The 57671-nt window shown below is 71.9% G+C and carries 44 protein-coding genes and 1 pseudogene (2 of these 45 cut by a window edge); 16 read left to right on the top strand and 29 right to left on the bottom strand.

Annotation, left to right across the window (positions count from 1 at the left end; translation table 11 throughout):
* From ACGFW6_RS23470 to ACGFW6_RS23450, 5 genes are all read right to left on the bottom strand, one after another.
* A protein-coding gene (locus ACGFW6_RS23470) for a family 43 glycosylhydrolase (RefSeq protein WP_393513059.1) crosses the window boundary here: on the bottom strand, window positions 1–2788 show its 5' portion. The gene continues 2456 nt to the left of window position 1, outside the view; 2788 of the gene's 5244 nt are visible here — the first part of the coding sequence; its start codon is at window positions 2786–2788; its stop codon lies off the left edge, out of view.
* A gap of 210 nt (window positions 2789–2998) precedes the next feature.
* Complete coding sequence (locus ACGFW6_RS23465) at window positions 2999–3631, bottom strand: DedA family protein (protein WP_393513616.1); 633 nt, start codon at window positions 3629–3631, stop codon at window positions 2999–3001.
* 112 nt (window positions 3632–3743) lie between these two features.
* Window positions 3744–5042, bottom strand: a complete 1299-nt coding sequence (locus ACGFW6_RS23460) for a sugar ABC transporter permease (RefSeq protein WP_393513613.1) — start codon at window positions 5040–5042, stop codon at window positions 3744–3746.
* A complete protein-coding gene (locus tag ACGFW6_RS23455; RefSeq protein ID WP_393513056.1) occupies window positions 5039–5809 on the bottom strand; it encodes an ATP-binding cassette domain-containing protein in 771 nt (256 codons plus the stop codon). The genes ACGFW6_RS23460 and ACGFW6_RS23455 overlap by 4 nt, the downstream gene beginning before the upstream one ends.
* Window positions 5810–5855: 46 nt before the next feature.
* Window positions 5856–6944 carry a substrate-binding domain-containing protein gene (locus ACGFW6_RS23450; RefSeq protein ID WP_393513610.1) on the bottom strand — a complete coding sequence of 363 codons (1089 nt, stop codon included), beginning with the start codon at window positions 6942–6944 and terminating at the stop codon, window positions 5856–5858.
* A gap of 294 nt (window positions 6945–7238) precedes the next feature.
* On the opposite strand from ACGFW6_RS23450, the gene ACGFW6_RS23445 reads away from it, so the two are divergent.
* The 3 genes from ACGFW6_RS23445 (at window position 7239) to ACGFW6_RS23435 (ending at window position 11113) form a co-directional block, all read left to right on the top strand.
* A complete protein-coding gene (locus ACGFW6_RS23445; RefSeq protein ID WP_393513053.1) occupies window positions 7239–9752 on the top strand; it encodes a SpoIIE family protein phosphatase in 2514 nt (837 codons plus the stop codon).
* 16 nt (window positions 9753–9768) lie between these two features.
* Entirely contained in the window at window positions 9769–10851 is a 1083-nt protein-coding gene (locus ACGFW6_RS23440) for a sugar ABC transporter substrate-binding protein (RefSeq protein ID WP_393513050.1), read from the top strand.
* Window positions 10852–10936: 85 nt separating this feature from the next.
* Window positions 10937–11113 (top strand): hypothetical protein, encoded by a 177-nt coding sequence (locus ACGFW6_RS23435; protein ID WP_393513047.1) that lies wholly within the window; start codon window positions 10937–10939, stop codon window positions 11111–11113.
* A gap of 25 nt (window positions 11114–11138) precedes the next feature.
* Here the strand turns inward: ACGFW6_RS23435 and ACGFW6_RS23430 are convergent, their stop codons facing one another.
* A complete protein-coding gene (locus ACGFW6_RS23430; protein WP_393513044.1) occupies window positions 11139–12110 on the bottom strand; it encodes a LysR family transcriptional regulator in 972 nt (323 codons plus the stop codon).
* Between the two features lie 427 nt (window positions 12111–12537).
* Here ACGFW6_RS23430 and ACGFW6_RS23425 point away from each other — a divergent pair, with 427 nt between their 5' ends.
* The 3 genes from ACGFW6_RS23425 (at window position 12538) to ACGFW6_RS23415 (ending at window position 18204) form a co-directional block, all read left to right on the top strand.
* Window positions 12538–14874, top strand: coding sequence for a Tat pathway signal sequence domain protein (locus ACGFW6_RS23425; RefSeq protein ID WP_393513041.1), 2337 nt, complete (start codon window positions 12538–12540; stop codon window positions 14872–14874).
* Between the two features lie 37 nt (window positions 14875–14911).
* Window positions 14912–16804, top strand: coding sequence for a glycoside hydrolase family 97 catalytic domain-containing protein (locus tag ACGFW6_RS23420; protein ID WP_393513039.1), 1893 nt, complete (start codon window positions 14912–14914; stop codon window positions 16802–16804).
* Window positions 16805–16977: 173 nt separating this feature from the next.
* On the top strand, window positions 16978–18204 hold the full coding sequence (locus ACGFW6_RS23415; RefSeq protein WP_393513036.1) for a glycoside hydrolase family 88 protein: 1227 nt from the start codon (window positions 16978–16980) through the stop codon (window positions 18202–18204).
* 32 nt (window positions 18205–18236) lie between these two features.
* On the opposite strand, the gene ACGFW6_RS23410 is transcribed toward ACGFW6_RS23415, so the two are convergent.
* Complete coding sequence (locus tag ACGFW6_RS23410) at window positions 18237–19514, bottom strand: alginate lyase family protein (RefSeq protein ID WP_393513034.1); 1278 nt, start codon at window positions 19512–19514, stop codon at window positions 18237–18239.
* A gap of 169 nt (window positions 19515–19683) precedes the next feature.
* Window positions 19684–20295 carry a TetR/AcrR family transcriptional regulator C-terminal domain-containing protein gene (locus tag ACGFW6_RS23405; protein WP_393513031.1) on the bottom strand — a complete coding sequence of 204 codons (612 nt, stop codon included), beginning with the start codon at window positions 20293–20295 and terminating at the stop codon, window positions 19684–19686.
* Window positions 20296–20422: 127 nt separating this feature from the next.
* Here ACGFW6_RS23405 and ACGFW6_RS23400 point away from each other — a divergent pair, with 127 nt between their 5' ends.
* Both ACGFW6_RS23400 and ACGFW6_RS23395 read left to right on the top strand, forming a co-directional pair.
* Window positions 20423–21943, top strand: a complete 1521-nt coding sequence (locus ACGFW6_RS23400) for an FAD-dependent monooxygenase (protein WP_393513607.1) — start codon at window positions 20423–20425, stop codon at window positions 21941–21943.
* 122 nt (window positions 21944–22065) lie between these two features.
* Complete coding sequence (locus ACGFW6_RS23395; protein WP_393513028.1) at window positions 22066–22461, top strand: luciferase family protein; 396 nt, start codon at window positions 22066–22068, stop codon at window positions 22459–22461.
* Window positions 22462–22551: 90 nt separating this feature from the next.
* Here the strand turns inward: ACGFW6_RS23395 and ACGFW6_RS23390 are convergent, their stop codons facing one another.
* Complete coding sequence (locus ACGFW6_RS23390; protein WP_393513025.1) at window positions 22552–22767, bottom strand: hypothetical protein; 216 nt, start codon at window positions 22765–22767, stop codon at window positions 22552–22554.
* Between the two features lie 467 nt (window positions 22768–23234).
* On the opposite strand from ACGFW6_RS23390, the gene ACGFW6_RS23385 reads away from it, so the two are divergent.
* Window positions 23235–24383 carry a hypothetical protein gene (locus ACGFW6_RS23385; RefSeq protein WP_393513022.1) on the top strand — a complete coding sequence of 383 codons (1149 nt, stop codon included), beginning with the start codon at window positions 23235–23237 and terminating at the stop codon, window positions 24381–24383.
* A 37-nt stretch (window positions 24384–24420) separates the two neighbouring features.
* On the opposite strand, the gene ACGFW6_RS23380 is transcribed toward ACGFW6_RS23385, so the two are convergent.
* From ACGFW6_RS23380 to ACGFW6_RS23370, 3 genes are all read right to left on the bottom strand, one after another.
* Entirely contained in the window at window positions 24421–25968 is a 1548-nt protein-coding gene (locus ACGFW6_RS23380) for a protein kinase (protein WP_393513020.1), read from the bottom strand.
* Window positions 25965–26762, bottom strand: coding sequence for a serine/threonine protein kinase (locus ACGFW6_RS23375; RefSeq protein WP_393513017.1), 798 nt, complete (start codon window positions 26760–26762; stop codon window positions 25965–25967). Before ACGFW6_RS23375 ends, ACGFW6_RS23380 begins: the two co-directional genes overlap by 4 nt.
* A gap of 472 nt (window positions 26763–27234) precedes the next feature.
* Window positions 27235–27843, bottom strand: coding sequence for a TetR/AcrR family transcriptional regulator (locus tag ACGFW6_RS23370; protein WP_393513014.1), 609 nt, complete (start codon window positions 27841–27843; stop codon window positions 27235–27237).
* 99 nt (window positions 27844–27942) lie between these two features.
* Here ACGFW6_RS23370 and ACGFW6_RS23365 point away from each other — a divergent pair, with 99 nt between their 5' ends.
* From ACGFW6_RS23365 to ACGFW6_RS23355, 3 genes and pseudogenes are all read left to right on the top strand, one after another.
* The gene (locus ACGFW6_RS23365) at window positions 27943–28380 is read left to right on the top strand and encodes a nuclear transport factor 2 family protein (RefSeq protein WP_393513011.1); all 438 of its coding nucleotides are present in this window, start codon (window positions 27943–27945) and stop codon (window positions 28378–28380) included.
* Window positions 28381–28394: 14 nt separating this feature from the next.
* The gene (locus ACGFW6_RS23360; protein ID WP_393513009.1) at window positions 28395–29387 is read left to right on the top strand and encodes an NAD(P)H-binding protein; all 993 of its coding nucleotides are present in this window, start codon (window positions 28395–28397) and stop codon (window positions 29385–29387) included.
* A gap of 149 nt (window positions 29388–29536) precedes the next feature.
* A pseudogene (locus ACGFW6_RS23355) lies at window positions 29537–29842 on the top strand (zinc-binding dehydrogenase); the annotation flags it as partial.
* A 64-nt stretch (window positions 29843–29906) separates the two neighbouring features.
* On the opposite strand, the gene ACGFW6_RS23350 reads toward ACGFW6_RS23355, so the two are convergent.
* From ACGFW6_RS23350 to xylB, 10 genes are all read right to left on the bottom strand, one after another.
* Window positions 29907–31544, bottom strand: a complete 1638-nt coding sequence (locus tag ACGFW6_RS23350) for an ABC-F family ATP-binding cassette domain-containing protein (protein ID WP_393513005.1) — start codon at window positions 31542–31544, stop codon at window positions 29907–29909.
* Window positions 31545–31626: 82 nt separating this feature from the next.
* Window positions 31627–33261, bottom strand: a complete 1635-nt coding sequence (locus ACGFW6_RS23345) for an ABC-F family ATP-binding cassette domain-containing protein (protein ID WP_393513002.1) — start codon at window positions 33259–33261, stop codon at window positions 31627–31629.
* A gap of 369 nt (window positions 33262–33630) precedes the next feature.
* Window positions 33631–34857 carry a cytochrome P450 gene (locus ACGFW6_RS23340; protein WP_393512999.1) on the bottom strand — a complete coding sequence of 409 codons (1227 nt, stop codon included), beginning with the start codon at window positions 34855–34857 and terminating at the stop codon, window positions 33631–33633.
* Window positions 34858–35127: 270 nt separating this feature from the next.
* Window positions 35128–36651, bottom strand: coding sequence for an aldehyde dehydrogenase family protein (locus tag ACGFW6_RS23335; protein ID WP_393512996.1), 1524 nt, complete (start codon window positions 36649–36651; stop codon window positions 35128–35130).
* Between the two features lie 122 nt (window positions 36652–36773).
* Window positions 36774–38051 (bottom strand): GAF domain-containing protein, encoded by a 1278-nt coding sequence (locus ACGFW6_RS23330; protein WP_393512993.1) that lies wholly within the window; start codon window positions 38049–38051, stop codon window positions 36774–36776.
* A 301-nt stretch (window positions 38052–38352) separates the two neighbouring features.
* The gene (locus ACGFW6_RS23325) at window positions 38353–38952 is read right to left on the bottom strand and encodes an N-acetylmuramoyl-L-alanine amidase (RefSeq protein WP_393512990.1); all 600 of its coding nucleotides are present in this window, start codon (window positions 38950–38952) and stop codon (window positions 38353–38355) included.
* Window positions 38953–38991: 39 nt separating this feature from the next.
* Window positions 38992–40002 carry an acetamidase/formamidase family protein gene (locus ACGFW6_RS23320; protein WP_393512987.1) on the bottom strand — a complete coding sequence of 337 codons (1011 nt, stop codon included), beginning with the start codon at window positions 40000–40002 and terminating at the stop codon, window positions 38992–38994.
* On the bottom strand, window positions 39999–41495 hold the full coding sequence (locus tag ACGFW6_RS23315; protein ID WP_393512984.1) for an APC family permease: 1497 nt from the start codon (window positions 41493–41495) through the stop codon (window positions 39999–40001). The genes ACGFW6_RS23320 and ACGFW6_RS23315 overlap by 4 nt, the downstream gene beginning before the upstream one ends.
* A 310-nt stretch (window positions 41496–41805) precedes the next feature.
* On the bottom strand, window positions 41806–43014 hold the full coding sequence (locus tag ACGFW6_RS23310; RefSeq protein WP_393512981.1) for an ROK family protein: 1209 nt from the start codon (window positions 43012–43014) through the stop codon (window positions 41806–41808).
* 14 nt (window positions 43015–43028) lie between these two features.
* Window positions 43029–44474 (bottom strand): xylulokinase, encoded by a 1446-nt coding sequence (gene xylB, locus ACGFW6_RS23305; protein ID WP_393512978.1) that lies wholly within the window; start codon window positions 44472–44474, stop codon window positions 43029–43031.
* Window positions 44475–44644: 170 nt separating this feature from the next.
* Between xylB and xylA the strand changes: the two genes are divergently transcribed.
* Together xylA and ACGFW6_RS23295 are read left to right on the top strand one after the other, a co-directional pair.
* Window positions 44645–45811, top strand: a complete 1167-nt coding sequence (gene xylA / locus ACGFW6_RS23300; protein WP_393512975.1) for a xylose isomerase — start codon at window positions 44645–44647, stop codon at window positions 45809–45811.
* A gap of 209 nt (window positions 45812–46020) precedes the next feature.
* The gene (locus ACGFW6_RS23295; protein WP_393512972.1) at window positions 46021–46506 is read left to right on the top strand and encodes a hypothetical protein; all 486 of its coding nucleotides are present in this window, start codon (window positions 46021–46023) and stop codon (window positions 46504–46506) included.
* Between the two features lie 170 nt (window positions 46507–46676).
* Here the strand turns inward: ACGFW6_RS23295 and ACGFW6_RS23290 are convergent, their stop codons facing one another.
* The 3 genes from ACGFW6_RS23290 to ACGFW6_RS23280 form a co-directional block, all read right to left on the bottom strand.
* Window positions 46677–48023 (bottom strand): esterase-like activity of phytase family protein, encoded by a 1347-nt coding sequence (locus ACGFW6_RS23290; RefSeq protein WP_393512969.1) that lies wholly within the window; start codon window positions 48021–48023, stop codon window positions 46677–46679.
* A 243-nt stretch (window positions 48024–48266) separates the two neighbouring features.
* Window positions 48267–49559 carry an SWF or SNF family helicase gene (locus ACGFW6_RS23285; RefSeq protein WP_393512966.1) on the bottom strand — a complete coding sequence of 431 codons (1293 nt, stop codon included), beginning with the start codon at window positions 49557–49559 and terminating at the stop codon, window positions 48267–48269.
* Window positions 49556–52453, bottom strand: coding sequence for a DEAD/DEAH box helicase (locus ACGFW6_RS23280; RefSeq protein WP_393512963.1), 2898 nt, complete (start codon window positions 52451–52453; stop codon window positions 49556–49558). Before ACGFW6_RS23280 ends, ACGFW6_RS23285 begins: the two co-directional genes overlap by 4 nt.
* A 333-nt stretch (window positions 52454–52786) precedes the next feature.
* Between ACGFW6_RS23280 and ACGFW6_RS23275 the strand changes: the two genes are divergently transcribed.
* Window positions 52787–52969 (top strand): hypothetical protein, encoded by a 183-nt coding sequence (locus tag ACGFW6_RS23275; protein ID WP_030047209.1) that lies wholly within the window; start codon window positions 52787–52789, stop codon window positions 52967–52969.
* 3 nt (window positions 52970–52972) lie between these two features.
* On the opposite strand, the gene ACGFW6_RS23270 is transcribed toward ACGFW6_RS23275, so the two are convergent.
* The 4 genes from ACGFW6_RS23270 to ACGFW6_RS23255 form a co-directional block, all read right to left on the bottom strand.
* Window positions 52973–54364 (bottom strand): tannase/feruloyl esterase family alpha/beta hydrolase, encoded by a 1392-nt coding sequence (locus tag ACGFW6_RS23270; protein ID WP_393512959.1) that lies wholly within the window; start codon window positions 54362–54364, stop codon window positions 52973–52975.
* A gap of 209 nt (window positions 54365–54573) precedes the next feature.
* Window positions 54574–55560, bottom strand: coding sequence for a hypothetical protein (locus ACGFW6_RS23265; protein WP_393512956.1), 987 nt, complete (start codon window positions 55558–55560; stop codon window positions 54574–54576).
* 135 nt (window positions 55561–55695) lie between these two features.
* Window positions 55696–55998: a hypothetical protein gene (locus ACGFW6_RS23260; protein WP_393512953.1), complete on the bottom strand. Its 303-nt coding sequence runs from the start codon at window positions 55996–55998 to the stop codon at window positions 55696–55698.
* Between the two features lie 280 nt (window positions 55999–56278).
* The gene (locus tag ACGFW6_RS23255) at window positions 56279–56803 is read right to left on the bottom strand and encodes a PadR family transcriptional regulator (RefSeq protein WP_393512951.1); all 525 of its coding nucleotides are present in this window, start codon (window positions 56801–56803) and stop codon (window positions 56279–56281) included.
* A 130-nt stretch (window positions 56804–56933) separates the two neighbouring features.
* Here ACGFW6_RS23255 and ACGFW6_RS23250 point away from each other — a divergent pair, with 130 nt between their 5' ends.
* A protein-coding gene (locus ACGFW6_RS23250; RefSeq protein ID WP_393512948.1) for an alpha/beta fold hydrolase crosses the window boundary here: on the top strand, window positions 56934–57671 show its 5' portion. It continues 72 nt past the right edge of the window; the window shows 738 of its 810 coding nt (coding positions 1–738); its start codon is at window positions 56934–56936; its stop codon lies off the right edge, out of view.

The raw sequence follows: 57671 nt of genomic DNA, 5'->3' as shown, positions 1-57671 counted from the left end.
ACTTCGCGTAGGTCGAGACGGTGACGCTGTCGGCGTTCCTCAGTACCCCGCCGGGGATCTTCACGTACGGCGAGTCGGTCGCGCCGGTCATGGAGAACGAGCCGCCGTGCACACCGGTGCCGAACGCGGGTGTACGGGCGTAGGTGCCGTGGTGGCCGTGACCGCTGGTGTCACGGGCGACGGTGCCGCCGGTCTCGTCGAAGTCGTACGCCACCAGCAGGTCGGCCGGGACGTCCGGGCCCTCCTCGGAGACGGTGACCTCGGCCTGGACCGGGATCGCGGCGCCGTCGGGCAGGGTGCCGGTGACCGTGAAGACACCGGCCCGCGCGTACGCCGACTCCGGCACGTCCTCCCAGTCGACGGAGACGGGGCGCTCGACGCCGTCGGCGTACTCGGCGATCACGGTGGCCGGCAGGACGGGGGCCTCACCGATCCTGGTCGTCACCGAGACGTCCTCGACGCTCCGCACGAGCTGGTCGGGCTGGTAGGCGCGCAGCAGCCGGTCGTACTCGGCCTGCGTGACCGGCAGCACCGTGCCGTGGCGCGGCTCGGACGGCAGGTCGTAGTCGGTGGACGGTGTCCAGACCCCGGAGTCGAGGTCCGTCGTCTCGAAGGGGAGGTAGCCGCGCCCGCCGAACTCGTCGAGGAACGCGTACCACTTGTCCTCGGTGTTGGACTTGAAGACCAGTGGGCCCTCGGCGGCGTTCATCGCGCCCTTGCCGATGCCCTCCGCGACGGCCGTCCAGGACGGGCCGAGGATCGAGTCGCTCTTCTCCTCGAAGATGAACTTGCTGTTGGGTGTGGAGGAGGTGTTGTTCCGCTCGTCCTTCGACAGGCGGTAGTAGGTGCCGTCGTGGTGGATCATCGTGGAGTCGATGACCGAGTAGCCGCGGTCGATCCACACCTGGGGCTCGCTGAAGGTGTGGAAGTCGCGGGTGGTCGCGTACATCATGCGGTTGTACGTGTCGCCCGAGTGCGCCTCGTCGTCGTACAGCTTCGACGCCCAGAAGACCACGTACGCGCCGAGCTCGGCGTCGTAGAACGCCTCCGGCGCCCAGGTGTTGCCGGCGCTGTCGGGGGAGACCTTCACCAAGCGCTGGTTCGTCCAGTGCACCAGGTCGGTGGACTCCCAGACCATGATGGACCTGCTGCCGCTGCGCTGGGCGGCGTCCCAGTCGCCGTTGCCGTAGATCCTCAGGTCGGTGGCGATCTGGTAGAACTTGTCGCCCTCGGGGGAGCGGATGATGAACGGGTCGCGCAGGCCCTTCTCGCCGAGCGTGGAGGTCAGGACGGGCTTGCCGTCGTTCAACTCCCGCCATTTCAGCGGGTCGTTGCCCTTGCTGAGCGCGGCGTGGAGCTGCTCGCCGTCGGCCGTTCCCTCGCCGGTGAAGTAGCTGAACATGTAGCCCTTGAGGGCTTCCCGCTGCGGGAGTTCGGGGACCCTCGCGGTGAAGGTGCGGGTCGTCGTCGCGGCGCCCTTGGCGACGGTGGCCGTCAGTTCGACGGTGGTGGCGCCGGCGCCGTGCGCGGGGCGGTGGACCCGGCCGTCGGCGGAGACGACGTCCGGCTCGGCGGAGGACCAGGTGACGTCGGTGCCGTGGGCGCCGGTCGCCGGGAGGGTGAGGTTCCCGCGGACGTCGTCGAGATGGTGGACCTCCAGGGTCTCCGCGGCCCGTTCGGTGGAGGTCTCGTCGTCGAACGCGGGGACCACGGTGACCTCGAAGGTCTTGGTGTCGGTCACGCTGCCCTTTCTCAAGGTGGCCGTGAGTGTGGCGCGCGCCTCGGGCCGGCCGGCGGCGGGGCGGGTCACCTCGCCGGTGTCGGACACGACGGCGGGGTCGTCGCTGGCCCAGCCGATGAGGGAGCCGCCGGCCGGGCCGGTCCGCGGCAGGTCCAGGTCGGCGACGACCGCGCCGGTGTCACCGAGGCTCAGCGCGGCCTTGTCGTCGGCGACGCCCTGCGTGGCCACGGGCAGGGCGAGCTGCCCGACCTCGGCTGCGGCGAGCGCGCGGTCGTAGACCCGGAAGTCGCGGATGCGGCCCTTGAAGAGCTTGTCACCGGAGTAGAGCGACCTGCCGATGTAGTTGGCGGTGGTGCTGCCGGAACCGATGGCGCCGGGTGTGATCGTGACGGCCGTGTTGCGGCCGACCTCGACGCCGTCCTCGTACAGGACGGCCGTGCCGCCGGTCTGGGTGTAGGTGAGGTGCTTCCAGACCGCGCGCGTCAGGTGGTGGGAGTCGGCGGGCTTCGTGGTCTGCTCGGTCGACCAGTTGCCGGTCGCGATCGACGTCCGCAGCGAGTTGCCGGTGGTGAAGAGGTAGCCGTTGCCGTTGCCGCCGCTGGAGTTGCCGAAGCCGTAGATGAAGTACGGCGTGCTCTGCGCGGAGTCGACCATCACGTCCAGCGCGACGGAGACCGAGTCCATGCCCTTCAGCACGTCGTCCGGCATCCTGAGGTAGGTGTCGGTCCCGTTGAAGGCGAGCCCCTGCCCGGCGTCCGACCAGTCGGCCGCACCGCTGACGGTCGCGTCCCGGCCGTGGCCGGAGACGTCGGCGACGGTGTCGCCGGAGGCGCCGTCGAGCCGGTAGCGGAGGGCGAGTCCGTCGGTGATGTCGGTGGCGCCGGCCGACTCGGCCGACCTGACCTCCCCGGCGGTGTCGGCCGCCTCGGCGGCCTGCGCCGGGAGGGCGGGCGCGGCGAGCCCCAGCAGCAACGACGCGACGGTCGGCCCGGCGAGTCGGCCCGCCAGACGTCTCGCGCGGACACGGACGCGTGCGATGTACGGCATGTCGAGTTCCCTGCTGACGCATGGCGGGGCCTCGGCCATGGGCACCCTGCCGTTTCGGCTGTGTGACGTCGTGTTGCGAGAGTGTCAAACGGGGTGTGGCACAGCGTCAAGGGTTTTCGAACAATGTCCGACAGGTCGAACGAGAACCTCTGTTGCCTCGGCCCGGCGGGGAAGAGACCCTCCACGGAGGGGAGTTGAGGCCGGCGGATGTCACCGGTCGCGCTTCGAGCGGCGGGACTCCGTCAGTACGGGCAGCAGCGGCAGCAGGGAGAGGACGACGACCAGGGCGACCAGTGGCAGCAGGTAGGCGTCGATGCCGGGGACGGACGCGCCGAGGGTGTAGCCGGCCAGGACCAGGGCCTGCGACCAGAGCAGGCCGCCGACGATCTGCCAGATGGTGAACGTCCGTGTGGGCACGCCGAGGGCGCCGGCCGCCGGGTGCAGGACCGTGCGCACCAGCGGGATGAAACGGCCGATCACCAGGGCCTTTCCATAGCCGTAGCGAGCCAGGAGTTTCTCCGCGCGGGCCGCCGCGTCGCGGACGCGTCGCTTCCGGGTGCGGGCCAGCAGGGCCCGTCCGCCGTGCCGGCCCAGCAGGAAGCCGATCTGGCCGCCCACCACGGCGCCCACGGCCGCGCACAGCAGGACCTGCCACAGCACCAGCCGCGGTGCCTGGTCGGCGCTCGCCGCGCACAGGACGCCCGCCGGGAACAGGAGCGTGTCACCGGGCAGGAAGAAGCCGACCACGAGCAGACCCGACTCCGCGAGGATCACCACGAGCACCCCGAGGGCGCCGAAGGTCGCCAGCACCGCGTCGCTGTCCATCGGGTTGACGGCGATCACCGCCCTCACCTCCCGGCCGTCCTCGTCCCGCGCCCTCACCTCCAGCATCCCGTGCGGGCGGCGCGGGCGCCCGTCCCGGTCGGGGACGGCGGAGGCCGGCGACCGCCGTCGCTCAGGCGCGTCCGTGTGCCTCCTGGGAGCGTCTCGACAGCGCGTCGATGACCACCGCGGCGAACAGCACCCCGCCCGTGATCATGAACTGGACGGCGGCGGGGGTGTCCGTGAGGGCCATGCCGGAGGCGATCGACTGGATGACCAGCATGCCCAGCACCGCCGACCACGTCGAACCGCGCCCGCCGAACAGACTCGTGCCGCCGATGACGGCCGCCGCGATGGCGTTGAGCAGCAGCACGCCGGAACCCGAGGTCTGGCTCACCGAGGTGATGCGCGAGGCCAGGAACAGGCCGCCGATCGCGGCCATGGTGCCGGAGACCGCGAGGACGGCGGTCTGCACCCGCGTCACATGGAGGCTGGCGCGCCGGGCCGCCTCGACGCCGCCGCCGAGGGCGTACACCTGGCGGCCGTAGTGCGTGCGGCGCAGCACGATGTCGAGGCCGGCCACCACCACGAGGAAGATCAGGAGGGCGAGGGGCAGCCCCTGGAACCGGTTGAGGAGATAGGCGACGGTGAACGCGATCACCGCGAGCCCGCCGGTGCGCACGCCGATGATCTGGAGCGAGCGGTGCGGCATGCCGGCGGCCTTGCGGCGCCGGCGGTCCAGGTACGACACCAGGAAGACGAGCCCGGTGGCGAGCGCGGCGAGCCCGTAGGCGACGGCGTCGTCGGTGAAGTAGTAGTTGGTCAGCTTGGCGACGAGCCCGTTCTCGTCGAGGTTGATGGTGCCGCTGCTGCCCAGGATGTAGAGCATCAGGCCGTTCCAGGTGAGCAGCCCCGCGAGCGTGACGACGAACGCCGGCACCCGGGTTCTCGCGAAGGAGTAGCCCTGGACCGTGCCGGCGGCCGTGCCGGCGAGCACCCCGATGATCAGGGCGAGCCACTCGGGCACGCCGTTCTGCACGTTCAGCACCGCGAACACGGCCCCCGCCAGTCCGCTGATCGAGCCGACCGAGAGGTCGAGTTCACCGAGCAGCAGCACGAACACGATGCCGACGGCGATCAGCCCCGTGCCGACGATGTCCACGCTGAGGTTGGACAGGTTGCGCGGCGAGAGGAAGTTGGAGTTCAGCGACTGGAAGGTGATCCAGACGACGGCGAGGACGACGACGACCGGGAGCGAGCCCACTTCCCCGGCCCGCAGCTTGCGCCGGGCGAACACGGCCCAGCTCTGCACCGCCCGCCCGGCGGCGGACCCGGGGGGCTCCTTGCGGGCCTCGGCGCCGCGCGTGTCGGGCGGGTCCGAGGCGGTGGCTCCGGCCTGCGGGGTGTCCGTGATGTCGTGCGTCCCTTTCACCACGCCGCCTCCTCATGGGCCGGTCGGCGGGGCGTGCTGTCCGTCGCCCCGGTGATGGAGGAGATGATCTGTTCCTGCGAGGCGGTGCCCACGTCGAAGAAGCCGTTGTTGCGGCCGAGCCGCAGCACCACGGCACGGTCCGCGAGCGCCTTGACGTCGCCCATGTTGTGGCTGATCAGCAGGACGCCCACGCCCCGGTCCCGCAGCTCGTCGACCAGGTCGAGGACCTCGGTGGTCTGCTGGAGTCCCAGTGCCGCGGTCGGCTCGTCGAGCAGCAGGAGCCGTGGATCGCCGAGGAGGGAGCGGGCGATGGCGACGGTCTGGCGCTGGCCGCTGGACAGCGAGACGACGGGCGCGCGCAGGTGGGGGATGCCCCTGGTCAGGCGCTCCAGCAACCGGGCGGTGCGGCGCTCCATCTCCATTTCGTCGAGGAAGCCGTACCGGCGGATCTCCCGGCCGAGGAACAGGTTGCCGACGACGTCGAGGTTCCCGCACAGCGCGAGGTCCTGGTAGACGGTGGCGATGCCGAGGTCCCGGGCGTCGTTGGGGCGCCTGATGTGGACGGGACGGCCGTCCCAGGCGATGTCGCCCCGGTCCGCGGGCGCGACTCCGGAGATCACCTTGATCAGGGTGGACTTGCCGGCTCCGTTGTCACCCAGCAGCGCGACGACCTGGCCGGCGTAGATCTCCAGCTCGATGTCCATGAGGACCTCGACGGCGCCGTAGCGCTTGCACACGCCGTGCAGCGCCAGCAGGGGAGCGGGCACGGAACACCATCTCCTTCCCGTGGCCCGGACGGATCCGGGGCCGAGGTCAGGTCAGCCCGGCCGTCTCGCAGGCGGCGACGAGATCGGGTACGCAGATCTGCCGGATCGTGTACACGCCGTCCTTCACCAGGGTGTCCTTGATGTTGCCGACGACCACGGACACCGGGGTGAGCATGACCGCCGGAACCGTCTTCCCCTCGCTCGTGCGCACCTTGTCCTTGGCCACCCGGGTGAGGTTCTCCCCGCGGGCCGCGGCCACGGCCATGGCGGCGCCGGCGGCGGCCTCGGGCGGGAAGGGCTTGTAGACGGTCATGTACTGGTCGCCGCGGACGATGCGCCGTACGGCGGCGAGTTCGGCGTCCTGTCCCGTCACCGGGGGCAGCGGGTCCACCTTGTTCGACTTCAGGGCGGAGATGCTGCCGGCGGCGAGGCTGTCGTTGGCGGCGTAGACCCCCTGGATGTTGCCGGCGCCGAGGGCGGCGATGGCGCCGGACATGTTCAGGTTGGCGGCCTCGGTCCGCCACTGGATGGTGTCGTACGCCTTGCCGATCTTCACCTGTCCCGACAGCACGGACAGCGCGCCCTCCTTGAACAGCACCGCGTTGGGGTCGCTCGGGTCACCGTTCATCATCACGATCTCGGCCCCGGGCACCTCGTCGCCCATGGCCTTCAGCAGTGCCTGGCCCTGGAGTCTGCCGACCTCCTGGCCGTCGAAGGAGACATGGCCCGCGATCGGGCCCTCGGACAGGCGGTCGTAGGCGATGACCGGGATGCCGGCCTCCTCGGCCTGCCTCACCGAGGCGGCCAGGGACCGGGAGTCGACCGCCACGAGGAGGATGGCGTCGACACCCTCGGCGATCATGGAGTCCATCTGCTGCTGTTGCATCGCGACGTCGCCCTTGGCGTTGCCGTGCTCGATGGTGCACGTGCGGCACAGTTCGTGGATCTTCTTCTCCAGCAGCGGCCGGTCCTGGGTCTCCCAGCGGGCCGTGGTCGAGTCCGGCAGCAGTACGCCGATCTGGGGCCCGTTCTCCGTGCCGGAGGCGCTCCCGCCGTCCGTCCCGCAGGCGGCGAGTCCGACGGCCGTCAGGATCGCGATCATGGAGAGGGCCGCGTTGCGTATGGAGGCCTTCATACGGGGGATCTCTCTGGCGAGCATGGCGACACCTGGCCTTCTCACATGCCGACCACCTGGTCAGTGTGACACCGGGCGGGTCGATCTGCGAACGCAGCGAGGGCCCTCGCCGGTCGGCGGACCGGGTGTCCCGCCGAGCGGGCGCGCGACGTGTCCAGGAGCGGCGAGCGAGCAGATATGTCCAGCTCATCCATATATGCGATTCTGGTGTTCGGGCGCCCGAGCAGCGCTGGGAGTCGGGGTTGCCCGAGCTCCCTCAGCACCTCCGGCAGGGACGGGAGGAAGGTTGCGGACATGCCTCAAGACGGCCGTGCCCGGACCGGATATCCGGTGCCGGAGGCATCCGAGGCCGGCGCCGCGGACACCGGTACACCTCCTGCGGCGCCGCGGAGCGCCACGAGCGACCGCGCGCTGATCTTCGCCGGAGCGGCACTGACGGCGCTCTACACGACCGTCGCGGGCGGCGACGAGCTCCAGCTGCTGGAAGCGGCCGGAGGCGGCACCCCCGAATACCGGCTGCCGCAGCGGCTCTCTCTGTCGGGCGGCTCGGCCGCCGTGCACGCCTTCCGCACCGACCGGCCGCTCTGGCTCAACGCCGCGGCCCTCGCCTCCTACCCGGAGGGCGCGCCGACACCGCCGCGGGCCCGGACGGCCTCACTCGGCGCGCTGCCGCTGGGCGCGGAAGGCACCCGGCTCGGCTGCCTCGTCGTCGTGGGGGCCTCGGCGGACGGCTTCGACGCCGGGCAGCAGCGCTTTCTGGAGCGGTACGCCGACGCCGTCGCCTGTGTGCTGCGCGGTACGGAGGACCGTCCCCCGGGCGGGTCCCCGCTGAGCCGCGCCCTGCGCGGGCTGCGCGTCGGCTCGTTCGTCCTGGTGCCGGACACCGGCCTGATCGAGGCGGACGACGCGCTCCTGGAACTCGTGGGCATCACCCCGGACGACTTCGACGGCAAGGCCGACACCCTGCTCGCGCACGCGCTCCCGGAGGACATGCCCGCGCTGATGTCCGTCCTGGAGCCGTCCCTGCAGGTACCGGGCCGACGGGAGCTGGAGTTCCGCGTGCGCCGCCCCACCGGCGAGGTGCGCTGGCTGAGCCTGAGCTGCCGGGTGCTCGCGGGTACCGCCGACGAGCCCGGGCAGCTCCTCGGCGTGGTGACGGCGACACAGGTCAGGAGCCGCAGCGCCGACGACGTGTCCAGGATCCAGTGGCTGACCACCGCCCTCGACGACGCGGTCACGGTCGAGGAGGTCGGACGGGTCGCGCTCACCGCGCTGCGCGAGCCCCTGGGCGCCGACCGGGTGGCCCTCGCCGACATCCGGGACGAACGGTTCGTGGTCACCCTGCTCGACCCGCCGGAGCCCGACGCCTGGCCGGAGCTGTGGCGCGCCCAGTGGCGTTCGGAGTGGCCCGACGCCCCGGTGAGCGCCCTTCCCACCCTCCAACTGGCCCTGCGGGACGGCCGGATGGACCTGTGGCCCGCCGGCACCGCCCTCGAATCGGGCCTCGCGGGCGTCGGCCCCGGTGGCCTCGCCGTCCTGCCGCTCCCGGCCAAGGGCAGCGTCGCCGGGGTGTGCGTGGTCGGCTGGGACCGGCCGCACGAGTTCATCCCCGAGGAACGGTCCCTGCTGACCGCCACCGCCGCGCTGGTCGGCCAGGCACTCAAACGCGCGCACGCCCACGACGCCGAGCAGGAACTCGCCACGATGCTCCAGCGCAGCCTGCTGCCCCGGCGACTGCCCGAACTCCCCGGCGGCACGGCCGTCGCCCGCTACCTGCCCGCCCGCCGCGGGCTGCAGGTGGGCGGCGACTGGTACGACGTCATCGCGCTGTCCGAGGACCGGGTCGCGCTCGTCATCGGCGATGTGCAGGGACACAGCGCCGGAGCCGCGACGATCATGGGCCAGATGCGTACCGCGGTCAGGGCGTACGCGGTGGAGGGCCACCCGCCCGACGTGGTCGTGTCCCACGCCAACCGCCTCCTGGTCGGCATGGAGACCGACCTCTTCGCCACCTGCCTCTACGTCGAACTGGACATGGAGGAGGGCACCACCCTCTTCGTCCGGGCGGGACACCTCTCGCCGCTGCTGCGCCATCCCGACGGGCGTACCGAGGAGGTGCAGGTCGAGGGCGGCCCCCCGCTGGGCATCCTCGCCGACGCGGAGTTCCCGCTCACCGCGGTCGCCCTGACCCCCGGCACGGTGCTCGCCCTGGTCACCGACGGCCTGGTCGAGGCCGCCGACCTGCCCCTGGACGCCGGCATGGCACACACCCGCGCCGCGCTCGCCGCCGCCGATCCGGTGGACCCGGCGCGCATGGCCGACGCCCTGCTCGGCGACGTCGGCCGGCGCGAGGACGATGTCGCGCTGCTGCTCCTGCGCTACGACGGCATGCAGACCAAGCCGATCCGGGCCGGCTGGGTGGTGTGGCGGCTGCCCGACGCCGTCATGCACGCCCGCCGCTTCACCGCGCGCACCCTGCGCCGCTGGCACGTCCAGGCGGCCGCCGACGCGGTGCTCCTCGTGGTGTCCGAACTGGTCACCAACGCCCTGGTGCACACACAGGGATCGGTACGTCTCGACCTGGTGCTGCGCGGCAACCGGGTCCGGGTCAGCGTGAGCGACTCCTCGCCGCGCGCGCCCGCCAAGCCCGTGATCGTGGACTGGGAGTCGACCGGCGGCCGTGGCCTGCTGCTGGTCGAAGCCGTGTCCGACGCGAGCGGCACGGTCCCGGTGGCCGGCGGCAAGCAGGTGTGGAGCGAGATCACGGTGCCGACGAGCGAGCCGGCCACCGCGGACGTGAGGCTGTGAACGGAGGGGAGCTGCGATGAGGACACGTGCCCTGCATGCCGTCGCGGCACTCGTCGCCGGACTGCTGACGGTGGCCCTCGCGGGCTGCGGCGGGGACGGCGAGGCGGACACGGAGAGCTTCTCGGTGGGCCTGCTCCTGCCGAACCGGGTCACCCCCCGCTGGGAGCACTCCGACAAGCCGCTGATCGAGCAGCGGCTCAAGGAACTCTGCGACGACTGCACCATGCTGTACGCCAACGCCGAGAACGACGTGGAGCGACAGCGCCAGCAGATGATCTCCATGGTCACCAAAGGGGCGAGGGTCCTGATCCTCGACCCCGCCGACAGCAAGGCACTGCGCTCCTCGATCCAGGAGGCGGACCGCGCGGGCGTTCCGGTCATCGCCTACGACCGGCTCGCCGAGGGCGCGATCTCCGGCTTCGTCAGCTTCGACGGGTCGAAGGTCGGCAAGATGCAGGGCGAGGCGCTTGTGCGGGCCATGGAACGCCGGGGCGACGGCACGACCGTCGTGATGATGAACGGCGACCCGAGCAGCGCCAACGCGGCATGGTTCCGGGACGGCGCGATGTCCGTCCTGGCGGGCAGGGTCGACGTCGCCAGGTCGTACGAGACCCAGGGCTGGAGCCCGGAGAACGCCCACGCCAACATGTCCGCCGCGATCTCCTCGCTGGGGGCGGACCGCATCAGCGGCGTCCTGGCCGCCAACGACGCCATCGCCGCGGGCGTGATCTCCGCCTTCAAGAAGGCAGGGGTCGAGGACCTTCCCCCGATCACGGGTCAGGACGCCGACCTGGAGGCCGTGCGGCGCATCGTCGCCGGCGAGCAGTACATGACGGTGTACAAGCCGTTCGAGAAGGAAGCCGCCGCGGCCGCCGCCATGGCCGTCGCCCTGGGGCGGGGCCAGGACGTCCGCGACGTCTCGACGACGCAGATCGACAGCCCCACCCACGAGGACATCCCGTCCATCCTGCTCACGCCGGTGCCGGTGACGGCCGCCGACCTGGAGCGGACCGTCGTCCACGACGGCGTGTTCACCGTGCAGCAGATCTGCCCTCCGAGACTGCGCCCCGCCTGCGATCGGGTCGGCCTCACCGGTTGAGCCGGCCCCACCGGACGCGGGGACGGCTGGTCGCCGCGCCGCGCCGGGCGCAGCATGGGAGGTGAACGACCAAGGGAGGTCGGCCATGAAGACCGGAGCCTCGGACTACGACCGCTGGCTGTACTCGCACACCCCCTCGCAGGCCGAGGGCGAACGCGATGAGCCGGCCGAGCGCGCGGCCGTGCAGCAGCACCCGGACGTCCCCAGGACCGAACCGTCCCAGGCCGAGGGCGAGCGGACGGACGACACCCGGCGGGCATGACGGCCCCGGCTCGGACCGCTCGGCTTCAGCGCCCTGCGCACGGGAACCGGCTGCCGGATCCGCTCACGCGGCGTGCCCATGCCGGTGTCCAGATCTCGCCGTCCGGGGGTTCGTGGCGCACCGCGGTGAGGTGTTCGCGCAGTGCGGTGAGCGCCGGGTGCGGGTTGTCGCGGTGCCAGAGCAGCGAGTGCGGGTAGACCGGCGTCGGGTCGCGCAGCGGGATGAGGCGCATCTCGTAGCCGGCGGGCCAGACCAGCGGCGTCCGGGCGCCGAGGAAGGTGGCCAGCGTCGAGGAGGCCGCGATCGTGTCGATGAGTGCCTCGACGCCGAAGTTGGGGCCCGTCGCCTCGATGGTCAGCCCGAACTCGGCGGCCAGCGCCTCGTAGTACGCGGTCCACTCGGTGCCGGGGACGTTGCCCGGCATCCAGATCCGATGGCCGGCCAGCCGGGCGGGTGAGACGGACGCGGCAGCGGCGAACGCGTGCGCCGGACCGGTGAACAGGTGCAGCGGCTCGTCGTGGACCGGGCTGACCTCGATGCCGTCGGGGATCCGCTGCCCGGGCATGGTGACGGCGCGGAAGGTGGCGTCGATGGTGCCGTCCCGTACGGCCGCGATGGCCTCCTCGGCGCCGGGGAGGGTCACGACGTCGAGGGCGATCTCGGGACGGCCGCGGTGGAAGTCGCGCAGCAGACCGGCCAGCGACGCCCGGCGGCCGATCACGTCGACACGCAGGGCTCGGCTGCCGGGGCGCACGGATGCCCTCGCCCGTTCCTCGGCCTGGAGCAGGGACCGGGCGTGCGCCAGGAACGCCTGCCCGTCGATGGTCAGCTCGGCGCCGCGCGGCGTACGGGTCAGCAACCGCACCCCGAGCTCCCGCTCCAGGGCCGCGACACGCTTGGACACTCCCTGCTGGGTCAGGGACAGGTCGACGGCGGCCTTCTGGAACTGACCGGCGTCCGCGACGGCGACGAAGGTGCGTACGGCGTTGAGGTCCACGCATGCCACCCTAACCGCACAACGATGCGTTGTGACTCGGTGACGGTCGCCGAAGTGAAACACCAGTTCAGCGAGGCTCATGGCGGGCGAGCGACCGTGTCATCCCTCCCCGTGCCCAACGTTCGGTTGTCGGTGCCGGAAGAGCCGGCGCAGGTGGCCGCGGCCCGGTAGCCGTCCGCGGTGATCCCCGCGTCCGGCCGGCCCGGCGGGGCGCCGCCGGGTGTAGTCTCCCGTCCGCCTCCCAATACATCGGATGAGTCAAGAAGTTGGACGATGTTCATCGATGTAGGTGCCATGGTCAGACCCGGTTCTTGGCTGAAATGCCGCCTTCCTTGGTGCTGTTGAGGTCGTTGACAGGTTCACGAGGCCTGCTAGGTTCCGCGATACACCCGATGTATCGAGGATCCGTCAGGTCTGGAGGACATGGATGACCTCACAGCCGGAGCGACGTTCGAAGGTGGCCCGAAGAGCAGTGCTCGGCACCGCCCTCACTGGTGCGGCAGCCGCGGCCCTGCCCGGGACGGCCCACGCCGAAGAGGGCTTACGGGCGGATCCGTCCGCCGCCGGCACCCCGGCGGCCCGGGACGGCGGACGCCCGTGGAAACTCCGCGACACCATGACCGGCGACGGCGCCTGGGCCGGCTTCCTGCGCGACCAGGACCTGCTGTGGAGCAGGCTGCCCACCCGCTGGTACGAGGGCCCGTTCCTCGGGGACGGGCAGCTCGGCAGCATGATCTACCAGGAACCGGGCGCGAGCCGGATCCGCTTCACCGTCCAGCACGGCCGCGTCCAGGACCACCGGCCTCAGTTCGGCAGCGGCTGGGGAACCTGCCGGCTGCCCGTCGGACACCTCACGCTCGATCCCGTCGGCACCGTCACCGTCGTGAACTGGCGGCTGAGCCTGTGGAACGCCGAACTCACCGGCACCGTCACCACCACCGCCGGCACCCTCACCCTCTCCGCACTCGTCCACGACGAGGTCCTGGCCGTCCGCGCGACGGCCCGCGGCGGCGAGCGCGTCACCTGGACCTTCCACCCCGAGGAGGCCGTCAGCCCGCGCAAGATCAGCGAGGCCCCGCCCACCGGCTACACCGCCAACCCGCCCTGGACCACCCGCACCGCCCCCGACGGCACCGAGCAGGTCCTCCAGCCCCTCACCGGCGGCGGCCGGACCGCCACCGCGTACCGCCGGGGCGACGGCGAACTGCTGCTCTCCGTCGGACACAGCTTCCCCTCCGCCACCGCCGGCGAGGCCGACTCCCTGCGCAACCTGCGGCGCGCGACGTCGTACGACAGCCTGCGGCGACGGCACACCCGCTGGTGGCACGCCTTCTACCGCAAGAGCTTCGTCTCCTTCCCCGACCAGCGGCTCCAGAGCTTCCACTGGATCCAGCTCTACAAGGCCGCCTCCGCGAGCCGCGCGGGCGGCCCGGTGATGGCCACCTCCGGCCCCTGGCTGGAGCCCACGCCCTGGCCCGCGGTCTGGTGGAACCTCAACGTCCAGCTCGAGTACTGGCTCATCCACGGCTCCAACCACCTGGAACTCGACGCCCTCGCCACCACCCTGCGCCAGAACCAGGAACAGCTCATCGCCAACGTGCCCGCCGCCTACCGCGCCGACAGCTCCGGAGTCGGCCGCAGCTCCGACATGTTCGCCAACCGAGGAGTGAGCGCCATAGGCAGCGGCGGCGAGGCGGGCAACCTCACCTGGGCGCTGCACAACGTGTGGCTGTCGTACCGCCACTCCATGGACAAGGCGCTGCTGCGGGACACGATCTACCCGGTGCTGCGCCGGGCGATCGCCTACTACCTGCACTTCCTCACCCCGGGCAGCGACGGCAAGCTGCACCTGCCGAGCACCCTCTCGCCCGAGTACCCCGTCGTCCCGCCGCAGGACACCACCTACGACCTCGCCCTGATCCGCTGGGGCTGCCGGACCCTGATCGAATCGGCCGAACTCCTCGGCATCGACGACGAGTCGGCCCCGCGCTGGCAGGAGGTGCTGGCCCGGCTCACCCCGTACCCGGTCGACGACAACGGCTTCATGATCGGCGCCGACACCCCGTACGCCCAGTCCCACCGCCACTACTCGCACCTGCTGATGGTCTATCCGCTCCACCTCGTCAACTGGGACCAGCCCGAGAGCCGCGAGCTGATCATCAAGTCGGTCGAGCACTGGCACGCCCTCACCGGCGCCCACCGCGGCTACAGCTACACCGGTGCCGCCTCCCTCTACGCCATGACGGGGGACGGTGACACCGCGATCCGCTATCTGCGGAAGTTCTTCGACCCCGCCACCCGCTACCCCTGCCAGGCCAACACCCACTACACGGAGGCCGGCCCGGTCATCGAGACGCCGCTGTCCGCCTCGCAGTCCCTGCACGACATGTTCTGCCAGAGCTGGGGCGGCGTGATCCGCGTCTTCCCGGCGGTCCCCACCGACTGGGCGGACGTCACCCTGCACGACTTCCGCACGCAGGGCGCCTTCCTGGTCAGCGCCGTCCGCACGGCAGGGGTCACCCGGTTCATCCGGATCAGAAGTCTGGCGGGCGAGCCGCTGCACCTGCGCCACGGCCTCACCGGCAGCCTCACCGTGCTCCTCGACGACGGCTCCCCGGCCCGCACCCGCGACCTGGGCGACGGCACCCTCGCCATCGACCTGCCCAGGAACCGCGAGGTCCTCGTCCACTCCGGCTCCCGTCCCGACCTGGTCATCGCGCCCGTCGCCGTCGGCGCACCGGGCCCGGCCTGGGGACTGCCGTAGCCACCGTCCGATCGCACGCACCACAAGGAGGGTTCACATGGCGGTTCCCCTCAGGACCGTGGTCGCCGGGCTCTGCGCCGGGCTGGTGGCCACACTCCTCACGACCGCGCCCGCACGGGCCGACCTGCGCGCGCACACATGGACGGTCTCCGGCCCCGGCGCGCACGGACCGGCGGCGCGGATCCGGCTGGACGACACGACCGGCACCGTCAGCCTCACGGTGACGCGGGGCGGCCGGACGGTCATCGAGCCGTCGCCCGTAGGCATCGTCACCGAACAGGCCGATCTCTCCCAGGACTTGCGCTTCCTGGACCGCAGCGACCGGAGGATCGACGAGCGGTACCGGACGAAGGCCGGCAAGCGGCTGGACCGCCGGGTCCAGATGAACGAGACCCGGCTGTCGTTCGCCGCTTCCGGCGGCGCGCGGCTCGACCTCGTCGTCCGCGCCTCCACCGACGGAGTCGCCTACCGCTACGTCCTGCCGGGCGGCCAGGGCGACGTGCTCGGCGAGACGTCCGCGTTCGCCCTGCCGGCGGACGCCGCCGCCTGGCTCAGCACCTACCGGGTCGACAACGAGGGCCAGTTCGTGCGGTACACCGCAGCCGGGGCACCGACCGCGGAGTACTCCGACCAGGCACTGTTCGAGACCGCCGCCGGCTACGTCCTGCTCGCCGAGTCCGACCTCACCGGTGCCTACTCCGGCGCCCGACTCGCCCACGACCAGGGCACCGGCACCTACCGCGTCAAGCTCGCCGACGACCGGATCGACAGCGGCGGGCCCCTGGCCACCCCCTGGCGGGCGATGATCACCGGCGACCTGGCCACCGTCACCCGTTCCACCTTCACCGACGACCTCGCACCCGCCTCCAGGGTCGCCGACACCTCCTGGATCAGGCCCGGCACCGTGCTGTGGACCTGGCTCGCGGGCGGCAAGGAAGCGGGCCAGAGCCTCGCCGCGCAGAAGGCGTACGTCGACTACGCCGCCGAGCGGAACTGGCCGTACGAGGCCGTCGACGCGGGCTGGTACTACAAGCCCGGCGAGTGGGAGACCGTCGATCCCGACTGGCAGACGAACAGCTGGATGCCGGAACTCGTGCGGTACGCGCGGGCCAAGGGAGTCGGCGTCGTCGTCTGGATCCACCAGCGAGAACTCGACACCCCGGAGGAGCGCGAGAGGTGGCTCCCCACCCTGGAACGGTGGGGAGTCGAGGGGGTCAAGATCGACTTCATGAACTCCGAGGCGCAGCCCATGCTCCGGTGGTACGACACGGTCCTCGCGGAGACCGCCGCCCACCACCTCATGGTGGACTTCCACGGCTCCACGATCCCCAAGGGCATCCAGCGCACCTGGCCCCACGTCATGACCCTGGAGGGCGTCGCCGGAGAGGAGAAGCGCACCAACACCGCCGCCCATCTGACCACCCTGCCCTTCACCCGCAATGTCATCGGCTCCATGGACTTCACCCCCGGCGCCTTCCACCGCGTCGGGCTGCGCCCCAACTCCGACGCCGCCGAGGTCGGGCTCACCGTCGCCTTCGAGTCGGGCCTGCAGATGTTCGCCGGCACTCCGGAGTCGTACGACCGACGCCCGCTCGCCCGGGCCTACTTCGACCAGGTTCCGGCGGCCTGGGACGACACCCGGCTGCTCGCCGGACGGCCGGGCGAGGAGGCCGTGCTCGCCCGGCGCGGCGGCGACCGCTGGTTCATCGGCGGTGTGTACGCCGGAGCCGCCCGCACCGCCGAGGTGCCGCTGGACATCGGAGCGGGGCGCTGGCTGGTCGAGACGATCGAGGACGGCGCCGGCGGACTCGTGCGGCACCGGCAGGTCCTGCGCGGCGGCGACACGCTGGCGGTGGATGTCGTCGCGGGTGGCGGCTTCGCCTCGATCGCCTGCCGCTGGCATCCGGGCGTCACCACCTGTCACCGCTGAGCACCGGGATCCCGGCGGGCCGCACGCACCGCGGCCCGCCGGGGCATTCCGCACAACCACCACATGACCGCGTTCACGTGGATGAGCATCACTCACGTGGGTGTACAGGCGCGCGTCCCACGTGCAAGGCTCGGTCAACTCCGTTCTCCTGATGACCAGTTGGAGGGACCGCCATGACCGTTTCCCGGCGAACTGTGCTGGCCACGGCGGCCGGTGCCGCAGCGATGGGGGCGACCTCGACGCCGGCCGCGGCCGTGACCGCCGACCGCGCCCCGGTACCGACCCTGCGCAAGCTGCGCGCCGCGGCCGACTACGCCGTCGACAAGCTCCAAGCGGTCGCACCGACCGTGACCGCCTTCCCCGTCGGCACGAAGTTCGAGAAGTGGACCTACTCGCAGAACGGCGACTGGGTCGGCGGATTCTGGCCCGGCACGCTGTGGATGGCCTGGCTGCACAGCGGCGACGACGCCTTCCGCACCTGGGCGCTCGCCTCGGCGGAGAAGCTGGCCCCCCGCCAGAACGACACCGGCACGCACGACCTCGGATTCCTCTTCTACCCGTCCTGGGTCACCGCCTGGCGGCTGACCGGCGACGACAAGTGGCGGACCGGTGCCCTGCGCGCGGCCGACTCGCTGATCCGGCGGTACAACCCGCGCGGACACTTCATCAGAGCCTGGGGCGCCCTGAACGACACCGCAAACGCGGGCCGGGTCATCATCGACACGATGATGAACCTCGACCTGCTGGCCTTCGCGAGCACTCAGACCGGCGACGCCAAGTACCTGGACATCGCCGTGGAGCACGCGAGGACCGCCCAGCGGGTCTTCCCGCGCCCGGACGGGTCGACCCCGCACGTCTACGACTTCGACCCGGCGAGCGGCGCCCCGATCGGCCCGAACACCGTGCAGGGCTACAGCCCCACCTCCTGCTGGTCGCGCGGCCAGGCGTGGGGGCTGTACGGCTTCACCACCATGTACCGGCGCACCGGGATCGCCGAGTTCCTCGCCACGGCCCGCACACTCGCGGACTACGCCCTCGGGGTGCTCACGCCGGACCACGTCCCCGTGTGGGACTACCGCGCACCGCAGCAGCCCCACGACATCAAGGACGCGTCCGCCGGCGCGATCATGGCGTGCGGTCTGCTCGACCTCGCCGCGGCCACGGGCCGGCAGTCCTACCGCGACGCGGCGCTGCGGCTGCTGACCGCGCTGGCGGAGACCTGTCTGACGCGGAACTCGGCCCGCGCGGACGCCGTCGTCGCACGGTGCACGCGCAACCGGCCGAGCGAGGACGGCGTCGAGATCTCCCTGCCGTATGCCGACTACTACCTGCTGGAGGGCATCCTGCGCGTGCTCCGGCCGCAGGACGTCGACCGGGCGATCGACCTGTCCACGGTCTGAACAGCCCTCGCGGGCGGACCGGCCAGCGCCGGTCAGCCCGCGATCGAGTCCAGCTGTTCCGCTGCCGGGCGCAGGGCCCACAGGTCTCCGCCCGGAGGCTCCTGAAGCAGCGGTACGGCCCGCTGCGCCTGCCGGTCCCCGGCGTCCGCGGCGGCGTGGACGACGTCGGTCGCCGCGAACCGGTGGAACTCCAGTTCCGGGTGCGGCCAGGCGGCGGCGCCCGTCGCGGCGGGCAGCAGATAGTCCACCGCCTTGAACAGGCTCTGTCCGTCCGGCCCCTGATAGGCCCACAGGTCCACGCCGACGTGCCGGCCGATGGCCGCGAGCCGGGTGTAGGCGACCAGGTCGAACGTCGAGTAGTGCCAGCTCCTGGTGCGGGTCAGTTCCTGGGGCTGGCTGCCGTCGGCGGCGATCTGCGGCGCGATGCGCTTGGTGCGGGAGTCGAGGACCGTCCGGCGGGCCAGGTCCTTGTCGCCGGTCGCGTAGGCGAGGGCGGCGAGTTGCATGTCGTAGAAGGTGCCGTGGTTGTTGGTGGCGGCGGCCTCCTGCTTGCCGAAGTCGCTGTTCGCGAGCCAGTCACGGAAGTCGGTGTTCCATTTGGCCATGGCGGTGCGGTCCTTCGCGCTCCAGCCCGGGGCGCCGGTCTCCAGGAGGGCGAGCGCGTCGAGGACGCTCGTGTAGGACTGGGAGAAGTCGATGATGCCGATGGCCCGGCCGTCGTACTTGCACGGGATGAACTGGGCGTGGTCCAGGTTCGGGTTCATGCGCGTGGCCGGATCGAGGAACCAGGTGCGCAGCACCTGCCCCGCCTTCTCGGCGTACCGCTCCTCGCCGGTGTAGTACCACGCGAGGGAGAGGTCGTAGGCGGAGTCGAAGGTCTTCTCGACGTCCTGGCGGTCGGTGCCGGAGTCGACCTCGGGGTTGCGTTCGCCGTCGCGCTGTACGTACGGGCAGCCCCAGGGGTTGTCCTGGGTCGGGGCCGTGGAGGGCCACCAGTACGGGGCCTGGCTGAGGTAGTCGTGGACGTCGCCGCCCGGGGCGGGCCGGGGTTTGTCGACCACGGTCCACGGCCCCTGGTCCAGCCACTTGTCGGCGCGAGTCGTCAACGCCCGCACCGCACGCCGCAGTTGGGGGTCGCCGCGGTCGAGACGGATCTTCGTCTGCTTCAGCCGGGCGCCGTCCAGGACGGCGGTGTGCGGGACTCGGGGCTCGTGCCGTGTCTCCGTGCCCGCCGTGGCGGCGGGGACGGCTCCCGCCGTGAACGCGGCCAGGGCCACCAGCAGGATGCCCAGTCGGGGTTGTGCGCTCATGTCCGCCCTCCATGCTGTGCTCGTCATGGTGTCCATGGATGTGAACAACGTTCATATCTACGCTCGCGCTGAGCGTGAGCATGGCATGGCGGTCGGGAGGGGGAAAGGGGTGTGCGGCGGTTTGTTGGTGCGGACCTTCCGTCGCGGTCGCCGCTGCCGCGCGGCGCGTTCAGTGCCGGGCCAGGATCGAGTTCAGGCCGAACTCGAAGCGCTCGTCGAAGGAGTTGGTGGCGAGGTGGCCCAGGGCGCGGTGCAGGGCGGGGTGGGTCGTCGCGGAGATCGCGTCCGTGAGGCGGTCGCCCAAGGACTGTTCCGCGGCCGCCTGTTCCTCCTGGGTGAGGCCGAGCGTGAAGTAGATGAGCGTCCATGCGGTCCAGGCCGCCTCGCGCTCGTCCAGTCCGTCGTCCAGCAGGGCCGCGACCAGCGTCTCGGCCAGGCGCAGGGTGTGTGGCTCGGCGGCGTAGGTGCCGACGACGAGCGCGGCGCCGTCGCGGTGGGCCAGCAGGGCCCGGCGATAGCGGCGGACGACTTCGGGGGCGCGCGGGCCGGGTGAGACGGGGAGGTCGTCGAGCGGGATCTCGCCGACGACCGCGTCCGCCATCAGTTCCAGCATCCGGGCCTTGGTCTTCACGTGCCACAGCACGGTGTTCATCCGTACGCCGAGCCGGTCGGCGACCGCCCGCGTGGACAGTGCGTCCAGGCCCTTCTCGTCCAGCAGTTCCAGGGCCGCGCCGATCACGGTGGCCGGTTCGAGACGGTCGGCCGTTTGCCTCTTGGTCATTGACCTAGTTTACTGCGAGGACTGTTTGTTGGTCACTGACCAAGAGGTGCGGGTGGGGAGCGGACCCGAGGTCTGCCCCGGCCCCGGCGGCTTGGCGTGCGCGGAGGAGTCGTTCGTGGAGGAACTCATGGAGTCGTTCGGGGAGAAGCCCGAGGCGGACCGGCACGTCGTCATCGCGGGAGGCGGGCCCGTCGGGCTGTGGCTCGCCGCCGAGCTGCGGCTGGGCGGGATCCCGGCGACCGTCGTCGAGCAGCGCACGGAGATCGACCAGCGCTCCAAGGCGCTCACCGTCCACCCGCGCACCCTCGAGGTCCTGGCCTCACGCGGCGCGCACGGGCCCTTCCTCGCCGAGGGCCTGACCATTCCCTTCGGTCACTTCGCCATGCTCGACGACCGGCTCGACCTCCGGGAACTGGACACCCCGTACCCGTACACCCTCTTCCTGCCCCAGGCCCGCACCGAGGAGCTGCTCCAGGAGCACGCGCTCGGACTCGGCGCCACGATCCTGCGCGGGCACCGGGTCACCGGGTTCACCGAGTCTGGAGGATCGGTGACCGTTCAGGTGACGGGACCGGACGGGGCGTACGAGATCGAGGGGGCCCACCTCGTCGGCTGCGACGGCACCGGCAGCACCGTACGCGCCACCGCCGGCATCGACTTCCCCGGCACACCCTCCACCGTCCTCGGCTGGCTCGGCGACGTCTTCCTCGACAACCCGCCGCGCACGGGCTTCAGTTCCTTCACGGACCGGGGCGGCGTGATGGTCGCGCCGCTGCCCGGCGGGCGGTTCCGGATCGTGGGGGTCAGCCCGGACAGCCTCACCACCGAGTGGCCCGGCGACCTCACCCTCGACGAACTGCGGCGCAGGACGGCAACGGTCGCGGGCGACGACTTCGGTATGCGTGACCCCTCCTGGCTCTCCCGCTTCGGCAACGCCACCCGGCTCGCCGCCGCGTACCGGCGCGGGCGCGTACTGCTCGCCGGTGACGCCGCCCACCAGCACTTTCCCACCGGGGGAGTCGGCATGAACGTGGGTATCCAGGACGCGCACAACCTCGGCTGGAAGCTCGCCGCGACGCTGAACGGGCGCGCCGGGGAGGACCTGTTGGACAGCTACCACGCCGAACGGCACCCCGTCGGCGCCCAGTTGGTCGAGCACAGCCGCGCCCAGACGGCCCTGATGACCGCCTTCACACCCGAGGGCCTCGACCTGCGCTCCCTGTTCAGCGGCATGCTCGCCACCCAGCCGGCGTTCAACCGGGCCCTCGCCGAACGGCTCACCGCGCTCGCCGTCCACTACCCGTCGGCGGACCCGGCGGCCCACGCCCTCACCGGCACCCGCGTCCCCGACCTCGCCCTCACCGGCCCGGACAAGAGCCTGTTCGCGCTCCTCCGTCCCGGCGCCCACCTGCTGCTCGACCTCACGCCCGACGGCGCCCTCGGCCACGACCGCACGGCCCCCGGACTCACCGCCCACACCGGAACGCTCGACCGGCCCCCGGCGGCCTGGAGCGAACTGCGCGCCGTCCTGATCCGCCCCGACGGCCATGTCGCCTGGGCCGGCACCGAACGGGACGCCGCCGCGCTCTCGGCCGCCGCGGAAGCTGCCGTGGCCAAGGCGGTGCCGCGGACGCGCGACCAGCGGTGAACGCGCGGGCGATCCGCCCACCGGTCCGGCGTCGAAACCGGATCCGGACAATCACGCGAACGAGACGGTTAAGGAATCCTCACCTTCTGGTGGCCGTGCGGTGAGGGGTGAATGATGGGCGCATGACGTTGGCCGCGCGAGCCTTCGCGCAATTGGCGACCTGGCCCGACCTCACCGAGGTCGAACCGAGCTGCGGAACCGGCAGGGCACTGGCCGCAGCCCACGGCGACATCGCCCACTTCCACTCCGACCAGGACCTCGACCTCTGCCTCACGGCCCGGGTCATCCGGCGGTTCGAGGAACACCTCCGGGACGCGACCGCGGTCCGGCTGGTGCCCGGGTCCCACTGGGTGACGGTACGCATGGAGGTCGTGGCGGATTTCGACCTGCTGATGACCTTGGTGAGCCTCGCGCTCCGGGCTCAACAGACCTGGCCGCTCCCCGATCACGAGCCGACGGCCGGGTGCAATGAGCGGCGCAGCGCGGTCGTGGCGCGCCAAGGTCTCGGCGCGGACTGAGATTCGGGCTGCTGACGCCTGACGCCTGACGGCTGACGCCTGACGCCTGACGGCTGACGGCTGACGGCCTGGAGGGCCGGCCGTCCCCCGTCAGCGTTCCCAGCCGTCCGGTCCGCTGCCGCGCCACTCGATCAGCGCGGACCGGCGGACCCAGTCGTCGTCGACGTCGTCCAGGCCCGCCAGGCGCAGGAACTCGACCACGTCGAGCAGGCCGTACGCCATGCCCACGAACCGGTCGTCGACGCGGACCCGTCGCCCACCGTCCTCGGCGAGTGGGTAGACGACGATCGGTTGCGCGGCGGCCATGGCACCAGGGTGCGGCCGACACACAGCGGGCGCATGCGGAGCGCGAGCCCGCCACACCGGGCGGACGGTGATCGCGCACGGCCGCTCCCTGACCCCGGTGAGGCCCACCGCGAGGCCGTGTTGCCCGCTCGCGCGTGCCGCGACCGCCCCATCCGGGCCGGTGAACACGACTCCGGGGAACTCTGGACCGCGCGCCCGGAACGCCGGTATCCGTTGCGCCCAACGTGTGATCCCGCGGAGCGCGGCTCGCCGGTCCGGGGGCAGCCGCCCCCGCCCACGCGACGGCCCCGCCGTCACCCTGACATGTGTCAGGGACCGCCTACCTCGCCCGCTCCCTAGGGTTCGAGTGGTCTCACCGGTCCTGCGCCGGCCCGGCCCGGCCCGGGACGGCCCGGGCCGCGGCTCCGGGTGCTGGTGCGCCCGCTCTGCTTCCCGGTCCTGAACCCGTCACCTTCGAAAGGCACGACATGCGCCGTCTCCTCGCTGTCGCCGCCGCGCTGCTGCTCGTCAGCGGCGCGGCAGGGGCAGCCGCCGCCGATGCCCCCGCCGGCCGGCCGCTGACCGCCGCCGCGTCCGTCCAGGTGCCCGACGGCGTCACCGCCGGAGCCGCCGTCTTCGACCGGCAGACCGGCACCTTCACCGAGCAGCTCAACACCAGTGCCCGCTTCCGGTCCGCGTCCGTCGTCAAACTGCTGCTGGCGCTGGACTTCCTGTGGAACCGAGGCCCCGACTACACCGTGCCCGCGGCCGACCGGGCCCTGCTGGAGCCGATGCTGCGCAGCAGCTACGACGACGCCGCCGACCACTACTGGGAGGTGAACGGCGGGTCGGCGATCATCACCCGCATGGCCGACCGTCTCGGCCTGAGCGACACGAACCCGCCGCCCGCCGGCTACGAGGGCTACTGGGGCTACGTCTCCCTCTCCGCCCGCGACACCGTGAAGATCTACCGCTACCTCCTGGACACGGCGCCCGCCCCGGTGCGCGACTTCGTCATGGGCAACCTCCGCCAGTCCACGCGCTGCGCCTCGGACCACTTCGACCAGCACTTCGGCATCGCGGGCGCGTTCGAGAAGCCGTGGGCGGTCAAGCAGGGCTGGTCGGGTTCGTACGAGAAGGGCACCTGCGGCACGGGAGGCGCGGCGAGCGCGGTACCTGCCGTCGACGCCGCAGTGGCCCCGGCTCCCGCCGAGGACGTGAACCTGACCCGGCCCGCGCTGCACAGCACGGGGACGGTCGGCGCCGGTGACCGGTACATCGTGGCCGTGTTCACCCTGCACCAGGTCGGCACCTCGTACGGGAAGGCGTACACGGACATCGGCCGGCTGACCCGCTCGCTGAACGTGCCGGGGGCCGCGCGGCCGGCCGGGTGGTGGTACGGCACGTGGAGCGACCATGTGAACGTACGCCCGGACCCGTCCACGGCGAACGCGCCGAAGACCCAACTCCCTGCCGGTGTCGAGGTGTTGGTGGGCTGCCAGAAGAAGGGGCAGCGGGTCGACGTGCCGCCGTACAGCAACGACTGGTGGGCCTATCTGCCCCAGTACGGCGGCTGGATCTCCAACATCTACATCAGCTCGCCCGACAACCGGCTGCCGGACGTCAAGGACTGCTGAACCCCGCGCGCCGGGTGACCGGCGCGGGGCCGCTTCCTCACCGCTCGTAGGCGGCGAGGAAGCGGAGCACCTTGTCGACGTGCGGCTTCACGCGTTCGGGGACCCCGCGCTCCTCGATGACGGTGCGGTCGCTCGTGCGGTAGCCGGCCGCGATCAGCGCGGGGAGGTCCTCGGCCGGCAGGTGGGCCTTCTTGAACTGCTGGTCGAGCCAGCACACGTACAGGCTCATGGTGGAGATCGCGTCCGGCGGCGAACGGTAGTCCTTGTCCCCGTCGCCGTCTCCGTCCACCGCCCAGGCCCGGAACACCGACGGCGTCCACATCGCGATGCCGTACTCCTCTGCCTCCGGGCGGGCCGCGTCGACGTCGAACCCGCTCTCCGCCTTGACCAGCGCGGCGAGCAGGGCGGGTGTGACCTCCGCGTCGGTGCACCGCCGTGCGGCGTCCACGAGGACGGGACGCAGGGCCTCGGGGACGTCGGAGTCCTCCGGGATCTCCCCGGCGGCCGCGAGGGGCGTACCGGTCACGGTGGCGCGAGCGTCCCGTTTCGGGACGTCATCGTCGTCGGCGCCCCCGAGCAACGCGAACCCGACGGCGGCGGCCGCCGCGACACCGACGACCGACAGAGCCGCGATCGGCAGCGACCGGCGTCGGCCGCGCGTGCCGGCGAGCTGCTCGATGCGGGCGGCCAGGCTCGCTGCGGTGTGGGGGAGCCGGGTCGTGTGGTCCGGTGCCAGACAGTCCCCGATGAGCCGGCGCCAGCTCTCGTCGAGTCCGGCGTCGAGCCGCAGCTGTGCGGTGCCGCGGGCGTACGCCTGGGCGGCGAGCGAGCGGGCGCGGGCGGTGGCGCCGGGGAACGGGTGGATGCCTCCGGTGAGCACCTGGTGGGCGAGGACGCCGAAGGCCCAGATGTCGGCGGTCGGCCGCACCACGGTCCCGTCGGCTCCGGTGCGCTGGGACCACCACTCGGGCGGCAGGTGGTCGAGCGTGCCCAGCGGCGGCAAGTGGGCGTGCGTGCCGTCGAGTTCGGTGGCCAGGCCGAAGTCGGCGAGCCAGACCTCGCCGTCCGCGCCCAGCAGCACATTGGCGGGCTTGAGGTCGCCGTGCACCCAGCCGGCGCCGTGCATATGGGCCAGCCCGGCGGCCACACCCCGCAGGATCCGCAGCGCGTCCGGTACCGCGGAGCCGGTGCCGGTGGAGTCGAGCACCTGGCGCAGACTTGCCTCGGCACGGTCCATGACGAGCGCGATCGCGCCGTCCAGCACGGGCAGGTCCGGCGCCTCGACCGTGCACACGGCCCGGGTCCGTACGAGGTGCGGATGGTCCGCCTCGGCGCTGAACCGCACCTCACGCGCGACCAGTTCACCGAGCGCGGCACGCTGACCGGGGGCCAGGGCGCCGGTCGGCAGCACCTTCACCGCGGCCGTCGTGCCGTCGGCGACCGCGCGGGCCTCGTACACGGTGCCCCAGCCGCCCGAGCCGATGACCGCGCCCAGTTCCCAGCCCTCTACGCGGAATCCCGCCGGCAGACGGGGCGTTCCCAGAGGCGTCTGCCCGACGTCCTCCCCGGAGCCTGACGAGCTCACGCGCCGACCTCCTGCGGAGCGGTCCGCCTGCGGGACGGCAGCAGCGCGAGATGTTCCTCCCGCACCAGGCCGAAACGCAGGGCGAGGGACGCCAGCCGGGCGCGCTTGGCGCCGGTACGGCCGTTGCCCTCCGCCCCGGGCTCCTCGCCGACGTCCAGACGCAGCTTCGCAAAGGCCAGGTAGTCGATGTGGTAGTTGACCGCGGAGCGTGTCAGGCCACGGCAGCTCTCCAGCGGACGAAGCCGCTCCACGATGTCCCCGACCCCGGGCAGCGCGCTGTCCGACTGGTCGCGCAGCCGCGGCTCGCACAGTGCCACCAGCACGAGGAAGTACTTGGCGGTCATGTCGAGCGCGTACGGGTGCACGGTCTGATCACCGGCGCCGGGCACCGCCGACCGCTCGTCCAGGTAGGCGTGCTGCGGGGCGAACACCTTGAAGTCGACGGTCCCGTTCAGCGCGGGCAGGACCACCCGCGAGAACTCGAACGGCACCGGCGCTCCGAGCCGCCGGGGTGCGACCGTGAGGTACTCGCCGGCCCCTTCCAGGTTCTCGACGACATACGCGGAGTCACTGCTGAAGTTCGACAGCCGCCAGTAGTCCTCGGCCGCCTCCAGCCGCCCCGCCCGCCGGGAGATCCCGGGGTCGGGCAGCACGATGGCGACACCTCGCCCGCCGGGCAGCCCCCGACCGAACTCGGCCACGTCACCCGGTCCCATGTGCAGCAGCTCGGGCTTGCCCGTGCCGCCGGTATCCGGCCCCGAAGGACCGGGCGGCTGGACAATGATCGTTTCCATGCCGGCTCTCCCCCGATATGGTCGCCGAGGCTCTGTGGGCGGCTCCGGGGGCCGCCGTCCCGGCGAACGGTGCGTGGACTGCTGCCGCGCGCCCACCGGCGGATGGTCGGTCCGCCCGGGTCGCTGCGACACCGAGAGCATCACCGCTCCCGGCGGCCGTCGCAACCGCCTACGCCGGTGCTGCCGCCCTGGAACCATCCCTGCGCTGCTGACCTGCGTCAACGCGAGCGCCTGGGATGACGGGTGACCTCTGCGCCCGCAGCGCCTCGACGTACGGAAGTTCACGTCTGACCGCATCACACCCTTCTCGACGTCCTTCCTGCCCGTGCAGTTCCCGGTATGCGGTCCGGAACGGCCGATCGCGTGGCACGTGGCCCGCCGGTCCGCCGTGAGGGGAGGGCGTCGAGCGCACCTCCCCTCGTCGGCCCGAACTGAGCCTGGGTCAGCGGGAGTTGAGCATTCGTGCAGGGAGTCAGTTCCGGTCCGGGGCGTCCGGGGGAGTGGACACGACCTTGCGGGCGTAGTCGGCCAGTCGGGTCCTGAGGAGCTCGCGCGGTACGCCCTCCTCGCCGGCGAGACGCTCGACCAGGTCGGCCCGGGTGGCGGCGAGCAGGGCGTGGGCGGTGAAGCCGGGGTCGGGCAGACCGGGGATGTGCTCCAGCGCGGACCGCAGCAGACGGTGCCAACGGTCGTAGTGCTCGGCCCCGTAGGGGCTGCTGCTTCCGTGCTCCTCCAACGCCAGTACCAGGCGACGGTTGTCGAGCTTGAAGCACAGCACGGCGTCGAGCAGGGCCGGCACGCGCTCCTGGGGCGGGGTGTCCGGCCCGAGGGGTGGCGGGCCCGATTCCACGGCCTCGCGGACCGGTTCGAGCCGGGCCTCGTACAGCGCTCGCAGCAGCCCGGCGCGGTCGCCGAAGGCGCGGAAGACGGTTCCCTTGCCGACCCCGGCCGCCGTCGCGATGTCGGCCATTGTCAGTTCCTCCGGGCTCTCGGAGCCGGCGAACAGGGCGTCGGCGGCCTCCAGAACCGCCTGCTGATTGCGGGCCGCGTCCTTACGGGCTCTGCGCTCGGGCTCGGGCACGTGCTTCCTCCGACTCCTCCGATTGAAAAACGGACCCAGAGTCCGTATCGTCGATTGAACCGGACCCGTGGTCCGTATTGTATGAGACGGAGGATACCCATGTCCGCACCCGTACCGACCTCTCCGGCGGAGCTGTACCGGCACAGCCTGCGCCTGCTGCTCGACAAGGACATTCCCGGCTGGATCGGCCTGTGGGCCGAGGACGGCGTCATGGAGTTCCCGTTCGCACCCCCGGCCTGGCCCGCACGGCTGGAGGGCAGGGAGGCCATCGCCGCCTACATGCGGCCCTACCCGGACCACATAGAGCTGCACGACTTCCCCGAGGACGACCTGCGGATCCACCGGACCGTCGACCCGCGGACCGTCGTCGTCGAGATGCGCGGCGTCGGCCGGCTGGTACAGGCTGACCGCCCGTTCGACATGACCTACATCGCCGTGGTCACGGCCGAGGAAGGGCGCTTCACCTCCTACCGCGACTACTGGAATCCGCTCGCCGTCCTCGAACCCGGCGTCGACTTCTCCGGGAGCGCCGGATGATTAGGCCTGATTCGATGGCCACGGCGGCCCCGGCGGCCACGGCCACACCCACGGAGACCGCCGCCGCCGGGCCGTCCGACGCACCCGCGACGGGCGCGATCCCCCTGACCGGCGCCGCTCCCGTGACCGGCGCCGCTCCCGCGATCGGCACCACCCTCGTCATCGGTGCCACCGGAACCACCGGCAGCCGCATCGCCGCCCGGCTGGCGGCGGCCGGCCACGCCGTCCGGGCGGCCGGCCGCAAGGCAGCTCCCGTGGCCGGCGCCGAGCCGGCCCGCTTCGACTGGTACGACCCCGGCACCCATCCCGCCGCCCTCGACGGCATCGACCGCGTCTACGTGATCCCGCCCGTCGGCGATCCCGATCCCGCGACGGTCGTGCTGCCCTTCCTGCGCAGGGCCCGTGCGGCCGGCGTGCGGCGAGCGGTGCTGCTGAGTGCCTCGTCCATCCCGGAGGGCGGGCCGGCCGTGGGGCAGGTGCACGGGGCGCTGCCGGGCATCTTCGACGAGTGGGCGGTGCTGCGGCCGTCCTGGTTCATGCAGAACTTCACCGGCGACCACCCGCATGCCACCGGCATCCGGACCGAGGGACTCATCCGCACGGCCACCGGCACCGGCCGTGTCGGCTTCGTCGACGCCGACGACATCGCGGCCGTGGCCTTCCACGCCCTGACCGACGACCGCGCCCCGGACACCGACCTCGTCCTGACCGGACCCGAGGCGCTCGCCTACGACGACATCGCCAGGGTCATCACCGAGACCACCGGCCGGCCCGTGACCCACCGGCCTTTGTCCTACGAGGAGTTGCGGGACCGGCTCGCCACGCAGATGCCCGAGGAGTTCGCCGCACTGCTGGCGGGCATGGACCGGGCCATCGCCGAGGGAGCGGAGGACCGTGTCACCGACACCGTCCCCCGCCTCACCGGCCGGCCGGCGGGAAGCTTCCGGGCCCTGGCGGAAAGGGAGTTGAGCCACCACCTGGCCTATCTCGGCCGGCCCGGAGCGTGAGGGATTCTTCGACGCCGTCCCACGCCTCACTAGCCCACCCCGGCCGGCCTGGAGCGTGAGGGATTCTTCGACGCCGTCCCACGCGTCACCAGCCCGCCCCGGCCGGTCTGGAGCGTGAGGGATTCCTCGTCGGGCGTGCCGGGCTCCGCGGCGCGGACGGCCGGCTCGCCGTGCTCGCGGCCGAGCAGCTCGGCGCGGAGCGGATCATCGCCATGAGCGGGCACGAACCGCGCCAGGAACTCGCCCGCGCATACGGCGCCACCGACATCGGCACCGAGGGCGGCGACGAAGGCGTGGCCCGCGTCGGGGAACTGACCGGCGGGCTCGGCGCCCCGTGCGTCGTCGCGGCGGTCGGCACCCAGGAATCCATGGCGCGGGCCATCCGCTCCACCCGCGCCGGCGGGCACGTCGGCTTCGTGGGAGTCAGCCGCGACGGCGCCCTCGACGGCCAGGAGCGTGTCTGAACGCGCTCATCCCGACGAGTGGGGCCCGGCCCCCGCGCTGCCGGGCCGCCGCCCGTCAGTCCTGTCCCGGGCTCCCAGCGTCGAGCCGGAGCTCGCGGCCCTGCCAGCGGTCGCGCAGCCAGCGGTCGTGGCTGGCCAGGACAACGGCGCCGGGACCCGTGCCCAGGGCCTCCTCCAGCTCGTCGCACAGGCGCGGGGACAGATGGTTGGTGGGTTCGTCGAGCAGCAGCATCTGCGGTGGCCGGGCCACGAGCAGCGCCAGCGCGAGGCGTCGGCGCTGGCCGGCAGACAGACGCGCGACCTCCTTGTCCAGGTCCGCCTCGTGCAGCAGGCCCAGCGCGGCCAACGGCACCGCCGCGGCCCGTTCCGCGCCCAACGCCAGCCGGTACGTCTCCCGCACGGTCCGGTCCGGCGCGTCGAAGACGGTGTCCTGAGCGAGCAGTCCCACCGACAGCTCGCGTCGCCGCCGCATCTCGCCCTCCGCCGTCAGCCGGCCGGCGAGGACCGCCAACAGGGTCGACTTACCCGTCCCGTTGCCCCCGGTGACCAACAGCCGCTCGGTCGCCGCGATACGGCAGCTGACGGGCGCGAGCCGGCCCGGCACCCAGATGCCGTCCAGCGAGACCAGCGGACCGTCCTCCTCCGCTGCCGGCGCGGTGATCGCCGTGCTCCGGAACCGCAGCGGACTCGGCGGCTCGCCGACCTGGTGCCGTTCCAGGTCCTCCAGCCGGCGCGTGGCGTTGCGCACCCGCCGGGAGATCTGGCTCTGCACCCGGCCGCCCCGATGGCCGTAGCCCATCTTCTCGTTGTCGCGCGGCCCCCGGTCCGGGGCGACGCGGCGGGCGGTGACCCCGGCCGACACCCGCAGGGCGTCCAGCTCCTCCTGTTCCTCGGCCCAGCGCCGCTCCCAGCGCTCGCGTTCCTTCCGCTTCTCCGACAGATAGGCGGAGTAGTTGCCGCCGTACCGGACCGGGCCGTCGATCGCGGGGTCGAGGTCGATCAGGTCCGTGCACACGGCGTCCAGGAAGGCCCGGTCGTGGCTGGCCAGCACGACGACTCCGGGCAGGCCCCGCACCTGTTCCTCGACGAACGCGGCTGCGCCGTCGTCGAGATGGTTGGTCGGCTCGTCCAGCAGCAGCGCGGAGGGCCGCCGGACCAGGAGCGCGGCCAGCGCCAGCCGCCCGCGCTGCCCGCCGGAGAGCGAGGAGAGCGTCCTGTCGTGCCCGAAGGCGTCGAGGCCGAGACCGTCGAGCACGAGCTCCGCGCGCCGGTCCGCGTCCCAGGCCTCCCGGTCCTGAGCCTGTTCGAGCCGGACGCCGTACGCGGCGAGCAACTCCGCGTATCCGGGGGCGTCCTGCGCGGTCCGCGCGAGCTGTTCGGTGAGGCGGTCCAGCGCGGCGAGGTCGGCCCTCGCCTCGCGCAGCGCGTCGTCCAGCACGTCGGCGATCGTCGCGTCGGCGTCGTACGGCATCTCCTGCTGGAGAAAGCCCAGGTCGGGCGGTCGGGTGACGCTTCCGGCGTCGGGTTCGTCGACTCCCGCCAGCAGGCGCAGCAGAGTCGACTTGCCGACTCCGTTCTCGCCGATGAGCCCGATGCGGCGTCCGGGGGAGGCGGTCAGGGAGACACCGTCGAGCACTCTGCGGCCGTCGAGGGTGCGGACGAGATCGTGGGCGAGCAGGGCAGGTTGAGGCATGGTTCGGTCCGTCCGATGTGGTCGGTGCTCGGCCCGCGGGGCGGCAAGCCTCGGACGCGGGCCAGGTCGGCACACCGGCGGATCACACCTCGGGCGCCCCCGTCTCCGTCAACTCGCCGTCCGCCAGGCGCAGCCACCGGTCGACACCGATGTCACGCAGGAACCGCTCGTCGTGACTGACCATCACGAAGGCTCCCTGATACGAGTTCAGGGCACTCTCCAACTGGCCCGCGCTCACCAGATCCAGGTTGTTCGTCGGCTCGTCCAGGAGCAGCAGATGCGGGGCAGGCTCCGCGCACAGCACGCAGGCCAGTGTGGCGCGCAGCCGTTCGCCGCCGGACAGCACGCCGACGGGCAGATGGGCCCCCGCGCCCCGGAACAGGAATCGGGCGAGCAGGTTCATCCGCTCGGCCTCCGGACGACGCGGGGCGAAGGCGGCGAAGTTCTCGGCGACCGTCCGGTCGAGGTCCAGCAGGTCCAGGCGCTGCGAAAGGTAGGCGATACGGCCGTCGGCGCGCTTGATCTCGCCGCTCTCCGCGGGCAGTTCACTGTTGAGCACCCGCAGCAGCGTGCTCTTCCCGGCGCCGTTGGGGCCGGTCAGGGCGATGCGCTCCGGGCCACGGATCGTCAGGTCGACGCCCTCGCCGGCGAACACCTCCTTGTCACCGAGCCGGACGCGGAGCCGTTCACCGAGGAACAGGTTGCGTCCGGCGGGCACGTGGGTGTCCGGCAGGTCCAGCGTCAGGCGCTGCTCCTCGCGCAGCGCCCGCCCCGCCTCGTCCAGCCGGGCCTTCGCCTCGCTGACCCGGCCCGCGTGCATCTGACCCGCCCGGCCCGCGGACTCCTGCGCTCCGCGCTTCATGTTGCCGGCGAAGATACGCGGCAGACCGGCGCTCTTGAGGTTGCGGGCGGCGTTGCTCTGCCGGCGGTCGGCGCGTTCGCGGGCCTGCTGCATCTCCCGCTTCTCCCGCCTCAGCTCCTGCTCGGCGTTGCGGACGTTCTTCTCGGCGACCTCCTGCTCGGCCCGCACGGCCGCCTCGTACTCGGTGAAGTCGCCTCCGTAGAAGCTCAGTTCACCGCCGTCGAGTTCGGCGATACGGTCCATCCGGTCGAGCAGGGCACGGTCGTGACTGACCAGGATCAGGCACCCGGTGAAGTCCTCCAGCACGGCGTAGAGCTTGTGACGGGCGTCGAGGTCGAGGTTGTTGGTGGGCTCGTCCAGCAGCAGCACGTCGGGTCGCCTCAGCAACTGGGCGGCCAGCCCCAGGGACACGACCTGGCCGCCGCTGAGGGTGCTCAGGCTGCGGTCCAGGGACAGCCCGGTCAGGCCGAGACGGTCCAGCTGGGCTCGGGTGCGTTCCTCGATGTCCCAGTCGTCGCCGATGGCCGTGAAGTGCTCTTCGGCGACGTCCCCGGACTCCACGGCGTCGATGGCCCGGATGACCGGAGCCACGCCCAGGACCTCGGCGACCGTGAGACCACCCGTCAGGGGGAGGCTCTGCGGGAGGTGGCCGAGCGTACCGACCACGGTGACCGACCCCGTGCCGGGCCGCAGTTCACCTGCGATGAGCTTGAGCAGGGTGCTCTTGCCGGTGCCGTTGGGCGCGACGAGACCCGTGCGGCCCGCACCGACGGTGAAGGAGAGATCCTGGAAGACGGGCGTGTCGTCGGGCCAGGCGAAGGACAGGTTGGAGCAGACGACGGAAGCGTCGGACATGAAGGTGACCTCGTGAGAAGAGGGGCAGGCGCGCAGCGCACGGCAGGCATCACAGCCATGACACGCGTGGCGGTTCGCCCCAGCGGCAGACAGAGGGAGAGGGGACGACGGAGAGACCACCTCGGCGACGCCTCAGCGCATCAAGCCGGTGGTCTGTCGGGTCCGGGTATCACCCGGAGATGTCGTCGTCCACCACCATGTCTGGTCTCCTCGAAGAAGGTCGAAGTCCCCAGCACTGTATACGAGGGCCCCGGCACTCTGCACGACAGGTCTGGCGCGCGGCCTTGCGCACGGGGAGGGCTGGAGGGTGGGGACGCGGTCCTGCGCCGTCGCGTCGCCCGCCGCCGCGTCGCCCGCCGGTGCGTTCGCTCAGGCCGACGGGCGGCCCAGGTGGACCGGGAGCTGCTGGTGGCCGTTGCTGATGAGCGAGGCCACGGGCTTCAGCTCCGAGGCGGGGACGGCCAGGCGGATGTCGGGGAACCGCTCGAAGAGGTGCCGCAGCGCGCAGACGACTTCCATGCGGGCCAGCGGGGCGCCCAGGCAGAAGTGGATGCCATGGCCGAAGGCCAGATGGTCCTTGTTCGTACGGGCGGCGTCGAAGGTGTCGGGGTCGACGTGCCAGCCGGGGTGCCGGTTGGCGGCGGCGTAGGACGCGAGGATGGCCTCGCCGCGGGCGATGGTCCGGCCGTCGGGCAGCGGGATGTCCGCCACGGCGAAGCGCAGGGGGAGGTGCTTGACGGCGGGCTCGTGGCGCAGGGTCTCTTCGACGACGTCGCTCCAGGCGACCGCGCCGCTGCGGACCGACTGGAGCTGGTCGGGACGCGTCAGCAACGTGAAGACGCTCTGGTCGATGACGTTGACCGTGGTCTCGTATCCGGCGCTGATCATCAACAGGAGCGTGTCGCGCAGCTCCTGAGGAGCGAGGCCGCCACCGTCCTCGTCGTCCCGGGCTTCGATCAGCAGCGATGTCATGTCGTCGCCGGGAGCCTTGCGCTTGTCGGCGATCAGCTCGTCCAACTGCCCGTACAGCCGCGTGGTGTTGGCCTGCGCCTCCGCCGGGCTCAACGTGGTGTCGAAGACACCGTCCACGACTTTCCGGAAGCCGTCGCGTCGCTCCTGCGGCACACCCATGACATGGCCGATCACGGCGATGGGGAGGGGGTAGGCCAGGTGTTCACGCAGGTCCACCCTCTCGTGCTCGGGACGTGCGGCCAGGCCGTCGAGCAGCTCGGTCACGATGCCTTCCACGGCCGCCTGCAGGGTGGCTGTGCGCCGCGCGCTGAACGCCGGCGCGATCAGCCGTCGCAGCCTGCGGTGGTCCGGGCCGTAGGCCGTGAACATGTTCTCCACCGCGATCCACAGCGCCAGCGGCCAGCGGGTGACGGTCTCCTGGAAGGCCGGCCAGTGGGCACGGCCGTCCTTCGACACGTCCGGGCTGGTCAGCAGCTGCTTCAGGAGATCCGGGTCGGTGACCGCCCACGCCGTGACTCCGAGGACGTCGACCCGGGCGGCCGCTCCCTGCGCGCGCAGGGCGAGATGCTCGGCGTGGCGGTCGGCACCGGTGGGGTCGAGGACGATCAAGGGCTGCTCGGCCATGAGGGCTCCTTCGCGGACCGCGGCGGCTGGCGAGGACGGGTTCGTGACGCGTGAACCTCGACAGTCTTGCCCGAACCACGAAGGAAGCCGCACCGATGCGGGCGTACGGGGCTGAAAAGGCTCCAGGGATGCCCTGATCCACCTCGCCCGTCCGGCGTCCGGCGTCCGGCGTTGGGCGTCCGGCGTTGGGCGTCCGGCGTCCGGCGTCCGGCCAAGGCTCGGCCCTGGTCGGACGCCGGCCCGCGGTGCCCGGACGCCGGTCCGCGGTGTCTAGAAGAAGCCCAGCTTCTGCGGGGCGTACGACACGAGGAGGTTCTTCGTCTGCTGGTAGTGCTCCAGCATCATCTTGTGCGTCTCACGCCCGATGCCCGACCCCTTGTAGCCGCCGAACGCGGCGTGCGCCGGGTACGTGTGGTAGCAGTTGGTCCACACCCGGCCCGCCTGGATCGCGCGGCCCGCGCGGTACGCGGTGTTGATGTCCCGCGTCCACACGCCCGCCCCGAGGCCGTACAGCGTGTCGTTGGCGATCTTGATGGCGTCGTCGAAGTCGTCGAAGGACGTCACCGAGACGACCGGGCCGAAGATCTCCTCCTGGAAGATCCGCATGCGGTTGTCGCCCTCGAAGACGGTCGGCTGAACGTAGTAGCCGCCCTTCAACTCACCGTCGTGCTCGATGCGTTCGCCACCCGTGAGGACACGCGCGCCCTCCTGCCGGCCGATGTCGAGGTAGGAGAGGATCTTCTCGAGCTGGTCGTTGGAGGCCTGCGCGCCGATCATGGTGTCCGTGTCGAGCGGGTGGCCGGTCTTGATCTGCTCGGTGCGGGCGATCGCCGCTTCCATGAACTCGGCGTAGCTGCCGCGCTGGACCAGTGCCCGGGACGGGCAGGTGCACACCTCGCCCTGGTTGAGCGCGAACATCGTGAAGCCTTCGAGCGCCTTGTCCCGGAAGTCGTCGTTCGCCGCCCAGACGTCGTCGAAGAAGATGTTCGGGGACTTGCCGCCGAGTTCGAGCGTGACCGGGGTGATGTTCTCCGAGGCGTACTGCATGATCAGCCGGCCGGTCGTGGTCTCCCCGGTGAACGCCACTTTGGCGACGCGCGGGCTCGACGCCAGCGGCTTGCCCGCCTCCACACCGAAGCCGTTGACGATGTTCAGGACGCCCGGCGGCAGCAGGTCGGAGACCAGGCTCAGCCAGTAGTGGATGGACGCCGGCGTCTGCTCGGCCGGCTTCAGCACGACCGCGTTGCCCGCGGCCAGCGCCGGCGCGAGCTTCCACGTCGCCATGAGGATCGGGAAGTTCCACGGGATGATCTGCGCGACCACACCCAACGGCTCGTGGAAGTGGTACGCCACCGTGTCGTCGTCGACCTCGCCGAGCGAGCCCTCCTGCGCCCTGATCGCGCCCGCGAAGTAGCGGAAGTGGTCGATGGCCAGCGGAATGTCCGCCGCCAGCGTCTCGCGCACCGGCTTGCCGTTCTCCCAGCTCTCGGCGACCGCCAGCTTCTCCAGATTCGTCTCCATCCGGTCGGCGATCTTCAGCAGGATGTCGGCCCGTGCGGTCACCGACGTCCGTCCCCACGCGGGGGCGGCCGCGTGCGCCGCGTCCAACGCCCGCTCCACGTCCTCCGCCGTGCCCCGCGCGATCTCGGTGAACGGCTGCCCGTTCACCGGCGTCGGGTTCTCGAAGTACTGCCCCCGGATCGGCGGCACGTACTCACCGCCGATGAAGTGGTCGTAGCGCGCCTGGTAGGAGACGATCGCACCCTCGGTGCCGGGCGCCGCGTAACGGGTCATACTGCTCTGCCTCCCGAAGAAGCGCTGCCCGCCGTTGGGCAGCTCTCCGCGCGAGGCTAGGGACGGCGAGGTTGCAAGTACGTTGCGCGGAGCGCGGGTTCCAACAGCTGGAAGGGCTCCGGTCAGCGTGCCGCGCGGCGCTCCCAGGCGGGCGGTGCCGTGAGCTCGGACTCCAGGGCGGCCAGGCGCGACCGTACCGCCGACGTCGGACGCACCATGACGAGCGCCCGCCATACGTCGAGGTCGTCCTCGCCCCACGGCGCGTGCGCCCAGTCCGCCAGCAGGTCGGGATCCCGGCGGGAGATCAGCGCCGCACGCAGCCCGTCCGCGAGCAGCCGCCTGAGCCGCACCACCGCCGGCGCCTGGGAGCCGGGCAGCAGCGGGCCCGCGTACGCGGCGGCCGCCGCCGTGATCGAACCCGTCTCCAGCCGGCGCTCCACGACCGACACATCCGACTCCACCGGCACCGTCAGCCGGTACGGCCTCGACACGAGCAGGCCGGGGCCGAGCATCCGGCGCAGGCGCGCCAGTTCCGCCCGCAGCGTCACGGGTGGCACCGACTCGTCCTCGTACAAGGCGCACAGCAACTCGTCGCCGGTCAGCCCCTCCGGGTGCCGGGCCAGCAGTACGAGGATCTCGCTGTGCCGGCGGCTGAGCCTGACCCTGCGGCCACCGATGAGCAGCGTCGCCTCGTCACGGCCCAGTGCGGACAGCTCGGGCGTGTCCGCGGCGGGCGACTGCGGTGCCAGCAGCGCCAGATGGGACTCCGCCGCCCGCGCCACCGCCTGCACGAACCCCAGGCTGTGCGGATGCGCGAGCCCGTCACCGCCGGTGATGTCCACCGCCCCGAGCACCCGCCCGGTCCGCGGATCGTGCACCGGCGCCGCCGCACAGGTCCAGGGCTGCACCCTGCGGATGAAGTGCTCGGCCGCGAACACCTGCACCGGCCTGTCCACGGCGACCGCCGTACCCGGCGCGTTCGTACCGACCGCGCTCTCCGCCCACCTGGCACCCGGCACGAAGTTCATCCGCCCCGCCTTGCGCCGGGTCGTCGGATGGCCCTCGACCCACAACAGTCTGCCGTGTTCGTCGCACACCGCGAGCAGATGCTCCCCGTCGGCGGCGAACGTTCCCATCAGCTCGCGGAACAGCGGCATCACCCGCGCCAACGGATGCTCCGCGCGATACGCCCCGAGATCGCCGTCCGCGAGTTCCACCGAGGCCGTCCCGTCCGGACCGACACCCGCCCGCGCAGAGCGCCGCCACGAGTCGGCCACCACGGCACGCACCGGCTTCGGCACCGTGCCCACCTCGGTGAACGTCTCATGCGCACGGCGCAACACCCGTACGCGTTCGGCGGGGTCGGCCCCTGGTTCGAGAGCCACCCACGGATCGGTCAACTCGCCCTCCCCGGAAAGCAATGCGCTGGGGACATCGTCACTCCGAGTACGCGAACGGACAACCTTTTCGACCGGTGTCACCCGAACGATGAGCCCGCCCTTCCCGCTCGCCCTCGCCCACATGACGAGGTTCGGTCACGCGGGCCCTATGGGCGGGCCCGTGCATGGGTCCCCTCCTGCGTGGGTCAAGGGAGACGTAGCGGAGACGTCCCGGACGGGCATCTCAACTCGGAGGCGCCCCTGAGGCGCGTCGGGGTAGGCCCTCGCCGAGGCGGAGGCGGAGGCGGGGGCGGATGCGCACTCAGGCCGCGTTGACCATGCCTATGTAGCGCGCCCAGTCCCAGTGCGGCCCGGGATCGGTATGGTCCGTGCCCGGCACCTCGTAGTGCCCGGTGATGTGCCGGCGATCCGTGGGAATCCCGTACCTGGCACAGATCGCCGCCGTGAGCGCGGCGGACTCCTCGTACAGGGCGTCGGTGAAGTAGTCGGGCCGGTCCACCCAGCCCTCGTGCTCGATGCCGATACTGCGCGCGTTGTGCTCCCAGTCGCCCGCGTGCCAGGCGATGTCGGCCTCACGGACGCACTGCGCGATGTAGCCGTCGGCGGACCGGACCACGTAGTGGGCGGACACCTGCTTGGCCGGGTTCTGGAAGACGGACAGGGTCTTGGTGAAGGCGGTCTGCGTCACGTGGATGATCACTTGCTCGACGGAATGGGTCGTGGGGCGGTTCGCCACCGTGTAGTTGGCGGTGTTCGCCGGCTGCCACTCGGCGCCCTGATGGTCGGGTGCAGGAACCCGGGTACCGGATCGCGGGCCGGGGAGCAGGGCGTACGGGACGGCGGCGAGGGCGGTGCCCTGGAGGATCCGGCGTCTGCTGGGGCGTGGTCGTGCGAGTTCCAAGGAAGGGGTTGCCTTTCAGAGCTGAGGTCGGCGGGGAGGTCAGCGCAGGGTCGCCGCCGTCTCCCGCAGTTGTGCGTGCACACCCCGGTGCGTCTCGTGCCCGGGCAGCCACTCCTTGCGGATCTTGGCCACGCACGTGTAGTTCGTGTCGCAGACGTTGGCCAGCGGTGACTCGACGGCCTGGGTCGCGAACTGGTACGCGTCCAGCTCACTGAAGCCGTAGTCGCGCACCAGCCACTGCACCAGGTCGAGTTGGGATATCCGAAACGCGTCCTCCAGCGGCCGCGCTGAGCCCGTCGAGATGATGTGTGTGTCCGACTCGATCCGCGGCCACGGTGTGGCGAGGCCCTTGAGCAGCTCGACGATCACCACGGTGTTCATCGCGCACTCGACCGCGACCCCGCACGTCTCGCCCTCGCCCTGGCGGGCGTGTCCGTCGCCGAGGCTGAGCAGCGCGCCCTCGACGTTCACCCCGAGATAGCAGGTGACGCCCGCCCGCATCTCCGGTGTGTCCATGTTGCCGCCGTGCGCGTCGGGCACGAGCGCCGAACGCACCTCCAGATTGGCGGGCGCCACCCCGACGGTCCCGTGCATCGGGTCCATGGGCAGCTCGGCCTCGAAGTCGCTGTCGTGCGCCCGGAACAGCGCCGTACGCCGGGTCCGGTCCAGCTGCCAGATCCAGACCGTCTCCGGCAGGGGCGGCTGGAGCGTGGCCGTGGTGTGCGTCGAGGTGAGCGCGCCGAACAGGGGCACAGTGGTCGACGCGGCCCAGTCCCGCGCCGGTTCGATCGACACGAAATGCACCGCGACCGTGTCACCCGGCTCCGCGCCCTCGATGTGGAAGGGCCCCGTCTGCGGGTTGAGGTAGGGGAATTCGCACACCTCGGACACCAGGTCCTTGTCCGAGCGCACCCGCCCGGCGAAGCAGTCCTCCGTGTACAGGTCGAGCACCGTACCGGGCGCGATGCGAGCCACGGGCGGTGCGCCGCCGAACGTCCAGGCGTACTCGCCGGGCTCGGGTCGCACGGTCAGGATCCGCGGGTCCTTCATCGCTGCACAGCTCCGTTCTGGGGAAGGCCGGCGGGGGAGGAGTCGTCGAGATGGACACGGGCGGTCTCCGCTATGCGCCCGGGGTGGCGCCACATCAGCACGACCAGCACCACTACGCCGGTCACCATCCACACCCCGACCACCGGTCCCGCGTACGACACGGGCGCGCTCAGCTCGGAGACGAAGTCGAAGACGGGCAGGCCGGCCGCGGTCAGCAGCGCCGGCACGAACGCGACGATGCCGAGGAGCGGCAGCAGCAGATGCCGCACCGGCTTGAGTGCCTCGCGCCTGCGGCGCAGGAAATAGCCGGCACAGGCGAGGTTGACCACGATGTACACGGCGATCACGACCGTGACGATCACGGTCGCCAGCAGCAGGAACGCCGTCACGGGGTCGTAGGCGAACCCCAGCCCCAGCACTGCCCCGACCGCGACGGCGGTCTGGACGGCGATACCGGCCACGGGCGAGCGGTACCTGGGGTGCAGTATCGCCAGGAAGCGGGGCAGCACGCGGATGCGGGCCAGGGCGAACGCCGTCCGGGTGGAGACGGTGGCGCACGCGTTGGCGTTGGCGATGGCCGAGTTCACCACGGCCAGGAACACCAGCACCCAGAACAGTCCGAACGACGCCCGGGCCACCCCCTCCCAGGACGCGGCGCCGGACGCACCGAACTCGTGGAACCGGTCCGGTCCGTAGTACACGCTGATGGCGTAGGTCGTGAGGACGTAGAACAGCCCGATGGCGAGGGCCGAGCCGAGTACCGCGCGATGCATCGTGCGGCGTGGGTCCCGCGTCTCCTCGGCCAGTGGTGCCGCGGCCTCGAATCCGGCGAAGGCGAGCACCGTGTACACGGACCCGGCGAAGACCCCGGTGACGCCGGCGTAGCCCTCGGCGGTGTGCGAGGTCCCGAACACCGACAGCGTGTTGTCCCCGCCCGCCTCACCGATCAGCCAGATGGCGAACACCAGCAGCACCAGCACCTCGAAGATGCCGAGGACGGTGCCGAACCGGGCCGAGGTACGCACGCCCAAATACCCCGAGACCGCTATGACCGCGGCTCCCGCGAGCGCCCACGGCCACCACAGGTCCGCCGGATACGAGGACCACTCCTGGTGCAGCGTGCCGGCCGGCGTGAAGCCCAGTTGCAGCAGGAGCAGAGCCGGGACCAGCGCCTCGACGAACACATAGCCCCAGCCCACGAGGAAGCCGAGCGCGGGATGCAGACCTTGCGCCACATACGTGGCCACCGAGCCCGCCGCCGGCAACTCGCGCGCCAGCTCGGCCACGCACGACGCCGTGAACAGGCACGCCACCAGCGCGATCAGGACCGACAGCGGCAGGCTCCCGCCCGCGAACGCCGCGCCAGACGGAATGGACGCCGCGACTGCCGCGGCCGGCGCCATCGCCGTGATGCTCTGGAACAGGACCTCGCGCAATCCGATGGCGTCGCGCCGTAACCCGGTGGCTGCGAGTTCCGTCTTTTCCCCCGACATGTGAATCCCCTCATTCACGCGGATGCGCCGCCCCGCGTCGTCGTGACACGACGGCTGCGCCTCGCGTGAATCACGGTACGGCGCTGGTGAGTCGGGCAGAAGAGGGCGCCGGGTTTCCGTGGACAGCCGTGGGATTGTGGATAACTTGCTCACTCACAAGGGTGAACTCGCCCTGGAAGCAGGCGTGTTCGACTCTGGAGACGGAGACGGAGACGGGTGCCGGGCGCAGCAGCGTGTCCCTGTTCGGCTCTGGAGACGGGCGCCGGGCGTGCCGCGTGTCCGGCTGGCCGCCCACCCGGCACGCCCGGGATCAGGCCCGTTCCGCCACCGCCACCGGATCGTCCAGCACCCCTCGCACCACGGAGTGCGCGGCTCCCAGCAACGGACCCTCGGGACCCAGCCCGGACACAGACACCGGACACGCCGGCCCAGCGGTGCGCCGGTCCAACTCGGCCTCCAGCGAAGGCAGCAACCAGGGCGCGAGCCCGGCCAGCGCACCCCCGAGCACCACGCTCTCGGGGTCCAGGAGATTGACCGCGCCGGTCAGCGCGATACCGAGCGCCGTTCCCGCGTCCCGCAACGCACGCCGGACGTCCTCGTCACCCTCGGCGGCACGCCTGGCCAGCAGCCCGACGCGATCCTCACCGGGCTCGAGTCCGGCCGCGCGCAGCACCGCCTCCTCACCGGCGTACTGCTCCAGACATCCGCGTCCGCCGCACGGGCACTCGGGGCCGTACGGCTCGACGGGCACATGGCCCAACTCGCCGGCGAAGCCACGCGTTCCACGCAGCAGTCCTCCGTCCACCACGACCGCCGCACCGATACCGATCTCCGCCGACACGTGCAGGAAGTCACGCGGGGTGCCGTCGCCGAGCCAGAGTTCGGCGAGCGCGCCGAAGTCGGCCTCGTTGCCCACGGTCAGGGGGAAGTCCGCCGGGAGCAGCCCGGCCAGGTTCGTGTCGCGCCAGTCGAGGTTCGGGGCGCGGACGACCGTGCGGGCGTCGCGCGCCACCAGACCAGGCACGGCGACCGCCAGCCCGGCGGGCCACAGCCCCTCACGCTCGGCCTCGGCTACCACCTCGCGCACGAGAGCGGCGAGTTCCTCGATCACGGGTTCCGGTGCCCTGCCCCGGTTCGCGCCGTGCCGTACGGCCCTGGACCGCACCTCGCCGCGCAGATCGACCGCGCACACGGCGAGGTGGTCGACGCCGATCTCCGCGCCGATCCCGGCGGGACCGTGTCCGCTGACGGCGAGCGCCGACCCGGGACGGCCCACCCGGCCGGGCCGCTCGGGACCGAGTTCCTCCAGCAGCCCCGAGCGGATCAGCTCGTCGACGAGGGTGGACACCGCCGCACGCGTCAGCCCGATACGGGACGCGACGGCGGCACGGGAGAGCGGACCCTCGGCGCTGACGGTGTGCATCACCCGGGCGAGATTTCGGCGGCGCATGCCCTGTTGCGTGTTGGGCAGCGCGCGGCCGGCGCCGGTCGGATGGGCCTCGTGCAGCGGTGTGGTCATGCCTCCGTCAGTCCTCAGTGAGCCTCGGTGCCGCGCTCCAGCAGCGGCGCCGCGTCGGAGAGTACCCCGCTGATCCTGGCCAGCGTCGCCTCGTCGCGTTCCACGGCGTCGAGCACCGGCCCGCGGGCGGTGTTCCAGCGGCGGGCCACCGAGGCCGGATCCTCGCCGGTCAGCAGGCCGGCCGCCTGGGCGGCGGCACCGAGCGCGACCAGTTCCTTGGCCTCGGGGACCTGAACCGGGCGTCCCGACAGCCGCCGTACCGTCTGCTGCCAGGCCGTGCCACGGGCGCCGCCGCCGATGAGCAGCAGCGGGGCCGAGCGGTCCGCGTCCTCGTCCAGGACCAGGTCGAGCGCGCCGAGGAGGGCGTGCACGGCACCGTCGTAGGCGGCCTGGAGGAGCTGGCCCGCGGTGGTGTCGTGGCGCAGGCCGTGCAGGATGCCGGAGGCGTTCGGCAGGTTCGGGGTGCGCTCGCCGTCCAGGTAGGGCAGGAGCGTGAGGCCGGTCGTGGGTTCCACGGCCTCGCGGTCGAGGCCCAGCAGGGTCGCGAGCCGGTCGACGGCGAGCGTGCAGTTCAGGGTGCAGGCCAGCGGCAGCCAGTCGCCGTGTGCGTCGGCGAAGCCCGCCACGGTGCCGGTCGGGTCCGCGGGGCGCCGCTTGGACACGGCGTACACCGTGCCCGACGTGCCGAGGCTCAGCACGGGCGTGCCGGGACGCAGGCCGAGGCCGAGCGCGGCGGCGGCGTTGTCCCCGGTGCCCGGCGCGACGAGGGTGCCCTTGGAGAACGGCAGGTCGTGGCTGTCGCGCACGGTGCCCGCGACCTCGCCGGGCCGCACCACGCGGGGCAGCATCGCCGGGTCGAGTCCCACGTGCGCGAGGATCTCCGCGTCGTACGACTCGGTCCCCGACGCCCACCAGCCCGTCCCCGAGGCGTCGCCGCGGTCGGTGGTGCCCTGCCCCGTGAGGCGTTCCGTGAGGTAGTCGTGGGGGAGACGTACGGCCCTGGTGGCGCGGACCGCGTCCGGCTCGTGTTCGGCCAGCCAGGCCCACTTCGTGACCGTGAAGGAGGCGGCCGGGACCGAGCCCGTCCGCTCGGCCCAGAACTTCGCGCCGCCCAGTTCCTCCGTGAGCCGTCGGGCCTGCGGCGCCGAGCGCACGTCGTTCCAGAGCAGCGCCGGGCGTACCGGCTCGCCGCGGTCGTCCAGTGTGACCAGGCCGTGCTGCTGACCGCCGATCGATACGGCGGCCGCCTCGCGCGCGGCGTCGCCGCACTGGTGCAGCGCCTCGCAGAGCGCCTCCCACCACTGGCGCGGGTCGCTCTCGCGGCCGGCGCCGGAGGACACGGTGTGCGCTGCCTGGCCGCTCGCGACGACCTGCCCGGTCGAGGCGTCGACGACCAGCGCCTTCGTGGACTGTGTGGACGTGTCCACGCCGACGACGAGCGGACCCTCGGCTGCTGACATCGGGCTCTCCCTTTTTCCGCGGCTCTGCGGGCCGTAGCGATCATGCGACAGGGCGTGAGTGTCGAAGACATCGAGTGACAAAGACATCTTGTCTCTTCCCAGAGATGCGACCGCATACTAATTTGTAAACGGCCATGACGAAATAGTCGGATGCAGCAAGGAGCCGCGGCATGAGCTACCAGCCCACCCCCGAGGACAGGTTCACCTTCGGCCTGTGGACCGTCGGCTGGCAGGGACGGGACCCCTTCGGCGACGCCACCCGCCGTGCCCTCGACCCGGTCGAGACGGTGCAGCGCCTGGCGGAGCTCGGCGCCCACGGCGTCACGTTCCACGACGACGACCTGATTCCCTTCGGGTCCTCCGACACCGAGCGCGAGGCGCACATCAAGCGCTTCCGAGAGGCGCTCGACGCGACCGGCATGACCGTGCCGATGGCCACCACCAACCTCTTCACGCACCCCGTCTTCAAGGACGGCGCGTTCACCGCCAACGACCGCGACGTGCGCCGCTACGCCCTGCGCAAGACCATCCGCAACATCGACCTGGCGGCGGAGCTGGGTGCCCGGACGTATGTCGCCTGGGGCGGCCGCGAGGGCGCGGAGTCCGGCGCCGCCAAGGACGTCCGCTCGGCTCTCGACCGCATGAAGGAGGCGTTCGACCTCCTCGGCGAGTACGTCGTCTCCCAGGGCTACGACCTGCGCTTCGCCATCGAGCCCAAGCCGAACGAGCCGCGCGGCGACATCCTGCTGCCCACGGTCGGCCACGCCCTGGCGTTCATCGAGCGCCTCGAGCGCCCCGAGATGTACGGCGTGAACCCCGAGGTCGGCCACGAGCAGATGGCCGGGCTGAACTTCCCGCACGGCATCGCGCAGGCGCTGTGGGCGGGCAAGCTCTTCCACATCGACCTCAACGGCCAGTCCGGCATCAAGTACGACCAGGACCTGCGCTTCGGCGCCGGCGACCTGCGTTCCGCGTTCTGGCTGGTCGACCTGCTGGAGAGCGCCGGATACGCCGGACCGCGCCACTTCGACTTCAAGCCGCCGCGGACCGAGGACCTCGACGGCGTGTGGGCCTCCGCCGCGGGCTGCATGCGCAACTACCTCATCCTGAAGGAGCGTGCGGCCGCCTTCCGCGCGGACCCGGAGGTCCAGGAGGCGCTGCTCGCCTCCCGGCTGAGCGAACTGGTGCAGCCGACCGCGGCCGACGGCCTCAAGTCGCTGCTCGCGGACCGTACGGCCTTCGAGGAGTTCGACGTCGAGGCGGCCGCCGCGCGGGGGATGGCCTTCGAGCGCCTCGACCAGCTGGCGATGGACCATCTGCTGGGCGCCCGCGGCTGAGTCCGCGTATGCGAGCCCGTCCGTGTCCGAGATGACGCGAGTGCCCGCCCGTGTGTGACCCCGGGTCGACAGACCCGGTCACACACGGGAGGGCACGATGACCGGTGTCGGTGCCGAGTGTGCCGGAATCATGCGGTCCGTCGCATGAGCCGGCATTAACTCCCGCGTGGGGCTCGCGTCCTGACCCGCGCGACGGGACCCTGGTCGGTATGGCCATGCCGCCCGTACCCCCACAGCCGCCAGGACCGCCGGGTGACACGCCGCCTTATGGCGGCGGCTTCGGACCACCGCCTCCCGGCGGCTACGGCCACCCTCCAGGAGACGGCGGTCCGCCCTCGTACGGGGGCTGGCCGCCTCCCGAACAGCCGCCCGCGGGCGGCGGACCGGGGCGCCGGCGCACCCCACTCGTCATCCTGCTCGCCGCGATCGTGGCTGTCGGCATCATCGTGGCCGTGGTCCTGGTAGCCACCGGAGACGACGACTCGCCGGACGGCAATCCGCCCGCCGAGAGCAGCACGAGCGGCTCGCCCAAGCCGTCCTTCAGCATCCCTACCGAGCTGCCCAGCAAGCTGCCGAGCGAACTGCCGACGTCTCTGCCGTCGGGCTTCCCCACCGACCTGCCGAGCGATTTCCCGAGCGACCTTCCGAGCGGTCTGGAGTCGCTGCTCCCGTCGCTGGCGGACGACCTGCCCTAGGACATGGGTAGACGACCTGCCCCAGCACAGAAACAGAGGCGATCTGCCCTGGACATGGAAAGGGGAGCGGCACACGCGCGTGCCGCTCCCCGGGCCGCCCCTAACCAGGAGACCTGAGCCGGCCGCCGGATCAGCGGCGCCTCAATGAGCTGTCAGATTCCGGCGCCCGGTCAGATGCCGTGCGGCAGACGCACGTAGATCACGGACGTCTCGATGTTGCTGTCGACGAGCCGCCCCTGGGCGTCGAACGCGCCCGTGCCGTCCGTCATCCCGAAGTCGTTGTCGTTGATCAGGGCGAGCGTGTCGCGGTCCACGCGCGCGATGCCCTCGATCTTCCCGGGCACCCCGGAGACCTTGCCCAGGTCGACGACCAGCCGCTTCGACAGGACCGGCACGCCCGCGGCCGCCGGGTCGTCGAGCTGCTCCAGGGAGGGGGACGTCGTGTCGTCGTCCCAGCCGCTGCCGAGGATGTTCGCCGCACGGTCCAGACGCACCAGCTGGAGCCGGGCGGCCTTGTCGGTGCGCTCCTCGACCAGCAGCCGGTTCCCGCCCACGGCCACGACCGACGAGATCTTCAGCTCGGAGGTGTCGTCCTCGCTCGGGTCCACCACGTTCACCGGGTCGAAGCGGTACACGTACTCCGCGGTGACCGCCTTCTTCTTCGGCGAGAAGCGCAGCAGCCGCGTCGTGCGGGACGCCTCACCGGCATCCGTGTCCGGCAGCGAGAGCGGGCTCTGCACGGCCATCACCAGGTCGCCGCCCGGCAGTTGGGCGAGCCCCTCGAAGCCGCGGTTGATCTTCCGGTGCAGCAGCACGGAGGGCAGCGCCTCCACGACGCGGTAGCCCGCGCCGGTGAGGCCGAGCCCCTCGGGCACGTAGCGCGTGAGGACCTTCCCGCGCGCGGACACGTGCACGAGGGACGGCCCGTACTCGTCGACGAGCCAGAAACTCCCGTCGGCGGCCCGGACTACGCCCTCGGTGTCCAGCCCGTTCGGGTTGTGCGTCAGAGGGTTCCGCGCGTCATAGGTGTACGGCGCCTCGTCGCGCCCCTCCTGGTTCGACAGGCCGGTGACCGGCTTCCCGGAAGCCGTCGTGATCGGGATCGCGTCGAGCACCTTCACGGTGTCGCCCGTGACCCGGATCTTCACGATCGCCGGGTCGAAGCCCGGCACCGGGAAGGTGCGGCGCTTCGTGCCGTCCACCTTGATCTGGCCGTTCGGGCCGCGGTCGGTGACCGTCCAGAACTCGCCCTTGCGGCCCGCCGGGTAGATGTCGCTGCCGATGCCGCCCAGGTCCACGCCCCGGTCGTTGTCGACGCTGCCGGGCAGCAGTGCGTTGCTGAACGTGCCGAGCGGGATGTCGCCGAGCGTGGCCGAACGCACGACGTGCGCCTCGCCGTGCCTGTCCCCGCTGCCGGAGGCGGGCCCGGCGGCCACGAGCGCCGCGATCACGGCGAGGGGGACGCCCCCGGCGACGAAACGGTGAGCGTTGCGCCGGACTGTGGCGTGCGGGGACATTCGGGCCTCCTGAGGACCAAGTTCGCTGACAGCGGCCAGATTTGGAGCCCGCGCGGAACGCCGTACGACCGAAAGGTGAACGCGGAACGACGGGCGCTCGTCGAGCCGATGTCGGAGTCGGCGGGATGAACTTGCGCCTCCTGCAGTCCAGTTCGCGACGCGACGCAGCCGACGGGCTGCAGGAGAGGGACGCGGACCCACGCGGTGTCGGTCAGCCGCACCCGTCCAAGCCCCTGGCGTGCTCTACGCCTGCTCCTCGTCCGCGAGACGCACGGAGGCCAGCGCCGTGGCCGGATCCTTCGCCGGGCCTCCCGCGGGCGCCCAGCGGCCCCGTTCCTTGCGATACGGCCACCAGCGCCCGTCCCGGCCGAGGCGCAGCTGCCAGGGAGCACCCACGACCGTCCACCGGTTGCCCTTCGCCCGCAGAGAGGGCCGTTCCTCCTCGTCCCAGGCCGACTCCAGAGCGGCACGCGCGCGTGCGAGCGTCTCGCCCTCCACGATCCACTCCTCGTCGAGCGCGGACAGCGCCGCGACACCTCCGAGCCGCCAGGCTCGCACGGCCGTCGCCAGCCCTTCCCGGCTGCGTCCCGAACCGTCGGCCAGCCGATCGGCCACGCTCGCCGTGGGGGATCCGGCAGCGAGGCGGACGACGTCCTGGTCGAGCCGCAACTCCGCTTCGGCGAGACGCTGTTCCCCATCCGTTCGCAGGGCCTGAGCGAGCAGACGGTGTGCTTCCTCGGCGGTTCGGGCAGCCAGGTACTCCAGGGCGTCGGGGTCGACGCCGGGCCCGGCGGGTGCCTCGGTGTCCAGGGCCGGCGGCGTTCCGGGCTCGGCGGGTAGCTCGGGGAGTGCGGGCAACGAAGGCAGGATGTCGCCCGTCGCGCAGGCCTCCGCGGCGTCCACACCCTCCGGCTCGGAAAGCGTGGATCGATCGGACGACCCGGGCCGGCTGGTGGCGGTCGCGGTGCTGCGTGCCTGGAGGTCGCTCAGAAGGTCGCGTTCGCCCCGGCCGCGCAACAGCAGCAGGACGAAGGGGTCCTGGTCCAGCAGCCGAGCCACCTGGTAGCACAGGGCGGCTGTGTGCAAGCAGTGGTCCCAGGCATCACAGCCGCACTCCGGCTCCAGATCGCCCATGCCGGGCAGCAGTTCGATGCCGGTGGCCGCCGCGTCCTCCACCAGGTGCGGCGGCATCTCACGGTCCAGCAACGCGGCCACATGCCCGGCCCGCTCCACGGCCATGCTCAGGAAGCCGTCCCACTGCTGCGGCGTCAGCTCCTCCAGCAGCACGTCGGCCCGGTGCGCCGTACGGTCACGGCCCTGCACCACGGCCGTGATGCGTCCAGGGCGAACCGACACCGCGCCGACGGCCCCGGCGCGCGCGAGTCTGCGGCCGGCTTTGAGCTGCCCCGAGTCGAGCGCCGTCTCCTCCAGCGCCCTGAGCCAGGCCAGGCCCCACCAGGTCTGCGCGAATCCCCGCCCGTGCGCGGGCGGCAACGCGGCGAACGTCCGCTCCAAGTCACCGTCGTACCCGGTCATCGCGTGCCCCCTCGCAGCTCCACCAGATCGGCCAACTCCGCGTCGGTCAGCTCCGTCAGTGCCGCCTCGCCCGCGCCGAGCACCGCGTCGGCGAGTTCCCGCTTGCGGCTGAGCATGTCGGCGATGCGGTCCTCGATCGTGCCCTCGGCGATCAGCCGGTGCACCTGCACGGGACGGGTCTGGCCGATGCGGTACGCGCGGTCGGTGGCCTGCGCCTCCACGGCGGGGTTCCACCAGCGGTCGTAGTGCACGACGTGCTCAGCGCGGGTGAGGTTCAGGCCGGTGCCCGCCGCCTTCAACGACAGCAGGAACACCGGCACCTCACCGTCCTGGAACCGCCGCACCAGGGCCTCGCGTTCCGCCACGGGCGTGCCACCGTGCAGGAACTGCGAAGGGACACCGCGAGCCTTCAAGTGCTGTTCGATGAGGCGTCCCATCTGCACGTACTGCGTGAAGACCAGCACGCCCGCCCCCTCCGCGAGGATGGTGTCGAGCAGCTCGTCCAGCAGTTCCAGCTTCCCCGAGCGGTCGGCGATTCGCGGCCGCTCCTCCTTGAGGTACTGCGCCGGGTGGTTGCAGATCTGCTTCAGGCCCGTCAGCAGCTTCACGATCATGCCGCGCCGGGCCATGCTGTCCGCTTCGGAGATCTCGGCGAGCGTCTCGCGGACCACCGCCTCGTACAGGCCCGCCTGTTCCGTGGTGAGCGACACGGCGCGGTCGGTCTCGGTCTTGGGCGGCAGCTCCGGCGCGATGCCCGGGTCCGACTTACGCCGTTGCAGCAGGAACGGGCGCACCAGGCGGACGAGGCGTTCCGCGGCGGCCGGGTCCTGTGCGCCCTCGACGGCTCGGGCGTAGCGCGAGCGGAAGGTGCCGAGACGGCCCAGCAGCCCCGGGGTCGTCCAGTCGAGGATCGCCCACAGTTCGGACAGGTTGTTCTCCACCGGGGTGCCGGTGAGCGCCACGCGTGCGCGTGCGCCGATCGAACGCAACTGCCGCGCGGTCGACGAGTAGGGGTTCTTCACATGCTGGGCCTCGTCCGCCACGACCATGCCCCACGGCACCTCCGCCAGGCGGCTCGCGTCCAGGCGCATCGTGCCGTACGTCGTGAGTACGAACTCCCCGTCCGCCACCGATTCCAGGTCGCGCCGTGCCCCGTGGAAGCGGCGCACGCGCGTGCCGGGCGCGAACTTCTCGATCTCACGCTGCCAGTTGCCCATCAGGGAGGTGGGGCACACCACCAGGGTCGGGCCCGCGGACGATGTGTCGGACTGCCGGTGGAGGTGCAAGGCGATCAGCGTGATCGTCTTGCCGAGGCCCATGTCGTCGGCCAGGCAGCAGCCGAGGCCGAGGGACGTCATCCGGGCCAGCCAACTCAGGCCCCGTCGCTGGTAGTCGCGCAACGTCGCCGCGAGCGCGGCCGGCTGGTCCACCGGCTCCTGTCCCTCGGGGTCCGCCAGGCGTTCACGCAGCGCCGACAGCCAGCCCGTGGGACGCACCTCGACCTGTCGGCCGTCCACCTCGGTGGAACCCGTCAGAGCGGCGCCGAGCGCGTCGATGGGTGTCACCTTGCGGTCTTGCTGCGCACGGGCGCGGCGCACCTCCTGCGGATCGACGACGACCCACTGATCGCGCAGGCGCACCACGGGACGGTTCGCCTCCGCCAGCCGGTCCAGCTCCTCCCGCGTGAGCCGCTGGTCGCCCAGCGCGAACGACCAGTTGAAGGCCAGCAGCGAGTCGGCGGACAGAAAGGACGGCGAGTCCGAGGAGAGCCGGACCGCCGCTGACGCGTCCTCCGGCGGACCGATCACCGCGTGGGCGGTGAGATCGCGTGCCAGATGCTTCGGCCAGTGCACGTCCACGCCCGCTCCGGCCAGAGCTCGGGCGCCCTCGCCGAGGAGGTCGGTCACCTCGTCGTCGGCGAGCTCCACGGAGTCCGGCACGGCCGCCGAGAGCAGGGGCGTCAGCGAAGCCCACGCGCGTGCGGCGCGGCGCAGTGCCAGCAGGACGTCCATCCGCGCGCGTGGGCCGAACGCGTCGGATCCCGCCCACACGTCGGCGGCATCCGCCACCAGCGTCGGATCGCTCACGCTGTGCACCTGGAGCACCGCCCGGAACGACAGTGGGGTGTCCTCCTGTGTCGCCTCGGCGAGACCCGGCACCTCGAGGCGCAGGGAGAGCCGCACGCCCGCGTCGTGGCCGGCTGCGACGTCGGCGGCCCACGTGCGGAGCGCGGGCGCGTGCTGCGGCTCCTGTGCCGCGTAGGCGGGGCCGCCGGTCACGAGTTCGGCCGCACGGGTGCGGGGGAGCGCGTCGGCGACCGCATCCAGGAAGGCCCGCAGCAGCCGCTCCGGATCCGGCAGCCGCAGGGGCTCCGCGTCCTTCAGGGGCACCGCGTGCGCTTCGGGCGGCATCGAGGCGGCGAGAGCGCGGATGCGTTCCACGTCCTCGGGACGCAGGGGACCGACCCGCCAGGCGTCGTGGTCGTTCGGCGAGAGGCCCGGCAACAGCAGTCCACGTGCCACGAACTGCAGGGCCAGCACGGTGGCCGTGCCCCAGAAGACTCCGGCTCGGGGCGCCTGCGCGGCGGTACGCGCGCGCGTGAGGACGGGCAGAGCGGCACGCACGGGGAGCAGAACGGCCGGCACACTCACCCGCTCCACGCCCTCCCCGCCTTCCTCGCGGGGCCGGACGACCTCCAGTTCCTCGGCGGATCCGGATTCGACGAGCGGCACCGCGCCGCCGTCAGCCCGCCAGAACGCGACCCGGCCGGTGCGCGCCGGGTCGCCGGGTACGAAGACCGCGCTGCAACCGGCCAGTTCGGAGAGCTCGGACGGTGTCGCATCGGGAAGCCTGGGCACAGCTCTACCGCACTCCTCAAATTTGACTACTCTCATCGGAGTGGTCGAGGGTACAGCACTCGGCAGCCCACCTGACGCGGTGATCATGTGACCTGGGTCATGCTTGTCCGGGCTGGGTATTCCTCCAGTGGGGAGTCCGGGGAGCCGGCCGAGCGCGGGCCCGGGCGCCGACCGTGCGGACAGCGGCCGTCGACCGCGTCCCGACCGGGTCCCGACCGCGTCCCGACCGGGTCCCGACCGTCCCGGGGCCTGCGCGACCAGTAGGGGCCGCACCTCAGGGTCGTCTCAGGGTCGCGGTCCGGAACTGCCGGGAGCGCGGACCCGTTTTCAGGACAGAGAGCGGCAGTGGCCGCGAAGGAGGCGACGCACATGTCGAAGAACGCGAAGATCGCCGCGGGAGGTGTGGCGGCCGGCCTCATCCTGTTGATCTGGCTGCCGTGGTGGGCCGCGCTGCTGATAGTCCTGGGAGTACCGGCCGCCGCCTACCTCACGCTCGACCCGTCACAGCGGCGCAGGCTGCGCCGTGTCTCACGCAAGGAGCTCGGTCGCTGACGATCACCCTGCCGCCGGCGCGGCAGGGGAGGACAGTGCGCACGAGTTGAGTACCTCGCCGCTCGCGGGCCTGCCGATGGTCCGGTCCGCGGGCGGTCGCGTGCCTCGCTCCACCCACGAGACCAGCGTGTCGAACGCCGACCGGTAGCAGGGCAGGATCGGCCGGAGCCGCTCGGGATAGGTGTCGTACAGCCCGTCGACGTGCGTGCCGCCCGCGATCGTGTAGTAGCGGTGCAGCAGGCCCCGTCCGTTCGAGTCGATCATGCGCGCGTACACGTCCGAGTCGGCCGCCTTCGGCAGCAGCGCGTCCAGGTCGCCGTGCAGCGTGATCAGCGGTCGGCCGATACGGCCGGTCAGGGCGACCCGGGCCACGGCACGGTGGACGGACGCGGGGCGCGACGCGTAGTCGTACGTGGCGTCGGACGGGCACGGCGCCAGGATCTGGGCCGGGGTGGTACCGGCGGTCGGGCCGGGGCAGCCGGGGTCGTACGCCGGGTCGAACTCGGCGCGGTAGATCTTCTGCGTGACCCCCCAGTAGGCCTGCTCGTGGTACGGCCACAGGAACTCTGAGCCGCGCGCGAAGCCTGCCGCGTACAGATCCTCGTCCTGAGCGGAGCCGAGCATGCGGGCCACGGCCGTGGGCAGGGAGGTGAGCAGGCTGGGGCCGTCCGCCGTCCACAGGGCGCCCTCCCAGTCCACCCCGCCGTCGTACAGCTCGGGATGGTTCTCGAGTTGCCAGCGCGTGAGGTACCCGCCGTTGGAGATGCCGGTCATGTAGGTGCGGCGGGGGGAGTGCCCGTAGCGCTGGGCCACCGCCTTGCGTGCGGCGCGGGTGAGCTCGGTGGTTCTCGCGTTCCACTCGGCGACCGCGTCACCGGGCCGTTTGCCGTCCCGGTAGAAGTCGGGGCCGCTGTTGCCCTTGTCCGTCGCGGCGTAGGCGTAGCCGAGGGCGAGTACCTGGTCGGAGATCGCCGTGTCGGTGGCGTACTGCTTACGGGTGCCGGGGGCCCCGGTGACGACCAGCCCGCCGTTCCAGCGGTCCGGCAGCCGGATCACGAACTGCGCGTCGTGCTGCCAGCCGTGGGTGGCGTTGAACCGGGAGGAGTCGGGGAAGTAGCCGTCGATCTGGATCCCGGGAACCCCTGTCGGGTTCCGGGTGCCCCGTGCCGTCAGCCCGGCCTGGTCGGCCATGTCGGTGTAGGGGGTGCCGGCCAGTGCGGCCGTCGTGAGATCCGGGAGACAGGCGCTCTGCTGGAGGGCTGCGCCCGGCACGCTCACCCGGTCCTGGCGGGCGCAGTGCTCTCCAACTGGCGTGGCGGTTGCGGGAGTCGGCGCACAGACGGCAGCGGCCAGCAACGTGGCGGCGACGAACGGTACGGCCCGGGACAGGCGCATGACGGCCTCCTGGCAGAGGGGAGACGGGACATAGGGACAGCGGAACCGCGAAGCTGCCTCATGGTGCGTGTCCGGCTCCGGCCCAACCATGGGTTGGGCCCACATGGAACGCGGCCCTCAGATGGGGTCCCGGGACAGGGTGCTGGAGGGGGCGGTGGGGATGCCCGAGACTGCCGCGGCGACGTCGGCGCGTCGCCGCGTGCCCGGGCTCAGAGCGGGCGTACGGCCATCTTGTCGAGTGCCTCCAGGAGGCCGGGCAGCTCCGGTCCGCGGCCTACGGGGAGGACCTCGCCGGGCTCGTCGTCCAGGAGCACGAACGCGATGTCGTCGGTCCTGGCGACCAGCGACCAGCCGGGGCCGTCCGCGCGCAGGGTCCGTGCGTCGCCGGGGGCGAAGGACGACCGGACGCGGCCGAGGGGCGGCGGGGATTCGACGTAGGCGCGTGCCTCCGCGAGGACCCGCAGGATGCCGCTGTGGCCGCTTTGCTTGTCGGCCTGTCCGCTCCCGCTGTGCTCGCCCGAGCTCTCGCTTTCACCCGGACCGGAGTCCGCGTCGGCATGTGTGTCCTCAGCCTCGGCGGCGTCCTCGGTGCCCCCTGCCCTGGACGTACCGCCCGGCTCCGGCGCACCGCCCGGTTCGGCTGTACTGCCTGCCGCGTCCGCGTCACCCGACGCCGCGCCGCCCGGCTGGGCGAACTCGGTGTCGTCGATCTGCTCCCGCCAGATCGCCCATTGCAGGGCGATCTCGTCGGCGCCCAGACGTCGCTGCGCCGGGCCCCAGACACTCGTGTCCGGCGGTGTCAGGGGCGGGCCGTCCGCGATCTCCGGGTCGGGATCGTGCGGTGCCGGCACATTGGGCGCGGCGACGGCGACGGCCAGCGGCCAGCCGGGCAGAGCGGCGACGACCGTACGTTCGTCGGGCGACAGGTCGTACTCCATGCCGCAGTCCCACGACGCGATGGCGACGGCGACCAGGGAGACGTCGTCGATGACGACGGTCCATCGGGCGCCGTCACCGTCCTGGCCGAGGACCAGGCCGTAGCCGTCGGCGAGCGGCGCGAGGCCGAGCGCCCCGCAGGCCTCCGGATAGTCGTCGCCCAGCACGCTCGGGAACTTCGCCGGCGTCAGCAGCACCGCCGTGAGCACGTAGAGCGCATCGTCCGCGGCGGCGACGGCCTCCTCGTCCGTCCCGGCCATCCCAGCCTCCCCATCGGTTCGTCCATCGGCGCGCACCCTAGTGCGACCGGAAGCCGCTTGTCACGACTCCCAGGCACCCGGAGCTGCAGTTTTCCGGCCGGACGGGGCGAAACGACCCCGATTTTGCCATCGCGGTCAGGCCGCGGGGAGCCCGAGGAGGGACCGTGCCACCGTCTGCGGCGACTCGTCGCGCTCACGGGCGAGCGCGATGACGGCCCGGCACGCCAGCTCGTTCACCCCGAACGACAGTGCTTCCGGGGACACCCAGCCGGCTGCCTCGTCGATCTGATCCTGGTCGTCCTCCGCACAGGCCGACACGTAGACGGCGGCGGCCTCGAACAGGTTGTGCGTGTGCCTGTCCCTGTCCCGGTCCGTCTCCGGCTCCGCGCGAAAGGCATGCAGGAATCTCACCCACGACTTTTGTACCCTGCCCCACATATCGACCACCTTCCCCCTCTTTGTGGTGCCACGGTTGATCCTGTTTGTGGTGCCATGGCTGATCGTTCATCTCATGCTATTCAACGTAGAGTTGGAGTCTCGGCGGCAGAAGAGGGGCGACGCGGTGAAGGGCTCGCCACTGCTCGAACGCCGCGCGCGGGCGGTCGCCCGGTCGGTCTCTGTGTGCTCGTGCGCCCCTGTACGCCCCCGCTGCCCGTCTCGGGGCAGCCGGCTTCTTCGGCCGCACCGGCTTCCGCAGCACCCTGGATGCTCCGCGTGCTCAGCCGTCGAGTGAGGCGATCGTTTCGCGCAGCCAGGTGAGTTCGGCCTGGGAAGTGGCCCGCGCGATGGTCAGAATGCCGCGCCGGAAGGGGTCGTCCAGTTCTTCGGCGGGCAGTGGCCGGTCGCCGTCGTAGAAGAAGCTCGCGGGCTCTTCCAGGAAGGCCAGCCGGCGCCGGAGTACGGCGGACTGGGCGGCCGCGTCGTCCAGGTGCCGTAGGAAGGCGAGCACGGTGAACCACCGGTTCTCGTCGCTGATGTCGCGGGGGTCGGGCTCGGCGAGTCGTCGGCGCAGTTCCCGGCGGCCGTCCTCGGTCAGCGTCAGGACATGACGCGGGGCGGCCACCGATCCGGGCTCCGTGGCCCGGGCCAGCAGGTCCGCCTTCTCCAGCCGCTTGATCGCGGGATACAGCGTGCTCTCCGCGACCGGTTTGACGTGCCCGGTCAGTGCCGCGATGCGCTTGCGCAGCTCGTAGCCGTGGAGCGGGGTGTCGCACAGGAAGCCGAGGATGGCGAGCTCAAGCATGCCCACATTGTGCCTTGAAGCCGCTGTACATCTCAGACCGCATACATCACTACGCACATACATCGACTGCTTGATACCTCGACCCCGATGTATATGATCGTGTGCCCGACCACTACTCCGAGGGGGCGCAATGAGGCAGGCCGCATTCGACGGCGAGGGCAGCTGCATCCGGTGGACGGAGACGGAGACGGAGACGGAGAGGGGGACGGAGACCGGGACGGTGGCAGGAAGCGGGTCGCCGGGAGCGGGGCCCGTGCGCGTGTACGTGCACGGGCTGGGTTCGGTCTCCTCCGTGTACCACGCCCACATCGCGGCGAGGCCCGAACTGGCCGGCCGCCGCAGTCTGTTCGTCGATCTGCCGGGGCACGGCATCAGCGACCGCCCGGAGTCCTTCGGGTACACGCTGGAGGACCACGCCGATGCCCTCGCGGCGGCTCTGGACGCGGCGGGGGTGGCGGGCGCCGAGCTGATCTCGCACAGCATGGGCGGCTCCGTGGCCATCGTCCTCGCCCATCGCCGACCCGACCTCGTCTCCCGGCTGGTCCTCACCGAGGCCAATCTCGACGCCTCGCCCCCACCTGCCGCGGGGAGCGCCTGGATCACGGCCCACGACGAGGACGACTTCGTCGCCGGGGCGTACGCGCGCGTGCTGGAAGCGGTCGGCCCCCTGTGGGCGGCCACGATGCGGCTCGCCGACCCGCGCGCCCTGCACCGCAGTGCTGTTGGCCTGAGACGCGGCTCCGAGCCGATCATGCGCGACATCCTCGAAGGGCTGCCGATCGACCGCGTCTACCTACAAGGCGAGCTGAGCGGTGAACTCACCGGCAGGCAGGCCCTGGAGGCGGCAGGCGTACGCGTGGTGACCGTG

Source organism: Streptomyces sp. Y7 (assembly GCF_043195415.1).
Lineage (GTDB): Bacteria > Actinomycetota > Actinomycetes > Streptomycetales > Streptomycetaceae > Streptomyces.
This window is presented reverse-complemented; position numbering and strand designations above follow the sequence as displayed.

Excerpts from the sequence above, each read along its gene's own strand:
- ACGFW6_RS23345 (WP_393513002.1), bottom strand. The coding sequence starts at position 33,261 with ATGTCCGACGCTTCCGTCGTCTGCTCCAACCTGTCCTTCGCCTGGCCC.
- ACGFW6_RS23255 (WP_393512951.1), bottom strand. The coding sequence starts at position 56,803 with ATGCTTGAGCTCGCCATCCTCGGCTTCCTGTGCGACACCCCGCTCCAC.
- ACGFW6_RS23360 (WP_393513009.1), top strand. The coding sequence starts at position 28,395 with ATGGCCACGGCGGCCCCGGCGGCCACGGCCACACCCACGGAGACCGCC.
- ACGFW6_RS23270 (WP_393512959.1), bottom strand. The coding sequence starts at position 54,364 with ATGCGCCTGTCCCGGGCCGTACCGTTCGTCGCCGCCACGTTGCTGGCC.
- ACGFW6_RS23280 (WP_393512963.1), bottom strand. The coding sequence starts at position 52,453 with ATGAGAGTAGTCAAATTTGAGGAGTGCGGTAGAGCTGTGCCCAGGCTT.
- ACGFW6_RS23335 (WP_393512996.1), bottom strand. The coding sequence starts at position 36,651 with ATGACCCGTTACGCGGCGCCCGGCACCGAGGGTGCGATCGTCTCCTAC.
- ACGFW6_RS23260 (WP_393512953.1), bottom strand. The coding sequence starts at position 55,998 with ATGTGGGGCAGGGTACAAAAGTCGTGGGTGAGATTCCTGCATGCCTTT.
- ACGFW6_RS23365 (WP_393513011.1), top strand. The coding sequence starts at position 27,943 with ATGTCCGCACCCGTACCGACCTCTCCGGCGGAGCTGTACCGGCACAGC.
- ACGFW6_RS23315 (WP_393512984.1), bottom strand. The coding sequence starts at position 41,495 with ATGTCGGGGGAAAAGACGGAACTCGCAGCCACCGGGTTACGGCGCGAC.
- ACGFW6_RS23415 (WP_393513036.1), top strand. The coding sequence starts at position 16,978 with ATGACCGTTTCCCGGCGAACTGTGCTGGCCACGGCGGCCGGTGCCGCA.
- ACGFW6_RS23440 (WP_393513050.1), top strand. The coding sequence starts at position 9,769 with ATGAGGACACGTGCCCTGCATGCCGTCGCGGCACTCGTCGCCGGACTG.
- ACGFW6_RS23405 (WP_393513031.1), bottom strand. The coding sequence starts at position 20,295 with ATGACCAAGAGGCAAACGGCCGACCGTCTCGAACCGGCCACCGTGATC.
- ACGFW6_RS23290 (WP_393512969.1), bottom strand. The coding sequence starts at position 48,023 with ATGTCCCCGCACGCCACAGTCCGGCGCAACGCTCACCGTTTCGTCGCC.
- ACGFW6_RS23285 (WP_393512966.1), bottom strand. The coding sequence starts at position 49,559 with ATGACCGGGTACGACGGTGACTTGGAGCGGACGTTCGCCGCGTTGCCG.
- ACGFW6_RS23390 (WP_393513025.1), bottom strand. The coding sequence starts at position 22,767 with ATGGCCGCCGCGCAACCGATCGTCGTCTACCCACTCGCCGAGGACGGT.
- ACGFW6_RS23275 (WP_030047209.1), top strand. The coding sequence starts at position 52,787 with ATGTCGAAGAACGCGAAGATCGCCGCGGGAGGTGTGGCGGCCGGCCTC.
- ACGFW6_RS23420 (WP_393513039.1), top strand. The coding sequence starts at position 14,912 with ATGGCGGTTCCCCTCAGGACCGTGGTCGCCGGGCTCTGCGCCGGGCTG.
- ACGFW6_RS23385 (WP_393513022.1), top strand. The coding sequence starts at position 23,235 with ATGCGCCGTCTCCTCGCTGTCGCCGCCGCGCTGCTGCTCGTCAGCGGC.
- ACGFW6_RS23400 (WP_393513607.1), top strand. The coding sequence starts at position 20,423 with ATGGAGTCGTTCGGGGAGAAGCCCGAGGCGGACCGGCACGTCGTCATC.
- ACGFW6_RS23310 (WP_393512981.1), bottom strand. The coding sequence starts at position 43,014 with ATGACCACACCGCTGCACGAGGCCCATCCGACCGGCGCCGGCCGCGCG.
- ACGFW6_RS23350 (WP_393513005.1), bottom strand. The coding sequence starts at position 31,544 with ATGCCTCAACCTGCCCTGCTCGCCCACGATCTCGTCCGCACCCTCGAC.
- xylA (WP_393512975.1), top strand. The coding sequence starts at position 44,645 with ATGAGCTACCAGCCCACCCCCGAGGACAGGTTCACCTTCGGCCTGTGG.
- ACGFW6_RS23295 (WP_393512972.1), top strand. The coding sequence starts at position 46,021 with ATGGCCATGCCGCCCGTACCCCCACAGCCGCCAGGACCGCCGGGTGAC.
- ACGFW6_RS23410 (WP_393513034.1), bottom strand. The coding sequence starts at position 19,514 with ATGAGCGCACAACCCCGACTGGGCATCCTGCTGGTGGCCCTGGCCGCG.
- ACGFW6_RS23450 (WP_393513610.1), bottom strand. The coding sequence starts at position 6,944 with ATGAAGGCCTCCATACGCAACGCGGCCCTCTCCATGATCGCGATCCTG.
- ACGFW6_RS23265 (WP_393512956.1), bottom strand. The coding sequence starts at position 55,560 with ATGGCCGGGACGGACGAGGAGGCCGTCGCCGCCGCGGACGATGCGCTC.
- ACGFW6_RS23445 (WP_393513053.1), top strand. The coding sequence starts at position 7,239 with ATGCCTCAAGACGGCCGTGCCCGGACCGGATATCCGGTGCCGGAGGCA.
- ACGFW6_RS23395 (WP_393513028.1), top strand. The coding sequence starts at position 22,066 with ATGACGTTGGCCGCGCGAGCCTTCGCGCAATTGGCGACCTGGCCCGAC.
- xylB (WP_393512978.1), bottom strand. The coding sequence starts at position 44,474 with ATGTCAGCAGCCGAGGGTCCGCTCGTCGTCGGCGTGGACACGTCCACA.
- ACGFW6_RS23340 (WP_393512999.1), bottom strand. The coding sequence starts at position 34,857 with ATGGCCGAGCAGCCCTTGATCGTCCTCGACCCCACCGGTGCCGACCGC.
- ACGFW6_RS23320 (WP_393512987.1), bottom strand. The coding sequence starts at position 40,002 with ATGAAGGACCCGCGGATCCTGACCGTGCGACCCGAGCCCGGCGAGTAC.
- ACGFW6_RS23375 (WP_393513017.1), bottom strand. The coding sequence starts at position 26,762 with ATGGAAACGATCATTGTCCAGCCGCCCGGTCCTTCGGGGCCGGATACC.
- ACGFW6_RS23435 (WP_393513047.1), top strand. The coding sequence starts at position 10,937 with ATGAAGACCGGAGCCTCGGACTACGACCGCTGGCTGTACTCGCACACC.
- ACGFW6_RS23425 (WP_393513041.1), top strand. The coding sequence starts at position 12,538 with ATGACCTCACAGCCGGAGCGACGTTCGAAGGTGGCCCGAAGAGCAGTG.